Consider the following 56,539-nt stretch of genomic DNA (forward strand, 5'->3'; position numbering starts at 1 on the left):
GGAATCGGGCAGCCCGATTGACCTGATTACGCTCGCCGAATCGCTGGAGCGTCAGGGGCAGCTGGACAGCGTCGGCGGCTTCGCCTACCTGGCGGAATTATCGAAAAATACGCCAAGTGCGGCGAACATCAGCGCTTATGCCGATATCGTCCGCGAACGTGCGGTGGTACGCGAAATGATCTCCGTGGCGAATGAAATCGCCGAGGCTGGTTTCGATCCCCAGGGCCGCACCAGCGAAGATCTGCTCGACCTCGCCGAATCCCGGGTGTTTAAAATTGCCGAAAGCCGCGCGAATAAAGATGAAGGGCCGAAGAATATCGCCGACGTGCTCGACGCTACCGTGGCGCGTATTGAACAGCTCTTCCAACAGCCGCATGACGGCGTCACCGGGGTGAATACCGGCTATGACGATCTCAATAAAAAAACCGCCGGTCTTCAGCCGTCGGACCTGATTATTGTCGCCGCGCGTCCGTCAATGGGTAAGACGACTTTTGCGATGAACCTCGTGGAAAACGCGGCGATGCTGCAGGATAAGCCGGTACTCATCTTCAGTCTCGAGATGCCCTCGGAGCAGATTATGATGCGTTCTCTGGCCTCGCTGTCGCGCGTTGACCAGACCCGCATTCGTACCGGCCAGCTGGATGATGAAGACTGGGCGCGCATTTCCGGCACCATGGGAATTCTGCTGGAAAAACGTAACATCTATATTGATGACTCCTCCGGCCTGACGCCAACCGAAGTGCGCTCCCGCGCGCGGCGTATCGCCCGCGAGCACGGCGGCATCGGTCTTATTATGATCGACTACCTGCAGCTGATGCGCGTGCCGTCGCTCTCCGATAACCGTACGCTGGAAATCGCCGAAATTTCCCGCTCGCTCAAGGCGCTGGCGAAGGAGCTGCAGGTGCCGGTGGTGGCGCTGTCGCAGCTTAACCGCTCGCTGGAACAGCGCGCGGATAAGCGCCCGGTCAACTCCGACCTGCGTGAGTCCGGCTCCATCGAGCAGGACGCCGACTTAATCATGTTTATCTACCGTGATGAGGTTTATCACGAAAACAGTGACTTAAAAGGCATCGCTGAAATTATTATTGGTAAACAGCGTAACGGCCCTATCGGGACGGTGCGCCTGACGTTTAACGGTCAGTGGTCGCGTTTTGATAATTATGCTGGGCCACAATACGACGACGAATAAATCTCCGTCATCCTTCATGCCGCAGGTGCGTTGACTACGCCTGTTCACCCCGGTCACTTAGTTTACTAAGCTCCCGGGGATTCTCAGGCTTGTCGCCTTCCTGCAACACGAAGGATTTAGGAGATTCTTTTATTAAGGAATTCAAATGCAAGCGGCAACTGTAGTCATTAACCGCCGCGCTCTGCGACACAACCTGCAACGTCTGCGTGAACTGGCGCCCGCCAGCAAACTGGTTGCGGTGGTGAAAGCGAACGCCTACGGACACGGTCTTCTTGAGACCGCGCGAACGCTCCCGGACGCCGATGCTTTTGGCGTCGCCCGTCTTGAAGAAGCCCTGCGCCTGCGCGCGGGCGGTATCGCCCAGCCGATTCTGCTGCTGGAGGGATTCTTTGAGGCCGCCGACCTGCCGGTGATCTCCGCCCAGCGCCTGCACACGGCGGTACACAGCCCGGAGCAGCTGGCTGCGCTGGAGGAAGCGGATTTACCCGAGCCGGTAACCGTATGGATGAAGCTGGACACCGGGATGCATCGATTAGGCGTTCTGCCCGAACAGGCCGAAGCCTTTTATCAGCGCCTGAGCCAGTGTAAAAACGTCCGCCAGCCGGTCAATATCGTGAGCCATTTTGCCCGTGCGGATGAGCCTGAGTGCGGCGCGACCGAACGTCAGCTGGATATCTTTACCACCTTCACGGAAGGGAAACCGGGGCTGCGCTCAATCGCCGCATCCGGCGGTATATTGCTATGGCCGCAGTCGCACTTCGACTGGGCGCGTCCGGGGATTATTCTCTACGGCGTATCGCCGCTTGACGGTGGATCCACCGGCGCGGATTTTGGCTGCCAGCCGGTGATGTCTCTGACCTCCAGCCTGATCGCGGTCCGCGAGCATAAAGCCGGCGAGCCGGTAGGCTACGGCGGAACCTGGATCAGCGAGCGTGATACGCGTTTAGGCGTTGTGGCGATGGGCTACGGTGACGGCTATCCGCGCGCCGCGCCGTCCGGAACGCCGGTACTGGTTAACGGCCGGGAAGTGCCGATTGTCGGACGCGTGGCGATGGATATGATTTGCGTCGATCTCGGGCCTGAAGCACAGGACCACGCTGGCGACGCGGTCGTGCTGTGGGGCGAAGGCCTCCCCGTCGAGCGGATTGCCGAAATTACAAAAGTAAGTGCTTACGAACTTATTACGCGCCTGACTTCACGGGTATCCATGAAGTACGTGGATTAATGTCAGCCAGCGCGCTTTCCCCCGGTGGCGGCTGACGCCTTACCGGGGCTACGGGGCCGCTACCGGCTACGGGCCGGTAGCCCGGATAAGGCGGTTTAAGCCGCCATCCGGGATGGGCGTTCACGTTGTTGCGTCAAATCCAGCCCGTTCTGTTTTATCCGCCAACATCCCCTCGACCTTCTTTCACATCCAGTTTATTGTGTTATAACGAGCCCATGTAAACCTGGAGAAACATCGCGTGTTTCAGAAAGTTGACGCCTACGCTGGCGACCCCATTCTCTCCCTGATGGAGCGTTTTAAAGACGATCCGCGTAGTGACAAAGTAAATCTCAGCATCGGTCTTTATTACAACGAAGACGGCATCATTCCGCAGCTGAAGGCGGTTGCCGAAGCGGAAGCACGTCTTAACGCCCAGCCGCACGGCGCCTCAATCTATTTACCGATGGAAGGGCTGAACACCTATCGCCACGCGATTGCGTCGCTGCTGTTCGGGGCCGATCATTCGGTACTGGCGCAGCATCGCGTGGCCTCTATTCAGACGCTGGGCGGCTCCGGAGCCCTGAAAGTCGGCGCTGACTTCCTGAAACGCTACTTCCCGGGCTCGCGCGTATGGGTCAGCGACCCGACGTGGGAAAACCACATCGCTATATTTGAAGGGGCTGGATTCGAAGTAAGTACTTACCCTTGGTTTGATGATAAAACCAATGGCGTGCGTTTCGCTGCTTTCCTTGAAAAACTCAATACGCTACCGAAACGCGATATCGTGCTGCTGCATCCCTGCTGCCATAACCCAACGGGAGCCGATCTTACCAACGCTCAGTGGGATCAAGTGGTTGAGGTGCTGAAAGCGCGTAATTTGATTCCTTTCCTCGACATCGCCTATCAGGGCTTCGGCGCTGGCATGGAAGAGGATGCCTACGCTATCCGCGCCATAGCGAACGCCGGGATGCCCATGCTGGTCAGCAACTCGTTCTCGAAAATCTTCTCCCTGTACGGTGAGCGCGTTGGCGGGCTGTCGATCGTCTGTGAAGATACTGAAACCGCGGGGCGCGTACTGGGGCAATTAAAAGCGACCGTGCGTCGCAACTACTCCAGCCCGCCGAACTTTGGCGCGCAGGTGGTTGCGGCGGTGTTGGGCGACAGCGCGCTGAAAGCCTCATGGCTGGCGGAAGTGGAAGGGATGCGTACCCGTATTCTGGCCATGCGTCAGGAGCTGGTTGATGTGCTGAAAGAGACGGTTCCGGGCGGTGATTTTGACTATCTGCTCAAGCAGCGCGGCATGTTTAGCTATACCGGTTTCAGCGCGGCCCAGGTTGACCGCCTGCGCGATGAGTTTGGCGTCTACCTGATTGCCAGCGGCCGCATGTGCGTCGCGGGGCTGAATGCAGGAAACGTGCGCCGCGTAGCGCAGGCGTTTGCTGCGGTAATATAAGTTCTTCCTGACCTTTTGCCCGCGCCAAATCATGACGCGGGCAATTCGCTTCCCGAAGTGTGATCATTCTCTTTTTATATGACATCAGAGCAGAAAAACCTTCCTATCCGCCTTCGCGGGGGGTAAGGTCTGGGTGCATTAATAAGCGTACACATTATTGAAAATTATAACGATTCGATTATTTAGGGAAAAATATGCGCAAGATCACCCTGGCCTTTGGGGCCGTCTGCTTACTGTTCACGCTAAATAGCTCCGTCGTTGCTCGCGCCTCCACACCGCAGCCGCTGTGGACGGGCACCAATATGGCGAAACTCGCCGAACAGGCGCCGATCCATTGGGTTTCCGTCGCCCAGATTGAAAATAGCCTGCTGGGACGCCAGCCGATGGCCGTCGGTTTTGATATTGATGATACCGTCCTGTTCTCCAGCCCGGGCTTCTGGCGCGGGCAGAAAACCTATTCCCCCGGCAGCGATGATTACCTGAAAAATCCGGAGTTCTGGGAAAAAATGAACAACGGCTGGGATGAATTCAGCATGCCGAAAGAGGTGGCGCGCCAGCTGATTGCGATGCACGTAAAGCGCGGCGATAGCATCTATTTCGTTACCGGCCGTAGCCAGACCAAAACCGAAACGGTATCAAAAACCCTGCAGGATGATTTTCTCATCCCGGCGGCGAATATGAACCCGGTTATTTTTGCCGGCGATAAACCTGGCCAGAACACCAAAACGCAGTGGCTGCAGGAGAAAGGGATCAAAGTTTTCTACGGCGATTCGGATAACGATATCTCCGCTGCCCGCGAGGTGGGTGCTCGTGGGATCCGTATCTTGCGGGCCTCAAACTCTTCCTATAAGCCGCTGCCGATGGCGGGCGCTCAGGGTGAAGAGGTCATTGTGAATTCAGAATATTAAGCTGCCCGCCGGCTTAATCATCAATCGCTAAAACGGCAGCCGGCACGCTGCCGTTTTTTTGTGCAAAATAGCGTGCCAAAGGTTTTACCTTTTCGCTTATTGCTGCACACTTAGGAAGGTTCATTAGTAAAAGGAGTGGTTTATGTGGCATCAGCAAACCCTGACGTTAGGCCCGAAAGCACGGGGCTTCCATCTGGTCACTGATGAAATTCTCGGGCAAATCCGCGAAATATCGCGGGTGAAAACTGGCCTGCTGCATTTGCTGCTCCAGCATACATCTGCTTCCCTGACGCTAAACGAAAACTGCGATCCGACCGTTCGCTTCGATATGGAGCAGCATTTTCTGCACGCCGTACCGGATAACGCGCCGTATGAACACGATTATGAAGGTCCTGATGACATGCCCTCGCACATTAAGTCGTCGATGCTGGGCGTATCGCTGATGCTGCCCGTACGGGATGGCAGCGTCAGGCTGGGGACCTGGCAGGGGATCTGGCTCGGGGAGCATCGTATTCATGGCGGATCGCGCCATATCATCGCGACGCTGATGGGGGAATAAAAATGACAATTTCGGATTTATTGCAGTACTGCATGGCAAAGCCGGGCGCCGAACAAAGCGTACATAGCGACTGGAAAGCGACGCAGATCAAAGCGGCGGACGTCCTGTTTGCGATGGTAAAAGAGGTTGAGGACAACCGGCCTGCGGTATCGTTAAAGACCAGCCCTGAGCTTGCGGAACTGTTGAGGCAGCAGCATCGCGATGTTCGCCCCAGCAAACATCTCAATAAAGCCCACTGGAGTACGGTGTTTCTTGACGGCTCCCTGCCTGATTCACAAATTTATTATCTGGTGGATGCTTCCTACCAGCAGGCGCTTGATTCGCTTTCCGAGGCTAAGCGTAAGCTGTTGCCATAGCGCTAAATTCTGCCCAGCAGCGCCAGCAGGGTCACATCAAACAGACGAAGCAGCGTGGACTGCAGATGCGCCTGCATGGCGATCTGTTCGTTGTTGGCGCGAATGCTGGCAATATCGCGCTGCCCTTGCAGGAGCAGAATGAGGTCGTCCTGACTTAACCAGCCGCGCGCTTTCTCCTGTAACGCCTGTAGCGTGAGCATCCCGGCGTCGCGAATGTCGCTGTCTTCATCATTTACAATCGCGTGCATAAGCTGCAACCACTCTGCCGTATTCACGCCGGCGCCGGCCAGCTGGGCGCTTAACTCTTCTATGGTGGACATGCTTATCTCCCTGAACGCTGTTGTTCGCCGTTGATGGCCTGCTGGTAAAGTTTTTCCGTCTGTTGCGCCAGAATTCCGGCCTCGAAAGGCGTCAGCGCTCTCTCCTGGGGGACGACGCGCCGGTACAGCCGCTGATAATTTTTCTCCAGTACGTGAAGATTACTCTGCCGTAGCGCATCGCTATTGCTTAACGCCAGGCTGAATAGCGGGCGAATCTGGCGATCCTCGTAACTGAGCAAGCGTTGGTCGAGTGGCGCTGCCGCCGCGTCGCTGATGAACTGCAGATGAAGCTGTTCCAGCATCAGCAACTGCTGATGAGCCGTGCTGCTGTAGCCGTCTATCCAGCTGCAGGCGGTCAGCGCGAATAACGCCGCGACGAGCGTAAATCGATAAAGTCCGTGCTTTAAGTACATGATGCATCCTGCAATTTATGGCGGTGGTGCTATCTGATGACAGATGCCGTCCGGCCGCAAATCACAAAATATCAGCGGGAGAAAATGAGAGGAAATGAGGCCTCTTCCCGGGACGGGAAGAGGCAGATGAGATTACTTCAGCATGGGCTTGAGGAAGCGAGCCGTATAGGAGGCCTCGCACTCGGCGACCGTTTCCGGCGTACCGGAAACGAGAATCTCTCCGCCGCCGCTTCCGCCTTCCGGCCCAAGGTCAACGATCCAGTCAGCCGTCTTGATGACATCCAGGTTGTGCTCAATCACCACGATGGTATTCCCCTGGTCGCGCAGCTGGTGCAGAACCTCCAGCAGCTGCTGAATATCGGCAAAGTGCAGACCGGTGGTCGGTTCATCAAGGATATACAGCGTTTGCCCGGTACCGCGTTTGGACAGCTCGCGCGCCAGCTTGACGCGCTGGGCCTCGCCGCCGGAAAGCGTGGTAGCCGACTGACCAAGGCGAATATAGGTCAGACCGACGTCCATCAGCGTTTGCAGCTTACGCGCCAGCGCCGGAACCGCATCGAAGAACTCACGCGCTTCTTCAATGGTCATATCCAGCACTTCATGAATCGTTTTGCCTTTGTACTTAATCTCCAGCGTTTCGCGGTTATAGCGTTTGCCTTTGCACTGGTCGCACGGTACGTAGATATCCGGCAGGAAGTGCATCTCGACTTTGATCACGCCATCGCCCTGGCAGGCTTCACAGCGGCCGCCGCGTACGTTAAAACTGAAGCGGCCGGGCGTGTAGCCACGCGAACGTGATTCAGGTACGCCGGCAAACAGTTCACGGACCGGCGTAAAGACGCCGGTGTAGGTTGCGGGGTTAGAACGCGGCGTACGGCCGATGGGGCTCTGGTCGATATCGATCACTTTGTCGAAATGTTCCAGCCCCTGCACGTCGCGGTAAGGTGCCGGTTCCGCGATGGTGGCGCCGTTGAGCTGACGCTGGGCAATCGGGAACAGCGTGTCGTTGATCAGCGTGGATTTACCCGACCCGGAAACGCCGGTGATACAGGTGAAGAGGCCCACCGGCAGCGTCAGCGTCACGTCTTTCAGGTTGTTGCCGCGCGCGCCGGACAGCTTCAGCACTTTCTCCGGATTGGCGGGTACGCGCTGTTTCGGCACTTCGATTTTACGCTTGCCGCTCATGAACTGGCCGGTCAGCGATTCCGGCACCGCCATAATATCTTCCAGCTTGCCTTCAGCCACGACCTGACCGCCGTGTACCCCAGCCCCTGGACCGATATCGATAACGTGGTCGGCGGCGCGAATGGCGTCTTCATCGTGCTCAACGACAATCACGGTGTTGCCGAGGTTTCGCAGGTGGATCAGCGTGCCCAGCAGGCGTTCGTTATCGCGCTGGTGCAGGCCGATAGAGGGCTCATCCAGTACGTACATGACGCCGACCAGGCCTGCGCCGATCTGGCTGGCGAGGCGGATACGCTGCGCTTCGCCGCCGGAGAGGGTTTCCGCCGAACGGGAGAGCGTCAGGTAGTTCAGACCGACGTTGACGAGGAATTTCAGGCGATCGCCAATCTCTTTCAGTACTTTTTCAGCAATTTGCGCACGCTGGCCGGAGAGCTTCAGGTTGTTGAAGAAGTCCATCGCGTGGCCGATGCTCATATCCGAGATGGTCGGCAGCGGGGTATTCTCCACAAACACGTGCCGCGCTTCGCGCTTCAGGCGGGTCCCTTCACAGCTGGTGCAGGGACGGTTGCTGATGAATTTCGCTAACTCTTCACGTACTGCGCTGGATTCCGTCTCTTTATAACGGCGCTCCATATTATGCAGCACGCCTTCGAACGGATGGCGGCGCACCGAGGTATCGCCGCGATCGTTCATATATTTGAATTCAATATTCTCTTTGCCTGAGCCGTACAGAACCACTTTTTGTACGCTGCTATTCAGCGTGCCCCAGGGCGCTTCCACATCGAATTCATAATGTTCCGCCAGCGACTTCAGCATCTGGAAGTAGTAAAAATTGCGCCGATCCCAGCCGCGAATCGCCCCGCCAGCCAGCGACAGCTCTGGGTTCTGAATGACGCGTTCCGGATCGAAATACTGCTGGACGCCGAGACCATCGCAGGTCGGGCAAGCGCCAGCCGGGTTGTTGAAGGAGAACAGGCGCGGTTCCAGTTCGCGCGTGCTGTAGCCGCAAATCGAGCAGGCGAAGTTGGCGGAAAACAGCAGCTCTTCGGCTTTCGGATCGTCCATATTGGCGACGATGGCGGTGCCGCCCGACAGCTCCAGCGCGGTTTCAAAAGACTCGGCCAGGCGCGTGCTGAGATCGTCGCGCACCTTAAAGCGGTCAATCACCACTTCAATGGTGTGTTTCTTCTGCAGCTCCAGCTTCGGCGGATCGGAGAGATCGCAGACCTCGCCGTCGATCCTCGCGCGGATGTAGCCCTGCCCGGCGAGGTTTTCCAGCGTTTTGTTATGCTCGCCTTTGCGCTCTTTAATGATCGGCGCCAGCAGCATCAGGCGCTGGCCTTCTGGCTGGGAGAGCACGTTATCGACCATCTGGCTCACGGTTTGCGCCGCCAGCGGAACGTCGTGATCCGGGCAGCGCGGCTCGCCGACGCGCGCGTACAGCAGACGCAGGTAGTCGTGAATTTCGGTAATGGTGCCTACCGTTGAACGGGGGTTGTGGGACGTTGATTTCTGTTCAATGGAAATCGCCGGCGACAGCCCTTCAATATGGTCGACGTCGGGCTTCTCCATCAGCGACAGGAACTGCCGCGCGTAGGCGGAGAGCGACTCAACGTAGCGACGCTGCCCTTCGGCATACAACGTGTCGAAAGCCAGTGAGGATTTGCCTGAACCCGAAAGCCCGGTGACGACAATGAGTTTGTCGCGCGGGATGACGAGGTTGATATTTTTGAGATTGTGGGTGCGGGCGCCCCGAACTTCGATCTTATCCATTCACCTTTCCCGGTAGATACGCGGATTGCCTGGTTTGTTAGAAGGACAAACGGCAGAAACGGCTAATTATGACACAATTTAACCTGTTTGAATATACAGTATTGGAATGCATTTTCCGGTGGGATGTGTAAAAATGTCGCACCGCGAGAGTTATCTGGAACCTACTTCCCAGCTATCAACATAGTACCTGGAAATGGTACACTCGCGCGTTTACACTATTAAGAAACGCATTCAGGAGACACAAACATGGCCAGCAGAGGCGTAAACAAGGTGATTCTCGTCGGTAATCTGGGCCAGGACCCGGAAGTACGCTACATGCCGAGTGGTGGCGCAGTTGCCAACATTACGCTGGCTACTTCCGAATCCTGGCGTGATAAAGCGACCGGTGAGATGAAAGAGCAGACCGAATGGCACCGCGTTGTGCTGTTCGGCAAACTGGCGGAAGTGGCCGGCGAGTATCTGCGTAAAGGTTCTCAGGTCTATATTGAAGGCCAGCTGCGTACCCGTAAATGGACTGACCAATCCGGTCAGGAAAAATACACCACCGAGGTTGTCGTTAACGTTGGCGGCACGATGCAAATGCTCGGCGGTCGTCAGCAGGGCGCGGGCGCCCCGGCAGGCGGTGGTCAGCAGCAGGGCGGTTGGGGCCAGCCTCAGCAGCCGCAGGGCGGAAACCAGTTCAGCGGCGGCGCGCAGTCTCGTCCGCAGCAGCAGGCGCCGGCTGCCCCTTCCAATGAGCCGCCGATGGACTTTGATGACGATATTCCGTTCTAACGAAGCGTTAGCGTCGTAAAGTCATCTCTGAAAAAGCCCCTGTTCGGGGCTTTTTCTATTTTGTCACCCAGGCCATCTGCGCTATTTCACTGCGTGGCAGGTGTGGCAGGTGTGGCAGGTGTGGCAGGTGTGGCAGGTGCGGCAGGCATCCCCACTGTCGGCACGACCTGATTTTTGGAGGCCGTCGTCGCCTGCTGTTTACGCGCTATTTCATCCACGATCAGCCGGTAAGCGATGTAATATTTATAGATATTGCTGACATAGCTTACGGTCTCGGAGCCGATCTTCTCGGCGGCCAGATACTCCACGTTGCCAAACCAGACGTTCGGATCAAAACCGCGCTTTTTGGTATCCGCCCGCAGCCGGGCGATGCGCGCGGGGCCCGCGTTATAAGAAGCGAATGAGAACAGCGCCTTATCAAGCTGGGTCATCGGTTCATCGCCATAGTAGCGGTCTATCATCCAGCGCATATATTTCACCCCGGCATGAATGTTGGGGTCGAGCTGCTTAATATCGCCGACCTTCAGCTCCTTGCCGGTGCTCGGCATTACCTGCATAACGCCAATTGCGCCGACGTGGCTACGCACCGACTGATTTAGCCGCGACTCCTGATAGCCCTGCGCGGCCATCAGCAGCCAGTCAACATCGTAGCGATCGCCATATTTGCGGAAGATCTCCACCATGGTCAGAAATTTACGCCGCTCTTTTTGCGCCGCCGCGTTTTTAACGTACCTGGCATCCTTCAGGTAGCGCAGCAGAATCGTATTACCCAGCTTGCTGCCCTGACGATTCTTGTTGATGAATTCATTAAGCAAGGCCAGCAGCTGCGGGCTATTGTTGCGTACCGCCCAGCCGATATTGCCTTCCTTGCGCAGAATGATGTTCTGATGAACCTGAATGTTGGGGAAAACCTGTTTCCAGAACAGAGCCTTGTGGCGGTCGACGACGGTCAATGGAATCAGGCCCGCGTTAAGCATCTCTATCAGATCTTCATCCTCCAGCGCTTCGGGCGCCGGTTCGATGGTGATGGGGGGCAGCGATTGCTGGGCAAAGCGCGCGTTGAGCGCGACCAGGCTCTCGTAATAGCTCGATGAGGTACGCACAAAGACCGTTTTACCGGAAAGCTGCTGCAGATTTTCCACTTTGGGCGAGCCGGGGCCGGAAAGAAGCAGCTCCTGAACGTGAGAGTAGATTGGCGCGGTAAAGGTCATCTCCTGCTGGCGAGCGGGGGTAATCGTCAGGTTGGCGGCGATAATATCCCCCTTACCAGCGTTAAGCGCGCTGATGAGCTGGTCGCGGGCAACCGGAACAAAGATGATACGGACCTTAAGATGACGATGTTTGAGCTTTTTCTCCTTCGTCAGGCTTTGATTGAGGCTTCGCTCAAACTCCATAAAAATATCGTGAGTGGCGCCGCGCTGCGTCCCTTTGTTAATAAAGAAAAAGGTTTTGCTGAAGGTGGTTAATACGCGAATGGTTCGCCGGTCGAGCATACCCGGTAAATCTCCCTTCCATGGCTGCAGCATATCGTCAACGTTGACTTCCAGGGCCTCGCGCTCCTCGGGCTCTGACAGTTTATTCTCTGTGGCGGCGTAAACGGATGTGAAGCATAGCAGGGCGGCAAGGCATGCAAGTCCGCCGACAAGGTATCGATAGAACGACGACGTATTCATGGCGCGGTGCTCCGCAGGAAGATTTCCTTATTTTAGTCAATTTCTGGCCGTTAGCATGCCCGGCGATCGAGAATGTCGGTCGGTTAATCAGCTATTTTATTAATTAACAGGCTCAGTATTTATAGTGAAATAATAAAGAAATAAATATCGGTAATTATGGAGAGAATATGCTCAGATTGTGTTTTTTTAGTGTGGATATATTTTGATTATTTAAAGTGCAAATAAGGAGTAAACGTAAGTAATTATTTCATCTTTTTGTTTTTATTGAATTATTTAAAATTATTGCTGTGATGCATAATTATCCACTTGATAATAAATCTCATTTCTAATAACGTTGTGTGGCACAATACTCCTATTACTGCTGTTCGGCGAATGCTATCAAAGAATAGCGCGGTGCGTTTATTTCTTCATTTTTGCCAGAGTAATAAATCTATTTTGGTCGCTCATTATTTATTGCTATCCCTATTTAAACGGGAGGGCCTGACTACGCCAAAAAAAGAGATGTTACGCCAGGCATGGAAGACATGGCCGGTGTTTATCTGGCGGATGAAGAAGGCGTGCCCCGACGGCTAAAAAGAAAAACAGGGCATATTCCATGAAATACGATTCACACTACTCGCTGGCCGTGCTGATCCCGATGGCCATCTGGGGAGGGATGCTGCCGGCGCAGGCCGCTGACAGCAACACGCCAGACGATACGAAGAAATCAGAAACGGCTACGGCAAATGATGACGAAACCATGGTGGTCACCGCGGCGGCGCAGACGCTGCAAGCGCCCGGCGTGTCGACCATCACCGCTGAGGAGATCCGTAAACATCCGCCCGCGCGCGATGTCTCTGAGCTGATTCGTACCCAGCCCGGCGTCAACCTCACCGGCAACTCCACCAGCGGCCAGCGCGGTAATAACCGTCAGGTCGATATTCGCGGCATGGGGCCGGAGAACACCCTGATTCTGGTGGATGGTAAACCGGTGACCAGCCGTAATTCCGTGCGCTATGGCTGGCGCGGCGATCGAGATACGCGAGGTGATACCAGCTGGGTACCGGCGGAAATGATCGACCATATCGACGTGATTCGCGGCCCTGCGGCGGCCCGCTACGGTAATGGCGCGATGGGCGGGGTGGTAAATATCGTCACCAAACCGGCCACCAGCGAATGGCATGGATCGTGGAATACCTATATGAACGCACCTCAGCACCGTAAAGAGGGCGCGACGAAGCGGACAAACTTCAGCCTCAATGGCCCGCTATCGGATGAGGTCAGCTTTAATTTATGGGGAAATCTGAGCAAAACGCAGGCCGATGCCCAGGATATTAATTCCGGTCACGAAGCGGCGCGAACCGGTAGCTATGCGGGATCGTATCCGGCTGGACGCGAAGGCGTAGTGAATAAAGATATCCACGGTAAGCTGCGCTGGGAATTTGCGCCGATGCAGGCGCTGGAGTTTGAAACCGGCTACAGCCGCCAGGGCAACCTGTATGCAGGCGATACCCAGAATACCAATACCAGCACGCTGGTGAAAAGTATGTACGGTAAAGAGACCAACCGCCTCTATCGTCAGACTTATGGCGTCACGTGGACCGGCGGCTGGGATAACGGCGTGACCAGCAATACTTACGCGCAGTATGAGCACACCCGTAACTCGCGTATGAACGAGGGTCTGGCGGGGGGAACGGAGGGGATCTTCTCCAGCAGCGAATTCTCCGATATCGACCTGTCGGATGTGCTGCTGCACAGCGAGGTGAATATTCCGTTTACCCTGGGATTCGAGCAGAATCTGACGCTGGGTACCGAGTGGAACCAGCAGCGGATGAAAGATGGCGTATCGACCACCCAGTCGCTCTCTTATGGCTCCATTGACGGTATCTCGGCAACCGGGCGTAGCCCCTATTCCAGCGCCGAGATTTTCTCGCTGTTTACCGAAGATAATATCGCGCTGACCGAGAGCACTATGCTGACGCCGGCTCTGCGCTTCGACCATCACAGCATCGTTGGCAATAACTGGAGCCCATCGCTGAACCTCTCGCAGGGGCTGTCGGATGACTGGACGCTGAAGCTGGGCATCGCCCGCGCCTATAAAGCGCCAAACCTTTATCAGCTCAACCCGAACTATATTCTCTACAGCAACGGCCAGGGCTGCTATGCCAGCAGCTCAGCCTGTTACCTGATGGGGAACAGCGATCTGAAGGCGGAAACCAGCGTTAATAAAGAGATTGGCCTTGAGTATAAGCACAACGGCTATCAGGCGGGGCTGACCTGGTTCCGTAACGACTATCATAACAAGATTGAATCGGGCTACTCGGCGGTGGGAACGGCCAGCAACGGCACGACCAATATTTATCAATGGGAAAACGTACCGAAGGCGCTGGTTGAAGGGCTGGAAGGCTCATTAAACCTGCCGGTAAGCGAAACGGTCAACTGGAGCAACAACCTGACGTGGATGCTGCAGAGTAAGAACAAGACCACCGGCGATCGCCTGTCGGTGATCCCGCAGTTCACCCTTAATTCGACCGTCAGCTGGCAGGTACGCGACGATCTTTCGCTGCAGAGTACTTTCACCTGGTATGGTCGGCAAAAACCTAAGCGCTTCAACTATAAGGGCGAGGCGGTATCCGGCAGCGAGCTGAATGAAGTGAGTCCTTACAGTATCGTCGGGCTCAGCGCGACCTGGGATGTGAATAAAAACCTGAGCCTGACCAGCGGCGTGGATAACCTGTTCGATATTCGCCACTACCGCGCCGGTAACGCGCAGACCACGGGGAATTCGACGACCGGCGCCTATCTGTATGGCGCGGGCGCGGAGACCTATAATGAATCGGGTCGGACGTTTTATGTCAGCGTGAATACGCACTTCTGATTATCTACTCAAACACCCGCCGGGATAGTGAACTATTCCGGCTTTTTATTTTTTATGTCGGGGAAAAAGGCCGGAGATATAAATGATGACAAAATCTCCACGGCTTCTACACAATTAACTCAACTTAGCAGCTTACACTGTTTCCTGTTGATCGGGTCTGCTTGATCCCGGAAACGATTAACGGTGGCATCCTGCCATTTCCATTCTAACGTTGTGTTCCTCTTCCCCCTTCCATTCCCAACCGCAGCAATGCGGAGGAGGGGGATCCCCTATCCGGAGATACACAGGATTTTGCGAAACTGGCCAGGCGTAATCGCATAGTATCTTTTAAAGGTACGGTTAAAGGCGCTGATATCTTCATAGCCCGCCATAATACAAATATCAACGATGCGAAAAGCCGGTTTAACCTTTAATAAATCAAGGGCTAATTGCATCCGCTGTTGGCGAATATAGGCCATTGGCGACATATTAAAATAGTGACGAAACAGGCGAAAAAGATGCCATTCAGAATAGCCGGAAAAGAGGCTCAGCGCCCGCATGGTGAGCTTCTTTTCAAGATTGTTTTTTATCCATTGCACCAGCTCGCTAAGCACTGAACGCTGAATTTCATTTCGTGGCATGATATCTACTCATTTCATTATAATGGCAATCTGGCTGCATAATTTATTCACTGTCTCTTCATTTTATCTACGGGGTTATAGGTTAGTTTGTGGCTGTTCCTGGTTTATCCCAGAGAGCATCATTCCTAACAAGATCTTTTTCCCCCTTTCAATCAATGAGAAAGGGGGCTTTTTGTTTTTTTAATTAAAAAACAAAAGATGTTGAATTTTAATGTTGTCAGGAAATGCTTATCTGACTGGGTGGGAGAAGGAAAGTTCCATTAGAAAATAATTTTTTCACCATTCTCATATATCCATTTTTTCTCCATTTTCTCGTCATAATTGCGTGCAATTCTGCGCCTCGTTCAGGTTATTTAAAACGGCGTCAGAATCTGTCTGGCGCAATGAACTGCATTATTCCCAGCAGGTATCTGCTATTGCCAAATATCTTTTAGACGACACCTCCATGCTAAAAAAAACGAGTCTCATCGCCGGTCTATTGATTTCCCCTTTAACGCTTTACGCATCAACCGCCTATACGGTAGATGACATTCGTTTCGAAGGGCTACAGCGCGTTACCGTTGGCGCTGCGCTACTGAGCATGCCTGTTCATACGGGAGAAGAGGTTTCTAACGAGGATATCAGTGATTCGGTCCGCGCCCTGTACGCCAGCGGCAACTTTGAGAACGTGCAGATCCTGCGCGATGGCAGCACGCTGGTGGTGCAGGTCACAGAGCGGCCAACCATCGCTAAAATCAGCTTTTCCGGGAATAAATCCGTTAAGGATGATGCTCTCAAAGAGAATCTGGCCGCCAGCGGTATTGAAGAAGGCAGCGCGCTGGATCGCAATGCGCTCACGGAAATAGAAAAGGGGCTCCAGGATTTCTATTACAGCGTCGGGAAATATAGCGCTCAGGTCCATGCTGTCGTCACGCCGCTACCGCGTAATCGCGTTGATTTAACCTTTGTCTTTCAGGAGGGGGTATCGGCAAAAATTGCGCAAATTAATATTATTGGCAACCAGGCCTTTAGCGCAGAAACATTGCTGGACCAGCTGCAGCTTCGCGACAGCGTTCCGTGGTGGAACGTGATTGGCGATAAGAAATACCAAAAGCAAAAAATGGCGGCGGATCTTGAGACCATCCGTAGCTATTATCTCGATCGCGGCTACGCGCGTTTTACCATTAACTCCAGTCAGGTCAGTATTACTCCGGATAAAAAATCGCTGTATATCACGATCAATCTTACCGAAGGCGATCGTTATAACGTGGCCAGTACGGTCGTGACCGGCGATATGGCGCAGCATAACCAGGAAATTGAAGCGCTGGTGAAGCCTTTAGCGGGGAAATGGTACAGCGGCGCGGAAATCACGGCGGCTGAGAACAGCATTAAGACGCTGCTGGGAAAATACGGCTATGCCTGGCCGCAGGTTAATACCGCGCCGGATATTGATGAGACGAAAAAAAGCGTCGTTTTGCATATTAACGTCAATGCCGGACGCCGTTATTCGGTTCGTCAGATTCGCTTTGAGGGTAACGATACTTCCCGCGATGCGGTGCTGCGTCGCGAAATGCGCCAGATGGAAGGCGCGTGGCTGAATGACGAGAAAGTCGAGCAGGGGAAAACGCGGCTGGATCGTACCGGATTTTTTGAAACCGTCGACAAGCAGATCGTTCCGGTAAGCGGTAGCCAGGATCAGGTGGACGTGGTCTATAAGGTGAAGGAGCGCAATACCGGCTCCTTTAACGTTGGTCTGGGCTTTGGTACCGACAGCGGCGTGAGCTACCAGCTCGGCGTCACTCAGGATAACTGGCTGGGGACCGGCAATAGCGTCAGCTTCAACGGCACGCGCAACAGCTACCAGTCCTATATTGAGCTGGGAGCGACGAACCCTTACTTCACCGTGGATGGCGTCAGCCTCGGCGGCAAAATTTTCTACAACAGCTACGACGCCTCGGATGCCGATTCCGGAAGCTACAACCAGCAAAGCTACGGCGTTGGCAGTACGCTGGGATTCCCGATTAGCGAGAATAACGCCCTCAACCTTGGCCTGGACTATGTCCATAACCGCCTGACCAATATGGAGCCGGAGCTCACCACCTGGAGCTATCTTAACTCACGGGGCATCTATCCTGACGTCGTCACCAAAGACGGCGACAGCGGTGCGACCTATAGCGCCAATGACTATTTTGCCAGCGTTGGCTGGAGCTATAACAACCTCGATCGCGGTTTCTTCCCGCGGGCTGGGAATAAAAGCAGCCTGACCGCCAAGGTCACCGTACCCGGTTCGGATAACAGCTATTACAAAGTGACTTTCGATACCACCCAATATATGCCGCTGGCCGAGAGCAAAAGCTGGGTATGGATGGAGCACCTGCGCGCGGGCTATGCCGATGGGCTGAACGGCAAATCGGTGCCGTTTTACGATAACTTTTATGCCGGCGGATCGTCGTCGGTTCGCGGTTTTTCGTCGAATACGATTGGCCCAAAAGCGGCTTATTATCGTTGTAATGGTTCTGAAAGCAGCTACAGCACCTGTCCGCTGGACTCATCATCCGATGCGGTTGGCGGTAACGCGATGGCGGTGCTGAACAGCGAGTTTATTGTGCCGACGCCGTTTGTGAATGACAAATATGCCGACAGCCTGCGAACGTCGCTATTCCTCGACGCCGGTACGGTATGGAGCACCTCCTGGCAAAATACCGGCCAGACGCTGGCGGCCGGGATCCCGGACTATGGCGATCCGTCGCATATCCGGATGTCTGCCGGGATTGCGGTGCAGTGGATGTCGCCACTGGGCCCGCTGGTGTTCTCCTGGGCTGAACCCTTTAAAAAATACGATGGTGATAAAGCCGAGCAGTTCCAGTTTAATATTGGTAAAACCTGGTAATCCTGCTGCTTATTATTTGAAGGAGAGCTCGGTTCTTTGTGGTAAATGCTAAAAATAGTACCGCAGGCTACCGCTGTGGGTAGCCTGTAATTAATTGTCAGTATATTCTTATTTATGTATATTCCTGCGGGGCGCGCTTCTGGCTATTATGGTTAACCATTCATTATTAGAATGCTATATTTAAGGTAAGCCTTATTGAGTACGGGTGGTATTGAGTATTGTCTGATATCACATTATTAATCGATAACCTTGCGGTTAGCTATCATGGATGCTATCACTATATAGAGTCATTTATCAGCAATGCCAGCAAGGATAAAAAATGAAATGGACTATTCATAATACGCTTGTCTGCCCGTATTCCGGCGTGGCTTTTTCTTCGATTTCCAGCCTGCGGTTTTTAAAGTTTATTCTTTGGTATGAAGCCGACATTTTATTACTGCCGGGAGAGTCGATGAAGCTCTACTCGTCCAGCGTGTTAATTAACGAGCAATATCATGCGGTAAAGGTTTATAACATCACGCGATACGATGAAGCCCAGTGGGAGAAACTGCGGGAGCGGCCTTCTTGTCCGTATCAATCTACCGCCACGACGGCAAACGCCTGTTCTTACCAGGCGCACTGCGCAATAAAACGCTGCCCGAACAACTTTCCACGCGGGCTATTGGGCAGTCGTCCGTCGGCCAGCGGAAGCGTTATAACCAGACCATAATGGTGTCATCGCTGCGGTGTATATCGGTGATGGGTTTAGGCTGTCGCAGAGGGGGAAATCGCGGGTGGCGGTGCTGTGCACCTGTCCGGGCAACCGGTTCACCGCCGTCTGGTGGTCCGGTCAGCGACATCGGCGCCCGGATAAGGTGGGCCGACATCAGGTCATCATCATCGGCCATTCTGGCGGAGTCTGGCTCATGACTTCAATCATCACGTCCTTGATATTGCCCCAGATTTTCGCCACGTCCAGCAGCGTAATGCCTAACAGACCGGTGGCGAACCAGCAGGCTGCGGCCAGGCCCATACAGCTACAAATCACCGCTAAACCGGCATAATCGCTTTTACGTAGCTGAATGTTCAACGAGCTGGCCAGAAACATCAGCACTGCGCTCACGAGTGGCCAGCGCAAAAGCACGACACTGGTAGTAATGGAAGCCATCAACCTATCCTCAACGAAATTTGGGAGCCTTTGACAACCGGATGAGACTGACGATGGAACGGCGCTCTGGCTATCTTCAGGCAAACAAGATCGTAATGAAACAACGTTTTTGTTTCATCAGCTAATGTGAACTATATCACACTTGTTCTTTTATTCACCAGCCAAAAATGGTGTTTTCTTGCGCTTATTAGCCATGTAAATAGCAGGGTTAATAAGGAGGGCGCGGGGCTTTCTTGCAATGTGAAGGCTGATTATAAGGGATTATCGGCGGTTTTGGTTTTTTAATAAGGTTTATGTTCTGCGGATTTTATTACTTATTCTGGCTAATTATACGGATAAACCGAATGACATAGTGGAGCTAATCTCATTATGTTGAGAATGTTTCTCCAGTGGTCCTATAAGCCAGTATTATTCATAATTCATCGTCATGAGGTTTTTACGTCAAAGCGTGGGTTGCTGAGATGCTCCGTTCATATCACAGTAAGCAGAGTCATCGGGGCTGTTCACCTTGATTAAGGCGTATCGCATGGATAAAAAGCGGAAATGAATCATAGCGCGCCGCATAAGGCGTTGAGAATATTTGGCATCGTGCTGGTCATTCTGCTGCCGGTGCTGCTGGCGTTGTGGTTTGCGCAAATTCGCGCCAAAGCGGAAACCGCCGATCAGCTGAGGCTTTTTTCTCGACTGGCGCTGCAAAAAACGGAGATGGTGATTCGTGAAGCCGACGAAGCGCGCGATAAAGCCCGCTTGTATCAGGGAGCGATATGTTCACCACAGCATCAGCAATATTTGCTCGGTATTGTTCGCGGCCTGCTCTATATCGACGATTTAATCTACGCCAACGGCACCCATTTCTTCTGCTCCACTTCGGTTCGCCGCCAGACGGGGTGGCAAATTCCGGCCGCAACCTATACCAAAAAGCCGGATGTCGCGATTTACTACTACCGCGAGACCCCTTTCTACCCTGGCTATGCGATGAACTATATGCAGCGCGGCAACTATGTGGTGGTGGTTAATCCGCTCTCATACAGCGCGTTGATCACCAGCGACCGCGACCTCGCCTGGGGCGTTTTTGATACCAAAACCCACCAGTTTTTTTCCGTCAGCAAGAATGCCGACCCCGATGAGCTGCATCGCCTGATTCGCGCTGAAGCGTCTTTATTTCACCAGGATGGCCGCGTTTATACCATCGCCCATTCCACCGTTCGCCCGATAGCCGTCATTATGTCCACTTCGCGCGTCAGCTATTATCAGAATTTTTATAATCAGGTGACCCTGACGCTACCGCTGGGGCTGATTTGCAGCGTATTGCTCCTGCTGGTGTGGTCGCGCACCCGTCAGCAGTACCACTCTCCGCGGAAGATGCTGCAGCGCGCGTTAAACCGTCGTCAGCTGTGCCTTCACTATCAACCGGTTATCGATATTAAAAATAACCGCTGCGTCGGTACCGAAGCATTATTGCGCTGGCCAGGCTTTGATGGGCCGGTGATGAGTCCGGCGGAGTTCATTCCGATGGCGGAAAATGAAGGGATGATCGCCCAGGTCACCGACTATGTCATCGATGAGGTATTTTCCGACCTGGGCGAGTTTCTGGCGCGGCAGCCGCATCTGTACGTGGCGATTAACCTCTCCGCTTCCGATTTCCATTCCGCACGCTTGATTGAGCACATCAACGAGAAGATCCAGCGCTACGCGGTCAAGGCGGAACAAATCAAAATCGAAGTGACCGAACGCGGGTTTATCGACGTGGCGAAAACGACGCCGGTGATCCAGGCGTTCCGCGATGCGGGATATGAAATCGCCATCGATGATTTCGGCACCGGCTACTCCAACCTGCACAATCTTCATGCGCTCAACGTCGACGTTCTGAAGATTGATAAATCTTTTGTCGACATGCTGACGAGCAATACCACCAGCCACCTGATTGCCGAGCATATTATCCAGATGGCAAACAGCCTGCATTTAAAAATCGTGGCTGAAGGCGTCGAAACGGCAGAGCAGGTAGCCTGGCTCCAGCAACGCGGCGTGCAGTACTGTCAGGGGTGGCACTTTGCGAAAGCGATGCCACCGCAGGAGTTCATGCTGTGGCTGGCGAATGAGCGCACCTGCCTCAGCCCCTATCAGCCGCACTATCAGGCAGAAATTTGATGGCGATAGGCGGTCGGCGTTCGGTCAAATTCGCGACGGAACACCCGCGAGAAGGTTTGCTGCGACACGTAGCCGAGATCCATCGCGATATCAAAAATAGGGCGCTGGGTGGTTCTTAGCGCTTCCGCGGCGAGCAGCAGGCGGCGCTGGCGAATGTAATCGCCCAGCGTTTGATGCATCACGGCGCGGAACATCCGCTGCAGATACCATTTCGAGTATCCCGATTTTCTGGCGACTATATCAATGTTAAGTGGTTGATCGATATGTTCATCAATCCATTCAATAAGCGTTTGGATAATATCCTGATGGGACATAAAGCGGCCTCTCTCAATTCTCGATTCGTCGTTTTGTCTGCGGGCGAGTATAATTCCTCAAGTTAACTTGAGGTAAAGCGCTTTATGGAAAAGAAATCACCCCGCATCAAAATGCTGCTGACGCCCGGCGAAGTGGCAAAACGAACCGGCGTGGCCGTCTCCGCGCTGCACTTTTATGAAAGTAAAGGGCTGATCCACAGCCAGCGCAACGCGGGCAATCAGCGGCGCTACCGGCGCGACGTCCTGCGCGCGGTGGCGATCATTAAGATTGCGCAACGCATTGGTATTCCGCTGGCGACCATCGGCGACGCGTTCGGCGTACTGCCGGAAGGGCATAACCTCAGCGCCAAAGAGTGGAAGATGCTGTCGTCCCAGTGGCGGGAGGAGCTGGACCGGCGCATTCATACCCTGACCGCGCTGCGCGATCAGCTCGATGGCTGTATCGGCTGCGGCTGTCTGTCGCGTCGCGACTGCCCGTTACGCAACCCGGGCGATAAGCTGGGTGAAGAGGGGACCGGCGCGCGATTGCTGGAGGATGACTAAAAAACTAAAGCGCCACAACAGGGCGCTTTAGTTGTTTTCCGGTCTTGGTCTTTCGCACTATCCCGCTGGTACGCAGGAGGGTTTCCCCCGACGTCGGCTCACCTCAGTATTGCGCAATCTTTGATGGAGGTTCCGGTTTGCGCCGACAATTTAAGTGTGGCTCTTTTCTCTGAATTTGCCTCTTCAGTTTGCCGAAAAATTCCCGGCATCCGCCGCCTGTTCCTATAGTTAATTTGAACAAACAGCGGGAGAGGCCCATGTTAACGGTACATCATCTCAATCAGTCACGATCGCAGCGCGTGTTATGGGCGCTGGAAGAGCTGCAGCTGCCTTATCAGGTTGTCTCTTATCAGCGTGGCAAGGATATGCTCGCACCGGCGGAATTAAAAAGCGTTCATCCGCTGGGTAAATCGCCGGTGGTTGAGGATAACGGCCACATTCTGGCGGAGTCCGGCGCCATTCTGGAATATTTACAGGAAACCTATGATAGCGCCCGGCGCTTAAAACCTGAGTCGGTGGAAGATAAGCTGCAATATCGCTTTTGGCTGCACTACGCCGAGGGGTCGCTGATGCCCCTGCTGCTGATGAAGCTGGTGTTTGCCAGCCTGGGCAAACCGCCGGTGCCGTTTGGTATGCGCACGCTGGGTAATGCGTTGGGCAAGGGGGTACAGAATGCCTGGCTTAACCGCCAGGTGGACACCCATGCCCGCTTTATTGAAGCGCACCTTTCCCGCCAGCGCTGGTTTGCCGGCGCTGAGCTGAGTATGGCCGATATTCAGATGAGCTTTCCCGCGATGGCGCTGCTGGCGCGCGGCGGCGTGGAGAATTTACCCCATCTGACGCAGTGGGTTCAGCGCGTGGAGCAGCGCCCGGCCTGGCAAAAAGCGGTTGAGCGCGGGGGGCCGTTCACCTTACCCGGCGAATAAACTATTACTAAAGCCGATGACCGGGGAAAATTGCTATCAGCGCAATACAAAAATGTTACCGGATTGCGCATGGACGATAACGTTTGCGCATCGGCTGGTTATTTCCTGAACGTCATAAGCGAAATTTAGCGAAATACGACAAACTTCAGTTGAAAAGGCCCGTCTAAAGGCTGGATAATCGTTTGCCTTTTTATTTTGCTCATCATTTCCTCTGCTGACAGAGGGGAGCAAAGTCATTCTTCACACCGTACTGTATGCGCGGAGTTAAACGTTTGCTTTTTCGCGGCCCCTGGCGCTGCGATGTAGCACAAGGAGATCGCGTTTAGCTGGCAGTGGATGGTCCACCACGCATTCGGACGAACGATAAAAATTCTCAGGGGAAGTTTTCTATGTCTACGCCTTCAGCGCGTACCGGCGGTTCATTGGACGCCTGGTTTAAAATTTCTGCTCGCGGCAGCACCGTGCGTCAGGAAATCGTTGCCGGTCTTACCACCTTCCTGGCGATGGTTTACTCCGTCATCGTGGTGCCGGGTATGCTCGGCAAAGCGGGTTTTCCACCGGCTGCGGTATTTGTTTCCACCTGTCTGGTTGCCGGCGTCGGCTCGCTGGTGATGGGGCTGTGGGCGAACCTGCCGCTGGCGATTGGCTGCGCCATCTCGCTGACCGCGTTTACCGCCTTTAGCCTGGTACTGGGTCAACAGATCAGCATTCCGGTCGCGCTGGGCGCGGTGTTCCTGATGGGTGTCCTGTTCACCGTGATCTCCGCGACCGGCATTCGTAGCTGGATCCTGCGTAACCTGCCGCAGGGCGTGGCGCACGGTACGGGGATTGGTATCGGTCTGTTCCTGCTGCTGATTGCCGCCAACGGCGTGGGCCTGGTTATCAAAAATCCGCTGGATGGTCTGCCGGTGGCGCTGGGTAATTTTGATAGCTTCCCGGTGATTATGTCGCTGGTCGGGCTGGCGGTGATTATCGGCCTCGAAAAACTGAAAGTGCCGGGCGGTATCCTGCTGACGATTATCGGCGTCTCGATTATCGGCCTGATCTTCGATCCTAACGTTCACTTCTCCGGTATCTTCGCCATGCCGTCGCTGAGCGACGATAAAGGCAACTCGCTGATCGGTAGCCTGGATATCGTGGGCGCGCTGAACCCGGTGGTGCTGCCAAGCGTGCTTGCGCTGGTGATGACCGCGGTGTTTGACGCTACCGGAACCATCCGCGCGGTGGCCGGCCAGGCGAACCTGCTGGATAAAGACGGGCAGATTATTAACGGCGGCAAAGCGCTGACCACCGACTCCCTGAGCAGCGTCTTCTCCGGCCTGGTCGGGGCGGCGCCGGCGGCGGTGTATATCGAATCCGCTGCCGGTACTGCGGCGGGCGGCAAAACGGGCCTGACGGCAGTGACCGTCGGCGTGCTGTTCCTGCTGATCCTGTTCCTCTCTCCGCTCTCGTATCTGGTGCCGGCTTATGCCACCGCGCCGGCGCTGATGTACGTCGGCCTGCTGATGCTGAGCAACGTGGCGAAAATCGATTTCAACGATTTCGTCGACGCGATGGCGGGCCTGATTACCGCGGTCTTTATCGTGCTGACCTGCAACATCGTGACCGGCATCATGATCGGCTTTGCGTCGCTGGTGATCGGTCGTCTGGTGTCCGGCGAATGGCGTAAGCTAAACCTGGGTACGGTGATCATCGCCGCGGCGCTGGTTATCTTCTACGCCGGCGGTTGGGCGATTTAACTTTTCCTGCTAACAACGGGCGGCTTTGGCCGCCCGTTTAATTTTTAAGCCACATCCTGTTTCCTTTTGCGTTAATCTGAGTAGCGTATTATGCCGAGACATGACGCCTCAGATGTAAAAAAAAGACACGCAGCAAACAGGGAACACATGGAAATATTCTTTACCATACTCATCATGACCCTCGTGGTCTCTCTCTCCGGGGTGGTTACACGCGTACTGCCCTTTCAGGTTCCACTCCCCTTAATCCAAATTGGCATCGGCGCGCTGTTGGCCTGGCCTACCTTCGGATTGCACGTTGAATTCGACCCCGAACTCTTTCTGGTTCTGTTCATTCCGCCGCTGCTTTTTGCCGATGGCTGGAAGACGCCAACCCGTGAGTTCATAGAGCATGGACGGGAAATTTTCGGTCTGGCGCTGGCGCTGGTGGTGGTAACGGTGGTCGGTATTGGCTACCTCATCTACTGGATCGTGCCGGGTATTCCGCTGATTCCGGCTTTTGCTCTGGCGGCGGTTCTGTCGCCAACGGATGCCGTGGCGCTGTCGGGAATTGTCGGCGAAGGGCGCATTCCGAAAAAAATAATGGGCATTTTGCAGGGCGAAGCGCTGATGAACGATGCCTCCGGCCTGGTCTCCCTGAAGTTCGCCGTTGCGGTGGCGATGGGCACCATGGTCTTTACCGTCGGCGGCGCGACGGTGGAGTTCTTCAAGGTGGCGGTCGGCGGTATTCTCGCGGGCTTTGTGGTCAGCTGGCTGTACGGGCGCTCGATGCGCTTCCTCAGCCGCTGGGGCGGCGATGAACCGGCAACGCAAATTGTGCTGCTGTTCCTGCTGCCGTTCGCCTCTTATCTGATCGCGGAGCATATCGGCTTTTCCGGGATCCTGGCGGCGGTCGCCGCGGGGATGACCATTACGCGTTCCGGGGTGATGCGCAGCGCGCCGCTGGCGATGCGCCTGCGCGCCAACAGCACCTGGGCGATGCTGGAGTTCGTGTTTAACGGCATGGTCTTCCTGCTGTTGGGCCTGCAGCTGCCGGACATCCTTTCCAGCTCGCTGGTGGCCGCAGAAGCGGATCCCAACGTCGAAACCTGGATGCTGTTTACCGATATCATTCTGATTTATGCCGCCCTGATGCTGGTGCGTTTTGGCTGGCTGTGGACGATGCGCAAACTGAGCCAGCGTTTCCTGAAAAAGAAACCGATGGAGTTCGGCTCCTGGACCACGCGCGAGCTGCTGATCTCCTCCGTCGCCGGCGTTCGCGGGGCGATTACCCTTGCCGGCGTACTGTCTATTCCTCTGCTGCTACCGGACGGCAACGTCTTCCCGGCGCGCTATGAGCTGGTGTTCCTCGCCGCCGGGGTGATTCTGTTCTCACTGTTCGTCGGCGTGATTGTGCTGCCGATTCTGCTGCGCCATATCGAGTCGACCGACCATGTCCAGCAGCGCAAAGAGGAGCGTCTGGCGCGGGCCGCTACGGCGGATGTGGCGATTGTCGCGATTCAGAAAATGGAAGAGCGTCTGGCTGCGGATACCAAAGAGAATATTGATAATCAGCTGCTGACCGAGGTCAGTTCGCGGGTGATTGGTAACCTGCGTCGTCGCGTTGATGGCCGCAACGATGTTGAAACGTCGATGCTGGAGGAGAGCCTCGAACGCCGGTTCCGCCTGGCGGCGCTGCGTTCCGAACGCGGTGAGCTGTACCACCTGCGCGCCACCCGGCAGATCAGCAACGAGACGCTGCAGAAGCTGCTGCACGACCTCGATCTGCTGGAAGCGCTGCTTATAGAAGATCAGTAACGCCGTACCTGTTCCCCGGGTCAGGCGTTGACGCCGCGACCCGGGGACTTACTTCAGCCAGAACGCCTTACTGCACTCCAGCCACGCTCGCGCGCTGTGCGACAGATAAACGCCTTCCCGCCAAATCATCCCCAGCTCCCAGCGCAGATCGCTCTGCAACGGCATCCAGCAAAAGCTCTGCGGGTCGAGGCGCTGGCAAATCGGCTCCGGCAAAATCGCGATGCCAATCCCCGCCTGGACCATGGCGGCCAGAAAATCCCACTGTCCGCTGCGCACGGCGATGCGCGGCTTAACATCATGCTGAGCAAACAGCCGCATCAGCTGCTGGCTGAGGGCGAAATCCTCGTTGTAAATCACCAGCGGATGCGCGGCGAGCGCCTGCGGCGACAATGACCTGAGGCCCTCCCATTGTGCCGTTCTCGGCGTCAGTACGCAGAGCGGATGGCTGAACAGAGATAGCGTCGTCAGGCCACTGGCCTCATCAACCGGAAGTGCCGTCATGGCTAAATCCAGTTCGCCGTTGCTGACCGCCTGCTGCACGGTCAATCCGCCAAACTCGGAGATTTTCAACTCGATACCCGCATAGCGCTGGCGAAAGCGGCTAATCGGCTCGGCCATCAGCATGCCGACCATCGGCGGGATCCCGAGACGCAGTACGCCTTTGTGCAGATGATTAATATCGCTCAGCTCCGACTCCAGCTGGTGAAATTCGCCAAGGATGGCCTGCCCGCGCTCGAAAACCACGCGTCCGGTATCGGTCAGCAGCAGCCGGCGACCGTCGCGGATCAGCAGCGTGCAGTTCAGCTCATCTTCAAGGTTTTTAAGCATCTTGCTGATGGTGGGCTGCGTGACGAACAGTTTCTCCGCCGCGCGGGTAAAGCTTTGCTGGCGAACCACTTCGACAAAATAACGCAGCGTTCGGATATCCATAATTATTCCCTGAGACTATACCTGTGATGATTTTAATTCATTTCTGCCGCGCCGGGCGGCTCTCTATACTGCACGCCTGTCTTCTTTTTCAGGAATACCGCTCATGGCCTTTGCGCCAGCTCGCGTGACGCCCTTCGTTATGCAACGTCTTCAGGTACCGGTTCAGGTCCTGATCTACGCCGGACTGTTTGTCTGCGCTGAATATTTAGTTAACTGGCTGCACCTGCCCCTTCCGGCGAATCTGGTGGGCATGCTGATGATGCTGGCGCTGATCGTCTGCCGGGTCATTCCTTTAAACTGGGTACGCGCCGGAGCCCGCTGGCTGCTGGCGGAGATGCTGCTGTTTTTCGTACCGGCGGTGGTGGCGGTCGTCAACTACGCGCAGCTGCTGATGGTTGATGGCTGGCGTATCTTTCTGGTGATTGGCTTGAGCACTACGATGGTGTTGGGCGCCACGGCATGGGTGGTTGATAAAGTGTATCGCTATGAAGTCAGCAGGATGAAACATGAGTGATTTTCAGCTGAGCCTCCTGTGCCTTCTTGTCACGCTGGGACTCTATTTTGCCAACAAGCGGCTTTATCGCCGCTTCCATAAACTGCCGCTGATGCCGCTGGTTTTCACCCCGATCCTGTTGGTCATGATGCTGGTATTCGGCCATATCTCTTATCAACGCTATATGGGGGAGACGCACTGGCTGCTGTGGCTGCTGGGCCCGGCGACGATCGCCTTTGCCGTGCCGGTATACGACAACATGGCGATTATTAAGCGCCACTGGATGTCGCTGACGGCTGGCGTCACTACCGCCTCGGTTGTCGCGGTGACCAGTTCGGTGTGGCTGGCGCGATTATTTACCTTGCCTGATGAGATCCAGCGCAGCCTGGCGGTACGCTCCGTTACCACCCCCTTTGCGCTGGCGGCAGCCAAACCGCTGGGCGGCCAGCCAGATTTAGTCGCTCTGTTTGTCGTGGTCACCGGGGTATTCGGGATGGCGGTAGGGGATGTACTGTTTCTGCGTCTTTCTATTCGCGAAGGTATGGCAAAAGGGGCCGGATTGGGTGCCGCATCGCACGGCGCCGGTACCGCACGATCCTACGAGCTTGGCCCTCAGGAGGGCGTGGTCGCCAGCCTGGTGATGATGCTATCCGGAGTGGTGATGGTGCTGGCCGCGCCGCTGGTGAGATGGGCCATGTTCTGAACCCCTTTTTAATTAATCAACGCATACTCGCTAAGGTACTTTTCCATATCTCACGACTATTTATACTCATATGAATAGTCATTTCATCTTATCGAGATGAACGGTTAATTAAATATTCGTATTTGTAAGATAATCCGATGATATCATAGGTTTTATCCTTATTTGTCCCTCTCTTAAATTGTAATTAAATGTTTCAATTTGAGGTTTTTTTGATATTAATGAAGAATGTGGGTAATGGTGCCAACTTACTGATTTAGTGTATGATGGTGTTTTTGAGGTGCTCCAGTGGCTTCTGTTTCTATCAGCTGTCCCTCCTGTTCAGCTACTGAAGGCGTGGTGCGTAACGGTAAAAGCACTGCCGGACATCAGCGCTATCTCTGCTCTCACTGCCGTAAAACATGGCAGCTACAGTTCACTTACACCGCCTCTCAGCCCGGTACACACCAGAAAATTATTGATATGGCCATGAATGGCGTCGGATGTCGCGCCAGTGCACGCATTATGGGCGTTGGCCTCAACACGATTTTACGACACTTAAAAAACTGGTAATGGTGCCAACTTACTGATTTAGTGTATGATGGTGTTTTTGAGGTGCTCCAGTGGCTTCTGTTTCTATCAGCTGTCCCTCCTGTTCAGCTACTGAAGGCGTGGTGCGTAACGGTAAAAGCACTGCCGGACATCAGCGCTATCTCTGCTCTCACTGCCGTAAAACATGGCAGCTACAGTTCACTTACACCGCCTCTCAGCCCGGTACACACCAGAAAATTATTGATATGGCCATGAATGGCGTCGGATGTCGCGCCAGTGCACGCATTATGGGCGTTGGCCTCAACACGATTTTACGACACTTAAAAAACTCAGGCCGCAGTCGGTAAACTCACGCATACAACCGGGCAGTGACGTCATTGTTTGCGCGGAAATGGACGAACAGTGGGGTTACGTCGGCGCTAAATCACGCCAGCGCTGGTTGTTTTACGCGTATGACAGGATACGGAGGACGGTTGTGGCGCACGTATTCGGTGAACGCACGTTGGCCACGCTGGAGCGTCTTCTTGGCCTGCTGTCGGCCTTTGAGGTCGTGGTATGGATGACGGATGGCTGGCCGCTTTATGAATCACGCCTGAAGGGAGAACTGCACGTTATCAGCAAGCGATATACGCAGCGCATTGAGCGGCATAACCTGAATCTGAGGCAGCATCTGGCAAGGCTGGGCAGGAAGTCACTGTCGTTCTCAAAATCGGTGGAGCTGCATGACAAAGTCATCGGGCATTATCTGAACATAAAACACTATCAGTAAGTTGGAGTCATTACCCGGAATGCCGACCACCGCCGCTTCGGCGATTTTCGGATGCGACACCAGCGCCGATTCAATTTCGGCGGTACCCAGACGGTGGCCGGAAACGTTCAGCACGTCATCGACGCGGCCGGTGATCCAGTAGTAGCCATCTTCGTCACGGCGCGCGCCGTCGCCGCTGAAGTACATATTTTTAAAGGTGGAGACGTAGGTTTGTTCGAAGCGTTCGTGGTCGCCAAACAGCGTGCGCGCCTGGCCCGGCCAGGAATCGGCGATCGCCAGGTTCCCCTCGGTCGCGCCTTCCAGCGGCGCGCCTTCGTTATCCACCAGCACCGGCTGGACGCCGAAGAAGGGACGCGTGGCGGAACCGGCCTTCAGCTCGATAGCGCCGGGCAGCGGGGTGATCATAAAGCCGCCGGTTTCGGTCTGCCACCAGGTGTCCATCACCGGGCACTTCTCGTTGCCGATCTTCTTCCAGTACCACTCCCAGGCTTCCGGGTTAATCGGTTCGCCGACGGAGCCGAGAATGCGCAGGGAAGAGCGGTCGGTGCCTTCGATGGCCTTATCGCCCTCCGCCATCAGCGCGCGGATCGCCGTAGGGGCGGTATAAAGAATGTTGACCTGATGCTTATCGACCACCTGGCACATACGCGCCGGGGTCGGCCAGTTCGGTACGCCTTCGAACATCAGCGTCGTCGCGCCGCAGGCCAGCGGGCCGTAGAGCAGGTAGCTATGGCCGGTGACCCAACCGACGTCGGCGGTGCACCAGTAGATGTCGCCAGGATGATAGTCGAACACGTATTTAAAGGTTGACGCCGCATAGACCAGGTAGCCGCCGGTGGTGTGCAGCACGCCTTTTGGCTTACCGGTCGAACCGGAGGTATAAAGGATAAACAGCGGATCTTCGGCGTTCATCTCTTCGGGCTGGTGTTCCGCGCTGGCTTTCTCGATCAGATCGCTCCACCACAGATCGCGGCCTTCCTGCCAGTCGATTTTGCCGCCGGTACGTTTGAACACCACCACGTTTTCGATGCTCTTCACGTTCGGATTTTTTAGCGCGTCGTCGACGTTCTTCTTCAGCGGGATAGCGCGGCCGGCGCGCAGCCCTTCATCCGAGGTGATCACCAGGCGAGAGTTGGAATCGATGATACGGCCGGCGACCGCCTCCGGCGAGAAGCCGCCGAAAATGACCGAATGGATAGCGCCGATGCGCGCGCAGGCCAGCATGGCCACCGCCGCTTCCGGCACCATCGGCATATAGATAGCCACGACATCGCCCTTTTTAATGCCCAGATCGAGCAGGACGTTGGCAAAGCGGCAGACATCGCGATGTAGCTCGCGATAAGTGATGTTTTTGCTCTGGCTGGCATCGTCGCCTTCCCAGATGATGGCCGTCTGGTCGCCGCGCTCCGCCAGATGGCGATCGAGGCAGTTAGCGGCGAGGTTCAGCGTACCGTCTTCATACCACTTAATGGAAATATTGCCCGGCGCGAACGAGGTGTTTTTCACGCGCGTATAGGGTTTTATCCAGTCAAGGATTTTGCCCTGCTCGCCCCAGAAGGCGTCAGGTTCGGTGACGGACTGCTGATACTGCGCCTGGTACTGTTCCGGGTTAATCAGGCAACGTTCCGCAATATTAGCGGGAATAGGGTGTTTATGTATTTGGCTCATGGCTTTTTTTCTCCTGTAGGTTGTTAAATATATGTCAAATAAACGTTAATAGTAGGGGCTTTGGCGGCTTTGTTTGCTATTTGGGGGGCAGATCACGCAATAATTAAATTGAATGAAAAGCAATCAAATGAAACTTTGATATGAAATAATTTCTGAAGTGAATTTATAGAAAATGAATATATTAAATATTTTTTATAACAAATACTTATGCAACATAAGGTGGGGATATTAGCGGCTTTATGCATAAAACCAGAGTAAACCGCTGTTCTTAAAGACTTGCGCAGCATGCCGTGCAAATGATACTGATACTGCGCGTTAAATAACCCTATAAAGCAACGCAACACAATTCATACCCCTTTCAGTGGGTGCCATTACCTCCCGGAATGGCGCTTTTCATCGAGGAAGTCTGTAGTGAAGAAAAAAACAAAAGTCAGCCTGGCCTGGCAAATTTTGCTGGCTCTGGTGCTGGGCATACTTCTGGGCAGTTACCTGCATTACCATGCCGAAAGCCGTGACTGGTTAATCTCAAACCTGCTGACTCCGGCAGGCGATATCTTTATCCATCTGATTAAAATGATCGTCGTACCGATCGTCATCTCGACCCTGGTGGTCGGTATTGCGGGCGTGGGCGATGCGAAGCAGCTGGGCCGTATCGGCGCGAAGACCATTATCTATTTTGAAGTGATCACCACGGTGGCGATCGTGCTGGGGATTACCCTGGCTAATGTCTTCCAGCCGGGGAGCGGAATCGATATGTCGCAGCTGGCGGCGGTGGATATTTCGAAATATCAAAACACCACGGCGGAAGTGCAGAGCCACGCGCATGGCCTGATGGGCACGATCCTCTCGCTGGTCCCGACCAATATCGTGGCCTCGATGGCGAAAGGCGACATGCTGCCGATCATCTTCTTCTCGGTGCTGTTTGGTCTGGGCCTCTCCTCGCTGCCCGCCACCCATCGCGAACCGCTGGTAACGGTGTTCCGTTCTATTTCTGAAACCATGTTCAAAGTGACGCACATGGTCATGCGCTATGCGCCGGTGGGCGTGTTCGCGCTGATTTCGGTGACCGTGGCGACCTTCGGCTTCGCCTCGCTGTGGCCGCTGGCGAAACTGGTGATTCTGGTTTATTTCGCCATTCTGTTCTTCGCGCTGGTGGTATTAGGCATCGTGGCGCGGGTGTGCGGGCTGAGCATCTGGACCCTGATCCGCATCCTGAAGGACGAGCTGATTCTGGCCTACTCTACCGCCAGCTCCGAGAGCGTGCTGCCGCGGATTATTGAGAAGATGGAAGCCTATGGCGCGCCGGCGTCAATCACCAGCTTCGTGGTGCCGACCGGCTACTCCTTTAACCTCGATGGCTCAACGCTGTATCAGAGCATTGCGGCGATCTTTATTGCCCAGCTGTACGGTATCGACCTCTCCATCTGGCAGGAAATTACCCTTGTGCTGACGCTGATGGTGACGTCGAAAGGGATTGCCGGCGTACCGGGCGTCTCCTTCGTGGTGCTGCTGGCGACGCTGGGCAGCGTGGGCATTCCGCTGGAAGGTCTGGCGTTTATCGCCGGCGTTGACCGTATCCTCGATATGGCGCGTACCGCGCTGAACGTTGTGGGCAACGCGCTGGCGGTGCTGGTTATCGCCAAATGGGAACACAAGTTTGACCGCAAAAAAGCGCTGGCGTACGAGCGTGAAGTGCTGGGAAAATTTGATAAAACGGCGCAATAAAACAGCAAGCCCGGTGACATCGCACCGGGCTTTTTCTTATCTTTTACTGGTCCTGTCGAACTCTTCACAGCCGGTATCAAACCCCTCCTGACAGCTGACGTTGAGCCAGTGCAGCGCTTTCTGCTTGTTGGGTTCGATAAAGCCTTTTTCTCCCTGCTGGAAAAGCATCCCGGCCCAGTATTCAGCGTAGCCGGTGCGGGAGAGGGCAGAGCTCTCTTTAAAATACTGCGTCGCCTTTACGTCATCTTCCGGGGGGTGAACGCCGCTGGCGTAGATAAGCCCCAGCAGCATCTGGGCGTCGACGGCTGAATCGCTTTCCGGATCCTGGGCGGCATGCTGTAACAGGGAGATAGCGTGCGGATAGTTCGGCGTACCGGCCTGCTGGTTCACCAGCACCCGGGCGAGGACAATTTCTCCCGCCCTGCTGCCGGTCTGCACCGACTTTTCCGCCAGCGCTTTCGCCTGGCGGTAGTCGGCCTGCTGCGGATTGCGGATTTTGAGCTGAGCCAGCAGCGCCAGCGCATCGCCGTCGCCCTTGTCTGCCGCTTTCTGCGCCCAGTATTCAGCCTGCGGAAAATCGCCGAAGCTGACGTAAGTGTCGGCCAGGTAGTACTGCGCGCGCGGGTCGCCCGCTTCGGCCAGCGGTTTGTACTGGCTGCCGGGTTCCATGGCGCCTGCGGCGACGCTTGCCATCACCAGCAGTAAATAGAGGTATTTCATTTTTTATTATCGGTAGAGGACATAGCGAGCAGTATAAAGGCAGGTGAAGGAGAAGAAAACGACGGGAACGAGTGGGGGATATGAACGTTTTACTCGAACCATCGTGCCGTCTGTTTCCCCGGGGGCGGCGCTGACGCGCCTCGCCCGGGCTACGGATTGTGTAGCCCGGGCAGGTGCGAAGCACCGCCTCCGGGGAGGCGGCCTGATTAGCCCATCGCGCTTTCGCGCAGGCGGGTTTTCAGCTTATTGTACTCGTCAATCACGTACTGCTCGGCGGCCCGCTGGTCGGCAATCGGCTCAATGTTGACGGCGCAGTACTTGTACTCCGGCGTTTTGGTTATCGGGCTCAGGTTCTCGGAAACCAGCTCGTTACAGGCGCCAATCCACCACTGGTAGGTCATATAGACCGCCCCTTTATTCGGACGATCGCTGACCTGCGCGCGGGTGATAATACGGCCCTTACGCGAGTTCACCCACACCAGCGCCTCATCCTCAATGCCCAGACGTTCGGCATCGGCGGTGTTGATCTGCGCATAGCCCGGTTCATCCGCCAGCGCGGCCAGCGCCGCACAGTTGCCGGTCATCGAACGGCACGAGTAGTGGCCGACTTCGCGCACCGTCGACAGCACCATCGGGTATTCGTCGGTGAGCTTGTCAATCGGCGCGACCCAGTCGCAGGTGAAGAACTGCGCCAGACCGTTCGGGGTATCGAACTTCTCTTTAAACAGATAAGAGGTCCCCTGGTCGGCGTCGGACTCATCGCGGCACGGCCACATGACGTAGCCCAGCTCGCCCATTTTCTCGTAGGTGGCACCGTAGAAATCCGGGCACAGATGACGCAACTCGTCCCAGATTTCCTGAGTGTTGTTGTAGTGCATCTTGTAACCCATCCGGGTGGCGATTTCGCTGATGATCTGCCAGTCGGTTTTCAGGTCCCACTTCGGCTCTACCGCTTTAAAGAAGCGCTGGAAGCCGCGGTCCGCTGCGGTATAAACGCCTTCGTGCTCGCCCCACGAGGTGGAGGGCAGGATAACGTCGGCCGCTGAGGCGGTTTTGGTCATGAAAATATCCTGGACGATAACCAGTTCCAGATCGTCGAAAGCCTTACGCACGGCGGACAGCTCGGCGTCGGTCTGGAGCGGATCTTCCCCCATGATGTACGCCGCCCGCACTTCGCCATGCGCCGCGCGGTGCGGTAGCTCGCTGATGCGGTAGCCGGTGTGCGCCGGCAGGCTGTCGACGCCCCAGGCTTTGGCGAACTTCTCGCGGTTTTCCGGGAACTTAACGTACTGATAGCCCGGATAGGTATCCGGCAGCGCGCCCATGTCGCAGGCGCCCTGAACGTTGTTCTGGCCGCGCACCGGGTTGACGCCGACGCTCGGCTTGCCGAGGTTGCCGGTGAGGATCGCCAGGCTGGTCAGCGAATGTACGGTCTCTACGCCCTGGTAGAACTGGGTGACGCCCATGCCCCACAGGATGGCGGCGGATTTCGCGCTGGCGTACATGCGGGCGCAGGCGCGGATCTCCTGGGCACTCACGCCGGTAATCTCTTCCACCGACTCCGGCGTATAGCCTTCGACGATTTTGCGATACTCTTCGAAGCCTTCGGAACGGCTGGCGACGAAGGATTTATCGTAGAGATCCTCTTCGATGATCACGTGTCCGATAGCGTTGAGCAGCGCGATATTCGAGCCGTTCTTCAGCGCAATGTGCATATCGGCGATGCGCGCGGTTTCGATTTTACGCGGATCGCAGACGATGATTTTCGCCCCATTGCGTTTGGCGTTAATCACGTGATTCGCCACAATAGGGTGTGAATCTGCCGGGTTATACCCGAAGATAAACACGAGATCGGTGTTGTCGATCTCGGTGATGGCATTACTCATAGCGCCGTTACCGACCGATTGGTGCAGACCTGCAACCGATGGGCCGTGTCAGACGCGAGCGCAGCAGTCGACGTTATTGGTACCAATAACGGCGCGCGCGAATTTTTGCATCACATAGTTGGTTTCGTTACCCGTCCCGCGGGACGAACCGGTAGTCTGAATCGCGTCCGGGCCATACTTCTCTTTAATGGCGCTGAGGCGAGTGGCGACGTAATCGAGCGCCTCATCCCAGGAGACGGATTCCAGCTTGCCGCCGCGCTGGCGACGGATCATCGGGGTTTTCAGGCGCGGGGTAAGGATCTGGGTATCGTTAATGAAGTCCCAGCCATAATAGCCTTTCAGACACAGGGTTCCCTGGTTGGTTTTCCCCTGTGCCGCCTCCGCCCGAACGATTTTGCCGTTATCGACCACCAGGTTGATTTTGCAACCTGATGCGCAATACGGGCAAACCGTGACGACTTTTTTCATCGGTCTTGCTCCAGTTAATCAATTGGCGCATACGCGCTATCGCGCCGTCACTATGCATCTTCTATGCCATGTTTTCACTGTGGGTATTGACTGATGATACGTCGTTTTTTTGGGCGAAATGCTGACGAAAAACAGGCTATCGTCAGTTTTGACGTGTCGACGCGGGCGCCTGTGACGCGGCCGGGTAGCCCGGCCAGGCGCGCAGCACCGCCGCCGGGGATGTGGGAAGAGGCAGGTCCGGGCTTATGGGCGTTACCCCGGTCAGGTTAAATACCGGCTTCTCGCCAGCGCCGCCGCGCCCTGAGCGCCGTTAAACGCGGAAGAGGAGGCGGCGATAAAGCGTACGGCCTGATACGGCAGCGGACGGCGGACGTAGGTTTTGACCATGGCGATGACGGCGTCACGCGGGAAGGCGGGCATATCCATCACGCCGCCGCCGAGGATCACCGCATCGGGGTCGAACAGGTTGATGCTGGTGGCGATGGCGCGGGCGGCGTGGTTTAGCAGCTGCTGCACAAACGGCTCCCGCGCGGCGTGAACGAACAGCTCGCCCAGTTCATAGGCGCGCGGCTGCTGTTCATACCAGCGCTTTAGCGCAATCCCGGAGCAGACGGTTTCCAGACAGGCGGGGTTGCCGCAGGCGCAGGTGAGGGCGTCATCGCCCTGCGGAATATGCCCCAGCTCGCCCGCCACGCCGTGGGCGCCGGTCCACGGTCCGCCGTTCAGCCAGACCGCGAAGCCCATACCGGTGCCAAGATAGGCCGCCAGCACCTCCTGCTCCTGCAGGCCGTTCTGCTGCACATCAAAAGAGAGCTGCAGATTCACATCGCGGGAAAACTCCACCGGGCAGCCCAGCGCCGCTTCCAGCCGGTCGGCCAGGTTATACAGGTCGTCGGCGGCCAGCGGCAGATTGGGCGTTGAGATAATCGTCCGCTTGTCTTTTGCCACCAGCGCCGGAAACCCCATCACCAGCCCGCAGCAGTGGGCGTCGTGCTGGGTCAGCTGCTGCTGCAGCAGGTTTTTAATACCGTTGACCAGGCCGTCGGCGCTAATCACGTCGGCGGTGCGCCGCTTTTCGCAGTGCAACGCTTCGCCCTGCGCCGTTTGCAGGCAAAGCCGGATATGGGTCGCGCCCATATCCACGCCCGCGACGACGTTACGCTGTTTTTGCATGAGGCATTACCTCGCGTTTTGCCGTCAGGATCTGCTCTGCCATGATCTGCCACGCGTCTTCTATCTTATCGGCGTGATTGAAGAGGCCTGATGTGCCGACGATAAAGACGTCCGCGCCCGCCGCCATCAGTTTTTGATAGGTGGCTTTATTGCAGGAGCCGTCGATTTCGATCTCGTAGCTCAGCCCCTCGCGCTCGCGCCAGGCTTTCAGTTCGGCGATTTTTTCCAGCATCTCCGGGATAAACGGCTGCCCGGCGAAGCCCGGATCGACGGTCATCACCGTGATTTTGTCGGCTTTATGAATGTAGTACTTCATGGTCTCAACCGGGGTTTCCGGGTTAAGGATCAGTCCGACCTTCATGCCGTGGCGACGGATCTCTTCGATCAGGCGGAAGGCCTGGCCGTTAATCGTTTCCGGATGCAGGGTGATAAAATCCGCCCCCGCCTGCGCCAGCTGGCTAATGTAGTCCTGCGGGCGGGTGACCATCAGATGGCAGTCCAGCGGTTTGCTGGCCAGCTTTTTGACCTGGCTGACGAAAAACGGCGACAGGGTCAGGTTTGGTACAAAATGACCGTCCATAATGTCGATGTGAAAATAGTCTGCGTGCTGGTCGATAAACTCGATCTGTTCTTTGAATTTCAGCAGATCCATACACATTAAAGAGGGAGCAATTTTCATGATAAATTCCTTACTTACTGATAAGACGGTCGAGGGCGACAGCCGCGATGATTAATCCGCCCATTACCACCAGCTGGTAGTAGGTTTGTACTTGCAGGATGTTCAGTCCGTTGTTGATAGTGCCGATAATCAGGCCGCCGATGACCACCGAGAAGATGCGTCCTTTACCGCCGAAGAAGCTGGTGCCGCCGATGATGGCGCTGGCGATGGCGTAGGTTTCAAAGCCCATGCCGGCCAGCGGTTCCGCCGCCCCGAGGCGGGCGGTGGAGACCACGCCGGCCAGCCCGGCGCAAACGCCGGAAATGATGAACACCAGCAGCATGTGGAACTTGACGTCGATGCCGGAGTAGAAAGCGGAGTGCTTGTTACCGCCCAGCGCGTAGATGTTGCGGCCCACGCGCATACGGGTGGTCAGGAACCACAGGATCACCGCCACAATCAGCGAGAAGATCACCGGAACCGGAATGCCCAGCGGCGTGGCGGCGAAAAAGTTAACGAAATCAAAAGAAAACCCGTACACCGAGTTGGCATCAGAGATCACCAGCGTAATACCGCGGAAGATGGCGTTGGTGCCGAGGGTAATAATGAACGGATGCAGGCCGGTCCAGTTGACCAGGCAGCCGTTGATGGCCCCCAGCGCGCCGCCGACCAGCACGCCGCCAATCAGCGCCGCGAGGAACGGGTCGACGCCCGCCAGCATCAGCTTCGCGGTGACCATCCCGGAGAGCGCGAGGATCGCCCCGACCGACAGGTCGATCCCGGCGACGAGGATCGCGAAGAACTCGCCCATGCCGATCAGGACGGTGACCGAGCTCTGGACGAAGATCTGCGTAATATTGTTGGTCGTCAGGAAGTACTCTGACGACAGGGTGCCGAAGATGGCGACGATGATGGCGAGAATAAAAAAGGTGCCGTATTTATCCCAGAACAGCGCGAAGTTAAACGGTTTTTTCTCGCCCATTTCGCCTTTCACTCTTGTGGTAGTGCCCATGCCATAATCTCCTCTTCGCTCATGTCGTCGCGATTGGTCAGGATTTGCGTCAGTCGCCCTTCGCAGAACACGGCAATGCGGTCGCAGACGGCGATAATTTCAGGTAGTTCGGACGACACCATCAGGATGACTTTTCCGTCATCGGCCAGCTGGCGCATCACTTTATAAATTTCGGCTTTTGCGCCCACGTCGATACCGCGCGTCGGCTCGTCAAAAATGATCACTTCGGGGCTGCAGCATAGCCATTTGGAAATCAGTACCTTCTGCTGGTTGCCGCCGGAGAGCTCGGTGATGTTTTGATCGACCGAATGGCACTTCAGCGCCAGCAGCTTGCGCTGCTCCTCCGCCGTTCTGCGTTCGTCGCCTTCGCGGAACAGCCCCATGGCCCCTTTGTAGCCGCCGCGCTTCAGGCTCTGACTGACCGCCATATTCTGGGCGATGGAAAAATTGGGGAAAAAGCCGTTTTCCCGGCGGCTTTCGGTGATATACCCCATGCCTTTCTTTAAGGCGTCGAGCGGCGAGCGGGGCGAGATCGCGTTGCCGTTGAGGTATATTTCACCGCTGCTACGCTTATCGACTCCAAACAGGCAGTCCATCAGCTCGGTGCGCCCGGAGCCGACCAGCCCGGCAAAACCGAGAATTTCGCCGCGATTCACGCTAAATGAGATATCGCGTACCTTTTTCTTGTCATGGCTGGTGACGTTTTTCACTTCGAACACCGTCTCGCGGGCGATGTTGCCGGTGCTCTCTTTCATGGCGTTGAAGCGGTTTTGCAGCTCGCGGCCGACCATCAGGCGTACGATGTCGTCGTTATTCACTTCGCTGACCTTCCCGCTGCAGACGCTGCTGCCGTCTTTCATCACCGTGTAGCGGTCGCAGATGCGGCGTATTTCCGCCAGCTTGTGCGAGATATAAACAATGGCGGTGCCCTCTTTACGCAGCTGGTTCATGATCAGGAACAGATAGTCCACCTCTTTATTGGTCAGCGAGGAGGTCGGTTCATCCATGATCAGCACTTTAGCGTCGAGCATCAGCGTCTTGGCGATCTCCAGCATCTGCTTGTGGCTGATGGAGAGATTCGCCACCTTTTCGTCTAAATCGATCTTCAGCCCGACGCGCAGCAGCATCATCGCCGCCCGTACGCGCATTTCCTTCCAGTCGATAACGTTGACGCCGCAGACTTTTTTAGTCAGATGGCGGCCAATATATAAATTCTCCAGCACCGTTAATTCATCAATGACGCTGAGCTCCTGGTAAATAATACCAATGCCGAGCTGGGCCGCTAATTTATGGTCAAGCTTGTGGTAGTTAACGTTATTAATCGTAATGGTGCCTTTGGTCGGTTCATGTATTCCCGACAATACTTTCATCAGCGTTGATTTACCGGCACCGTTTTCCCCTAGTAACGCATGTATTTCATGGGGGTAAATAGTTAAATCAACCGATTTTAATGCGTGAACCGGGCCAAAGGATTTGCCGATCCCCGCCATTGATATATATGGCGTGAGCATAGAAAATTTCCTTTATTACCGCTGCGTGATTTCCCCTCTCCCAAAGAAAGAGGGGATTTACAAACCTATTTCGTCACCAGAATGGAATCCACCAGCGTAAACTGCGGGGCTTTATCCAGCGGGATGACTTTGCCGCTCTTCTCGGCGTCGACCATCAGCTTAAGACCCGTAGCGCCAATATCCGCCGGGTTCTGCGCGATAGTGGCGGTCATTTGCCCGGCTTCGACCATTTTGCGCGCTTCCGGAATACCGTCGGTACCCACCACCAGCACCTTGCCGGTTTTGCCGGCGTTCGCGACGGCCTGGGCGACGCCCATTGCCATGGTGTCGTTGGCGCAGTAAATCGCTTTAACGTTCGGGTTACGCTGCAGCACGTTCGTGGCGACGTCCAGCGCTTTGATGCGGTCCCAGTCGGCAGGCTGGCTGGCCACCAGCTTGATCTGGCTCGCTTTTTTGAAGGCTTCGGTGGCGCCGCTGCGGCGAGCTTCGCCTGAGGCGTTACCGGCTTTGCCTTCGATAATAGCGACTTCGCCGCCTTCCGCGCCGAGCTTGTCGATGATAAATTCCGCGCCTTTTGCCCCCACCGCCACGTTATCGGTGGTGACGAAACCTTCGACGTTGCCGCCGGCTTTCTTCAGGTTATCCATATCGATTTTTTCATCGAGGTTGACCAGAAAGATGCCCTTTTTCCACGCTTTGGCCACCGGCATGACCAGGTTTACCGAGGAGAGCGGCGCAAAGGCGATACCTTTGTAGTTTTTGTTGCTCAGGTCTTCAAACAGCTGCAGCTGCGACTGAAAATCCCCTTCGGAAGGCGAGGCAAAAATATCGACGCTTACGCCCAGCGTTTTGGCTTCGTCCTCAATACCCTTTTTCATATCCACCCAAAATGGATTGGATAAGGTTTTTAATACCACAGCATAATCGGCGGCGGCAAAGGCGCTGGTGGATAACATTACGCCCATGAGCGTGCCGCTGAAAAGTTTCAGATATTTATTCATGGCAGTATTCTCAGTGTAGGATACAGTTATATTGATCCCACCAGTGTGGGATCGGTTTTTTATTTAAGCGCGCCGGGTGAAAAGAAATTAACAATCGCGCCAGTTTTTTGCATATTTAAATTCGCTTGCTCAATGTTGAGCTGTGCAACGGAAACAAAAAACGCATCTAATAATGTGAGTTGTAATATACGCGCTGAGGCGTTACGCCCTAATAAAGGCGTCTCTGGTGCTGGCGAACAAATAATAAAATCAGCTAACTTGGCAATCGGCGAATGATAGCTATGGGTGATACAGATAATTTTCGCCCCGTTCTTTTTCGCCAGCTCCACCGCTGATTTGATATCGCTGGTGCGCCCGGAGTGCGAGACCACCAGCACGACATCGCCTTCCTTCAGCAGCGAGGCGGACATCATCATGATATGCGCGTCCGGGTAGGCCTGGCAGCGTACGCCGATGCGTAAAAACTTATGCTGCACGTCGGCGCAGATGGCGTTGGAGCCGCCCGCGCCGTACAGGTCGCGCTGGTTGGCCTGGGCAAAAAAGCGCGCCGCGCGGTGAATTTCGTCGACGTTCACGATCGACTGGCCTTCCATAATGGTGCGCAGGGTGATGTTGAATACCTTATTCACCACATCCTGCGGCGCATCATCAAAGGAGAGTTCGGTCGGTAACACCTGTTCAGACTGCGAAAAGTAGGCCTCCAGCGCGCTGCGCAGGTTACGAAAACCGCTAAACCCCAGCAGCTTAGAAACCTTAACGATCATGGCTTCTGATACCGACAGCGCTTCCGCGACGTCCTTGATTGCCGGCGCATCGCTGAGATTGCCGGGGGTAAGCAACCATTCAACGATACGGCTCTCGTTTTCGGTCATCCCTTCCTGCTTCATGCGAAGCCAGGGGGCAAGGCCGATGCCGTTAGGGAGCGAACTGGATTCTGTCTGACTCATCGCTTTCTCATTGTCCATAAAATGAAGACGACACTATATCACCACAGGCGAAACAAAAAAGATACCACCAACTTCACAAAATTATGTTTTTTATAAAGTTATGTTTATCGTGAAGTTTTGTTAATGTTGATTTTATCTTAATTTCTTATAAATTCATTATAAATCAGTGAATTACTGTTTTTTTTAGTTCTTTTTTTGCAAGGTGAAAATCATGTTAAATAACGCTTTCGTCTTGATTTGTAAAATTTGCCCGTGTAGAAAGGAGCCTGACGATGCTGTTTTCAGCGTTTCCTGGGGCATTTTTAGGCGTTTAAATCACAACGCTAACCATCCTTGTAAAGTTAACAACAGGCGAGGCTAAGTATGAAAAGGATTGCATTTGGCTGCGATCACGTCGGGATTATCCTGAAAGACGATATTCTTGCGCATCTGCGCCAGCGCGGTATTGACGTCGTAGATAAAGGCGCATGGTCCACGGAACGTACCGACTATCCGCGCTATGCCAGCGCCGTCGCTCAGGCCGTTGCCGCCGGCGAGGTCGACGGCGGGATCCTGATCTGCGGCACCGGCGTCGGCATCTCTATCGCCGCCAATAAGCACCCGGGTATTCGTGCGGTGGTGTGCAGCGAGCCCTACTCGGCGCAGCTTTCACGACAGCATAACAACACCAATATTCTGGCCTTTGGCGCGCGGGTGATCGGCCTTGAACTGGCGAAAATGATCGTCGATGCCTGGCTGGCTGCCGAATTTGAGGGCGGGCGACATCAGGGGCGAGTGGACGCCATCGGCGCGATTGAACAGCAGCGGATTTGAGATTCCTCCGCTACTCCCGGCGATAGCCCTTGATTAACGTAGAGCCAGCCCCCCGATGAGACTGGCTTTATGAAACGTTACTCTACCGCTTTGCTTATCTGCACCTTGTCCCTCGCCGGCCAGCTGGCGCACGCCGATATGATTGACGACGCGATCGGCAATATTCAGCAGGCCATTAATGATGCTTACCATCCGGGCGATAGCCGGTCTGACGATGATGACTATGATGATGGGCGCTATCAGGACAGCCGCCAGCAGAGCGCCGATCGCCAGCGGCAGTATGACGACCGGCGGCGACAGCTTGAGGATCGCCGACGCGAACTTGACGAGCGCCAGCGCCAGCTTGATCGGGACCGCCGTCAGTTGGAAAGCGACCAGCGCAGGCTGGATGATGATTATTGATGCGGCACGACCCGCGGCTTTCGCCGCGCCCGCTTAATCCAGCGCTATCTCCATGCCGTCAAATCCCGCTTCAAATCCCGCTGGTAGAGCATTTTCCATCATCCACGTATCGAAGCGGTGGCTGATATGGGTGAGGATCACCCGCGGGCAGCCGATGATCTGGTTAATGGCCCGCACGGTGTTCAGGTCGCAGTGGTTGCGCGGCGGCTGCGGGCGCGGCTCGTGGCTACAGTCGATAATGATAAGCTGCGGCTGGTTATTCAGCAGGAACTTCAGCGTTTTCTCCGGCAGCGCGGCGGTGTCGGATAGCCAGGCGACCCGGCTGTGGGCCGACTCCAGCAGATAGCCAAACGTGAGCCTTGAGTGGTTCAGCGGCAGCGGCGTAACGCGCAATCCCTGAAGTTCAAATCTTACAAAGGGTTCGACGGTATGGCTGAAATCCAGCAGGCCAGGATGCTTAAACAGATCATCGCAGCCCTGTTCATCCGGGGGGCCGTATACCGCAATAGGTTCGCCCACGCCCCAGCGCAGCGGGAACAGGCCTTGAACGTGATCCATATGATAATGGGTGAGCAGAAACTGCTGAAAGCTGCCGGCGGGCCACTGGATCATCAGGTCCGGTAGCCCGGCATCGAGCAGGGTCACCGCGTTGTTGTATTTGACGACCGCGCTACAGGGACGGCGACGATGCGCTTCGTCGACGCGGGCGCGGCGGCAGGCGGGGCAGTCGCAGCCGAAAACCGGTACCAGCTGCGCGCCGCCGGTGCCGGTTAAGCGGATAGTCAGGCTCATCTCTTCTCCTCGCGTTCAGGCAGTCTGCTGTTCGCGCCGGTTGCCGTGAATACGAATCAGCGAAACCAGGGCATCCACCGACTGGCTAAGTCGGCCATCGTTATTCAGCGTCAGACACTCGTTCGGCGTATAGCGCGCCGCGCGCGCCAGGCGCTGGGCGATTTCCGTCTCGTTCTCCCGTCCGCGCTGCTCCAGGCGCTGTCGCAGCACCGCCGGAGAAACCTGCAGACAGATGGGCAGCAGCGCGTCGGCATAGCGCGCCTGCGCCTGCGGCAGATGGGCGCGTGAACCGTTAGCGACCACGTCGAACCCGGCGTGCAGCCACAGGTCAATCTCGATGCCAATGCCATAGTAATTGTTGTTAGCATGCCAGCTAAGAGCAAACAGATGTTGTTCGGCGCGGGTAAAAAACTCATGCTCGCTGAGGGCGATATGGTTTTCACAGCCCGCGTTGTGTGGACGGGTTATGTAGCGGTGCGCCACCAGCAGCTGCGGATGCTCCCGCTGGCGCAGCGCCGCCAGCAGGCTGTCTTTGCCGGAGCCGGAGGGGCCGACCAGCCAAATCAGTTTCCCTGTCATCAGAAGACCCTCTTGCCTTGCCGCCAGACGTGATCAATATGGATATGCTCGCCGTGACGGCGCGCCAGCACCAGGTCCGCCCGCTTACCTTCGGCAATCGCCCCGCGGTCGTGCAGCCCCAGCACCTGGGCCGGGTTTTTGCTCACCAGACGAATGGCCTGCGCGAGGGTAAAGGCGTTGCCCTCGTCGTCGGCGATGCGAAAAGCGGCATCCAGCAGGCTGGCGGGATAATAGTCGGAGGAGAGAATGTCCAGCAGGCCACTGGCCGCCAGATGGTGGGCGGCGACGTTCCCCGAGTGCGAGCCGCCGCGTACGATATTCGGCGCACCCATCAGAATGTTCATCCCGTGCTGGCGCGACGCCTGCGCTGCGGCGATCGTGGTGGGAAATTCGGCGATGACGCTGCCAAGCTGGCGCGATTCGAGCACATGTTCGCAGGTGGCGTCATCGTGGCTGGCCAGCGCGATATTTCGCTCGCGACAGATGGCGGCGATGCGCTGCCGGTTAGGCTGAGACCAGGCCGCCGCCAGCGCCATCTGCTCCTCTTCGAATTTGTCCATCTCTTCGTTGGTCAGGTGATATTTGCCCTGATAGTAGTCGCGGTATTTGCTGCGGTCGGCATACTGGCGCTGGCCAGGGGAGTGATCCATCAGGGAGACCATGCTCACCGGCTCGCGGCCAACCAGCTTCTCAAACAGCGGCAGGGTGGTGTGATGCGGCAGTTCGCAGCGCAGATGCAGCCGATGTTCAGCGCGGTTGAGGCCGCGCTTCTGCGTCTCTTCCACGGCGTTGATCATTTTTTCGAGATTTTCCAGGCGATCGCCGCCGTCGCGCACATCGCCAATAGCCACGGCGTCCAGCACGGTGGTGATGCCGCTGGCGACCATCAGCGCGTCGTGGCTGCTCATCGCCGAGTGGGCGGGCCAGTCCACTTTCGGTCGCGGGGTGAAAAACTTGTCCAGGTTGTCGGTATGCAGCTCGATAAGCCCCGGCAGCAGCCAGCCGCCCTCTCCATCGATGGCCTCCGCCAGTCGGCTCTGGCTTTCGGCAAAGGCCGAAATTCTGCCGTCCTGCACTTCCAGCGAGCCGTTAATCACCTCGTCTTCGAGAACCAGCTTTACGTTATTGATAATCATGCTGAAATCCCCATCGGGTGCAGACGGTCGGCGACCTGGTTGCGCGTGGCCTCGTCGTGAAAAATACCGACGATCGCCGCGCCGCGGGCTTTGGCTTCATGGATCAGTTCCACCACCGCGGCGCTATTTTTGCCGTCCAGCGAGGCGGTGGGTTCGTCGAGAAGCAAAATCGGGTAGTCGACCGCGAAGCCGCGGGCGATGTTAACCCGCTGCTGTTCGCCGCCGGAAAAGGTCGAGGGGGCGAGGTGCCACAGGCGTTCGGGTACGTTCAGCCGCGTTAGCAGGCGGGCGGCTTTCGCGGCGCTCTCTTCGCGCGGGATGCCCAGCTCGAGCAGCGGCTGCATCACCACGTCGAGGGCGGAAATGCGCGGGATCACCCGCAGAAACTGGCTGACCCAGCCAATGGTGGTTTTGCGCACTTCCAGCACTTTACGCGGCGTGGCGGTGACCAGGTCCACCCATTCATCGCCGTGGCGAATATGAATGTGGCCGCTATCGGGGAGATAGTTGGCGTACAGCGAACGCAGCAGGGTCGATTTTCCGCTACCGGAATGGCCGTGCAGCACCACGCATTCACCGGCATTCACGGTCAGCGAGGCGTCGGCGAGTACCGGCAGACGGACGCCGTGCTGCTGGTGCAGAACAAAGGTTTTATGGATGTTTTCAACGCGGATGGCGTTCATTTTTAGCCTCATCGTGCCTGAATTTCCCCGGATCGCGGCGTGAACGCCTTATCCGGGCTACCTGATGCATTAACTCACGAAGCGCGACCGGGGAGTCCCGGAGGCGGCGCGTTGCGCCTGTCCGGGCTACCGGCTCGCAGACGGCCCGGGATCCGTAGCCCCGGTAAGCGCAGCGCCACCGGGGAGTGGACATTCACTCAGTTCTGCAACACCGACGACACCAGCAGCTGGGTATAGGGGTGATGGGGATCGTCGAGCACCCGGTCGGTTAAGCCGCTTTCGACTACCTGGCCCTGCTTCATCACCAGCAGACGGTTAGCCAGCAGGCGGGCGACGCCGAGGTCGTGGGTCACAATCACCACCGCCAGGTTCAGCTCGACGACCAGGCCGCGCAGCAGATCGAGCAGGCGCGCCTGCACCGATACGTCCAGCCCGCCGGTGGGCTCATCCATAAACACCAGCCTCGGCTGCGTCACCAGATTGCGGGCGATTTGCAGGCGCTGCTGCATCCCGCCGGAAAAGGTGGTGGGCAGGTCGTCAATGCGCGAAGGCGGGATCTCCACCTCCTGCAGCCACTGTCCGGCGGTGGCGCGAATATTGCCGTAGTGACGGGCCCCGGTGGCCATCAGGCGTTCACCGATATTGCCGCCGGCCGTGACCTGGCGGCGCAGGCCGTCCATCGGATGCTGATGTACCACGCCCCATTCGGTGCGCAGCAGACGTCGGCGCTCCGCTTCGCTCATGGCGTATAGCGAGCGCTGTTGATACAGCACTTCTCCCTGCTGCGGGGCCAGGCGGGCGGAGATCGCTTTCAGCAGCGTGGTTTTTCCGGAGCCAGATTCGCCGACGATACCCAGCACCTCTCCCGGCCACAGCTCAAACGAGACGTCGCTGAAGCCTTTGCCCGGCGCGTAGAGGTGGGTCAGGTTGTTCACCGCCAGTAACTGATGACTCATTTTTTCTGCTCCTCGCTCTGTTGGCGGCAATAGTCGGTATCGGAGCAGACAAACATCCGTTTGCCGCTGTCGTCGAGCACCACTTCATCAAGATAGCTATGGCGAGATCCGCAGATGGCGCAGGGTTCATCCCACTCCTGAACGGTAAACGGATGATCGTCGAAATCGAGGCTCTCAACCGAGGTATACGGCGGTACCGCGTAGATGCGTTTTTCGCGTCCGGCGCCGAACAGCTGTAGCGCAGGCATCATATGCATCTTCGGATTATCGAATTTTGGAATCGGCGACGGATCCATCACGTAGCGGCCGTTGACCTTCACCGGGTAGGCGTAGGTGGTGGCGATATGGCCGAAGCGGGCAATATCTTCGTACAGCTTCACCTGCATCACGCCGTACTCCTCCAGCGCGTGCATGGTGCGGGTTTCGGTTTCGCGCGGCTCGATAAAGCGCAGCGGCTCCGGGATCGGCACCTGGAAGATCAGGATCTGATCGTCAGTCAGCGGCGTTTCCGGGATCCGGTGGCGGGTCTGGATCAGCGTGGCGTCTTCGGTGCGCTCGGTGGTCGCGACGCCGGTCACGCGTTTGAAAAACTGACGAATCGATACCGCGTTGGTGGTGTCGTCGGCGCCCTGATCGATCACCTTCAGCACGTCATTTTCCCCGATGACGCTGGCGGTAAGCTGGATACCGCCGGTTCCCCAGCCGTAGGGCATCGGCATCTCGCGACCGCCGAAGGGCACCTGGTAGCCGGGGATGGCCACCGCTTTCAGGATGGCGCGGCGGATCATGCGTTTGGTTTGCTCGTCGAGATAAGCAAAGTTATAGCCGGTCAGTGCGTTAGCCACGTTGATTCTCCCGTTGCAGGCGTTTAAGCAGCGCCAGTTCGGCCTGGAAATCGACATAGTGGGGAAGTTTAAGGTGTGAAACGAAACCGGCGGCCTCGACGTTATCGGCATGGGCCAGCACAAACTCTTCATCCTGGGCAGGGCCCGCCACCTCTTCGCCGTACTCCGGTGCCTGGAGCGCGCGGTCAACCAGCGCCATCGCCATCGCTTTGCGCTCGCTCATGCCGAACGTCAGGCCGTAGCCGCGGGTAAAGTGCGGCGGTTCATCCTGAGGGTCGACAAAGCCGTTGACCATCTCGCATTCGGTCATCAGCAGTTCGCCGATAGTGACGGTGAAGCCCAGCTCTTCGGGAGCGATCTCCACCGCGACATAGCCGCTGCGAATTTCACCGGCAAACGGATGGTTGCGTCCGTAGCCGCGCTGGGTGGAGTAGGCCAGCGCCAGCAGGTAGCCCTCGTCGCCGCGCACCAGCTGCTGCAGGCGCGAAGAGCGCGAACAGGGATAAACCGGCGGATGGCGGGTGATATCGTCGGGCTGCGCGTCGGTATCCCGCTCCGGCTTCGCCAGTCCCTGCTGGACGAGCAGATTAAAGACGTGCGGCGTCGCTTCCTGCGGTGCGCTATCGGTCGCCAGCGGCGGCGTTTCGCCGTTGGCCAGCAGGGTAAAATCGAGCAGACGGTGGGTGTAATCGTAGGTCGGGCCGAGCATCTGGCCGCCGGGGATATCTTTATAGACCGCCGAGATACGGCGCTCAAGGCGCATACCGGCGGTGTCGACAGGCTCGCTGACCGCCAGCCTTTGCAGGGTGGTGCGATAAGCGCGCAGCAGAAAAATCGCTTCGACGCTGTCGCCGCTGGCCTGCTTCAGCGCCAGCGCCGCCAGCTCCCGGTCGGCGATGCCGCCTTCGGTCATGACCCGGTCCACCGCCAGATTAAGCTGTTGGCTAATCTGATCAACGCTGATTTCAGGAAGCCGTCCCTCGCCTCGGCGTTTCTGTTCCTGTAGGGCGTGAGCGGCGACGATCGCCTTCTCGCCGCCTTTGACGGCTACGTACATTAGCAGACCTCGACGTGAGTGGTGCGCGGAATCGCCAGCAGGCGTTCGCCGCAGGTGAGGATCAGATCGATTCCCAGCGGGAACGGATGCGGACGCTCGGTCAATTCTTCAATAATGCATTCCGGCAGCTGCGGGGCGATCATCCGCTCTTCGGCGATCCCCGCGCCGGTCAGCCGCAGCATCCGGCCGCCGCTCAGGCTGGCAAGCTGAACCACCAGCGTGACGCCGGTTTCCGGGGCGACGACGGTACCGGCGGAAAGCACGTTCAGCTGCTCGGCGCTGATGCTGTCGCTGGCGACGGCGAAGGTCGCCTGCTGCGGCTGCTCAACCAGCGGCGCGCCGGTATGAAAGCGCAGATTCTGGCCGACAAGATCGTTATGCAGCGCGGGAGCGAGCCAGACCGGCGTATCGTGATCCACCAGCGTCAGCAGCAGGCTGGTGGAGGCGACGTTCAGCGGCTGCCAGCCGTGCTGAAGCTGCTGCAGGGAGACAATCACTCCCGGCTCGCTCATCGCCTTCAGCAGGCGGCGGAAACTGTGCTGGGCATCCTGCACAGCCAGGGTAAAGGCGGGTTGTAATGTCATGCGTTATCTCCGCGAACCAGAGTAAAGAAGTCGACCCGGCTGGCGTTGACTTCGGCGCGTCGGGCTTCAATGCGCGCGCTGCGTTGTTCTTCCAGCGGGGTTATCAAGGTTTCCATCAGGGTGTGAAAATGGTGTGGCGACTGCATCAGGGCATCAATGGCCGCGCAGCGTTCAGCGTGCGGGCGGTCGCGGCCCAGAATCCAGCTATAGCCGAGGGTGCCGTCGGCCAGGCGAATGGCGGCGCGGGTTAAGGTGGCGTCTCCGGCGAAGAATCGGTCGCCGATGCCGCCCATACGCGCCTGCAGCTGCACCAGCCCGGTCTCCGGGGCGCGAATCAGCTCATACTGCGGCGCGAGCTGCAGCGTCTGCATCCGCGCCGCCAGTTCTTGTGGTTCACTGTGGGCCAGCACGGACATCCAGCGCTGGCGGGTTGCGGTATCAAAGTGCATTCAGTGCTCCATGGTGAATTCAATCATGTCGGCGCGGGTCAGGCTGACGGAGTACTCCGTCGCGCTCTGCTCGTCCTGGCGATGATTCAGGGTGCGCACGCACAGCAGCGGCGCCATGTTGGGAATGCCGAGAATATTGCTCTCTTTGGCCTGCGCGCGGCGGGCGCTGATTTTGGTGCGCACGCGGGTCAGTTCGATATCCAGCCGATCGCGCAGCAGGTCATGGAGAGAGCCGTGGGTAAAGGTTTGCAGAACCGGCCACAGCTGCAGGTCGGTAAAGTAGTGGTCAATCAGACACAGGGCGACGCCGTTCACGCGGCGCAGGGTGCGCAGGTGAATGACGTTATCGCCTTCACTGATAGCAAACGCCTCGGCAACGTGGCTGCTGGCCGGACGCACCACCGACAGCAGCTTCTCGCTGGTCGGGTGGCTGCCCTGTTCGAGAAGATTTTGGCTAAAGCGGGCCTGGGCGTTGAGCGGATAATCTATCGGGCGCATCAGCACCAGCACGCCGACGCCCTGACGGCGCTGGACCCAGCCGCGTTCGACGAGCTGATCGATGGCCCGGCGCAGGGTGTGGCGGTTAACCTCAAAGCGGGACGCCAGCTGCTGCTCGGCGGGCAGATAGTCGCCGCAGCGGTAATGATGGCGAAGCTCTTGCTCCAGTTTGGCGGCAATTTCCTGATATCGTGTTGGATAACTGGTCGGATGTCTGGATAAGTACATGTCAATCGAGCCTCACTAAGGATAAGGAAGTATTTCCCTCTGAGCGTGGGCCGATCCTGACGGTTTTTTGTTACATTTCGGTTAACTCATGATGACCGGGGGATGAAGAGTTGATGCCGGTGGAATGACAGGGTAAGGAGGAGTGAATGCACAGATGCCCTCACTCCGCCCTCTCTCCCTTTCGGGAAGAGTACAGAGTGAGGGGAAAAGGCCAGCGTTAAGGCTCTTTCACCACGTTGACCATCCACGGGACGCCAAAGCGGTCGATAACTTTACCGAAGCCGTGCGCCCAGAAGGTTTCCTGCCAGGCCATCTCAATCTGCCCGCCGTCGGCGAGGCCGTCAAACCAGCGTTTACCCTCAATAACATCCTGCGAGTCCAGCACGACGGTAAATCCGGCGTAGCGCTCCATGTTGCTGGAGGGGCTGTCGCTGAGCATCAGGATACTATCGGCAATGCGCAGGCTGGCGTGTGCGATACCGTCGGCAGCCAGATGCTGGCCAGAAGGGCAGCCATCTTCGGCGTCCTGCGTATTCTGCGGCATTTCACCCCAGGTGATTTTGTGGATGAGCTCCGCGCCCAGCGCCTGCTGGTAGAAAGCGATGGCGGCAGCGCAGTTGCCGCTAAAAGCGATATAGGGACTTAAGGGCATAACCATTACCTCAGGTAACGAATATTCCATTAAGCGTAGAAGGGGATTGCAGAATTAAGCCAGGCGGCAGCGAGGGATTCCGGGAGGCCGCGGGAAAATATATTTCCCCCCGACAACGGGCGTCGGGGGAATAAAATCAGTTCTTTTTAACAAATTCGGATTTTAGCTTCATCGGGCCAAAACCATCTATTTTACAGTCAATATTATGATCGCCTTCAACCAGGCGGATATTCTTCACTTTAGTGCCGATTTTTAGCATCGAAGAGCTGCCTTTAACCTTCAGATCTTTTACCACGGTGACGCTGTCGCCGTCGGCGAGTAAATTACCGTTGGCGTCTTTGACCACCAGCGCGTCGTTATCGTCCGCAGGCTCGGCATTGTTCCATTCATGGGCGCATTCCGGGCAGATAAACATGCCGCCGTCTTCATAAGTGTATTCAGAATGGCATTTTGGGCAGTGTGGCAGTTGCATGACGTTCCTCGCGATTACTGGGTAAAACAGGACGTTGGTCCTTTAAATTGTGGCTGATAGCCGAAAGTAATGCTGATTATAGCGCAATCCCGCACTTTTGTCGGGCCTTTTTTATGACTTATCGCAGCGGAGAAAGAGGATATAGATCGTGAGGCCTGGCGGGCTTATTTTCATAAAAAGCGCAGGATATTTCCGGAAATGTATCGCTAAGTTCCAATATTCATTGAACTTATTGCTTTTGGATGACTCTGTTTAAGGGTAGGTAAATTTTTGTGAAGTTGATCCCAAATTTAAACGCTGTTAGGGTAAAAAGGCGAGAACGCAAATTCACTACATTTATTAGCGGTACCGCTTATTTCATTATGGCCAGAGCAGGCGTCAACAGGTTCGGTTGTACGGACTGTCAGCAGACAGTGCAGGCAAACCTGCTACGCTTGAAATGTGGAGCACAGCAATTCGCCGCTCCCAACGCATGACGCGAATGACCTTGTCATTCGGCGGAGATTCGTGCGCTCAAGGCGAGAGCAAAAGAGGATAATTATGCTTAAAAGGAAAAAAGTAAAACCCATCACGCTTCGGGATGTGACCATCATTGATGATAGCAAACTGAAGAAAGCGATTACCGCAGCGTCGCTGGGTAACGCGATGGAATGGTTCGATTTTGGGGTATATGGTTTTGTTGCATATGCGCTTGGTAAGGTCTTTTTCCCCGATGCCAACCCCAGCGTGCAGATGATTGCCGCGCTCGGTACTTTCTCGGTTCCCTTCTTAATTCGTCCATTAGGCGGCCTGTTCTTCGGGATGCTGGGCGATAAATACGGTCGACAAAAAATTCTGGCGATAACCATCGTTATCATGTCGATAAGTACATTCTGTATCGGCCTTATTCCGTCGTATGCCACGATTGGTATCTGGGCACCGATCCTGCTGCTGCTGTGTAAAATGGCACAGGGCTTCTCGGTGGGCGGCGAATATACCGGTGCCTCTATCTTTGTTGCAGAGTACTCGCCTGACCGTAAACGCGGCTTTATGGGCAGCTGGCTGGACTTCGGTTCGATAGCCGGTTTTGTCATGGGCGCGGGCGTAGTCGTGCTGATTTCCAGCGTGGTGGGCGAAGAGAACTTCCTCGACTGGGGCTGGCGTATTCCGTTCTTCCTGGCGCTGCCGTTAGGGATTATCGGTCTTTATCTGCGTCATGCGCTGGAAGAGACGCCGGCGTTCCAGCAGCACGTTGATAAAATGGAGCAGGGCGACCGCGAGGGCCTGCAGGATGGGCCGAAAGTCTCTTTCAAAGAGATTGCGACCAAACACTGGCGTAGCCTGCTGACCTGTATCGGTCTGGTGATTTCCACCAACGTGACCTACTACATGTTGCTGACCTACATGCCGAGCTACCTGTCGCATAACCTGCACTATTCTGAAGACCACGGGGTGCTGATCATCATCGCCATCATGGTCGGGATGCTGTTCGTTCAGCCGGTTATCGGTATGCTCAGCGACCGTTTTGGCCGTCGTCCGTTCATCCTGATTGGTAGCGTGGCGCTGTTCGGGCTGTCGATTCCGGCCTTTATCATGATTAACAGTAACGTCCTTGGCCTGATTTTCGCCGGTCTGCTGTTGCTGGCGGTGGTGCTGAACTGCTTTATCGGGGTGATGGCCTCGTCGCTGCCGGCGATGTTCCCGACCCACATCCGCTTTAGCGCCCTGGCCAGCGCCTTTAACATCTCGGTGCTGATTGCCGGTCTGACGCCGACTCTGGCGGCGTGGCTGGTGGAAAGCACGCAGAACCTGATGATGCCGGCTTACTATCTGATGGTGGTGGCGTTGATTGGTCTGATTACCGGCCTGTCGATGAAAGAGACCGCCAATCGTCCGCTGAAAGGGGCGACGCCAGCGGCTTCGGATATTCAGGAAGCGAAAGAAATTCTCGGCGAGCACTACGATAACATCGAACATAAAATCGAAGATATCGATCAGGAAATCGCCGACCTGCAGGAAAAACGTTCTCGTCTGGTGCAGCAGCATCCGCGCATCAACGACTAAATCGTTTTGCCAGTAATTCATGCCGCCGCGGGCTTCCCCCGGCGGCATTTTTTATGTCCTGAGCGGCTACGGGCTTGAGGTCATTCGCGGACCGCTCAGGCCCGGTAAGGACCGGGCAGTGCCACAGGAAGAGAGCGGGCTAAGGCTTAGCTATGGGTCAGAAAGCGCGCCAGCCGCTGCTGCAGAATTTGATTTTCGCGGCTCAGGCGCGCGTTCTCGTCCAGCAGCGTTAAGGCCACAGCGATGCCCGGCCAGTCCAGCTCCAGCTCTTTTCGCAGGCGTACGGCGCGGTGAACGATGGTCACCGCGCTATCGTCAAACAGCCAGTTTTCCCGCTGCGGCTGGCGCGGCTCGATCATGCCGAGGCCGACAATCTCGTTAAGCTCCTCTTCGGAAAGGCCGGTGTGGAGACAAAACTCGGTAATCGTGAACGTCACTGTTATCTTAGCCATCAGGCTTTCCCCCATGTCTTACGCGGCTCGAAGCTGGATTGTGCATCCGCCAGCTGCTGCCAGAGCTCGCGGCTCTTCTCATCTGGTTTTGGCGGCATGACGATTTTGATCACCGCATACAGGTCGCCGGTGGTGGTTTTGCTGGTCAGCCCTTTGCCCTTCACCCGCAGCCGCTGACCGGCCTGGCTGCCCGGCGGAATGGTCAGCAGGATGCTCTCTTTCAGCGTCGGGATAGTGACCCTGGCGCCTAGCGCTGCTTCCCACGGCGCCAGCGGTAGGACGATTTCAAGGTTGTGTCCGACGATATCAAACAGCGGATGCGGGGCGATATGAATCACCAGCCACAGGTCGCCGTTAGGGCCGCCATTTTCGCCAGGGGTGCCCTGGCCTTTCAGGCGGATCCGCTGGCCGTCGACGACGCCCGCGGGAATTTTCACGTTCAGGGTTTTCGGCGTTTCGCTTTCGACCATGCCAAAGACGTTATAAACCGGCAGCTTATAGCTGATGGTGCGCGTCTGCTCGGCCAGGGTCTCCTCAAGGAATACCGCCACTTCTATCTCTAAGTCATGACCGCGGACGCCGTGCTGGCGGCGGCTATGGTGCGCCTGCTGGCCAAACATGGAGGAGAAGATATCGTCGAAGTCCTGCTGGCTATAGCTCTGCTCGTGGGAATGCTGCTGCTGACGGCCAAACTGCGGATCGTTACGGTGCTGCCAGAGCTGGTCGTATTCGGCGCGGCGCTGGTCATCTTTAAGCACTTCCCAGGCTTCGGCGAGATCTTTGAATTTGGCTTCGGCATCGTTTTCTTTGCTGACGTCGGGGTGGTATTTACGTGCCAGACGGCGATAGGCGGTCTTAATGGTTTTCAGATCGTCCGTTGGCTGAACCCCTAAAATGGCATAATAATCCTTTAATTCCATGATGTTATCTCATTTATGCGCA

53 protein-coding genes and 2 pseudogenes (1 of these 55 cut by a window edge) are annotated in these 56,539 nt (G+C 56.2%); 23 read left to right on the forward strand and 32 right to left on the reverse strand.

Annotated elements, in window-relative coordinates; translation table 11 throughout:
- The 4 genes from dnaB to aphA form a co-directional block, all read left to right on the forward strand.
- On the forward strand, positions 1-1,189 hold the 3' portion of the coding sequence (gene dnaB / locus MKleb_RS01860) for a replicative DNA helicase (protein ID WP_004097788.1). 227 nt of this gene lie to the left of the window's left edge; only the last 1,189 of its 1,416 coding nucleotides appear in the window; its start codon lies off the left edge, out of view; it ends in the stop codon at positions 1,187-1,189.
- A gap of 145 nt (positions 1,190-1,334) precedes the next feature.
- Positions 1,335-2,414, forward strand: a complete 1,080-nt coding sequence (gene alr / locus MKleb_RS01865) for an alanine racemase (RefSeq protein WP_004097789.1) — start codon at positions 1,335-1,337, stop codon at positions 2,412-2,414.
- Positions 2,415-2,652: 238 nt separating this feature from the next.
- Positions 2,653-3,846, forward strand: coding sequence for an aromatic amino acid transaminase (gene tyrB / locus MKleb_RS01870; protein WP_025107700.1), 1,194 nt, complete (start codon positions 2,653-2,655; stop codon positions 3,844-3,846).
- A 194-nt stretch (positions 3,847-4,040) separates the two neighbouring features.
- Entirely contained in the window at positions 4,041-4,754 is a 714-nt protein-coding gene (aphA, locus tag MKleb_RS01875) for an acid phosphatase AphA (protein WP_004097791.1), read from the forward strand.
- A 13-nt stretch (positions 4,755-4,767) separates the two neighbouring features.
- On the opposite strand, the gene MKleb_RS01880 is transcribed toward aphA, so the two are convergent.
- Positions 4,768-4,905 carry a hypothetical protein gene (locus MKleb_RS01880; protein WP_157214916.1) on the reverse strand — a complete coding sequence of 46 codons (138 nt, stop codon included), beginning with the start codon at positions 4,903-4,905 and terminating at the stop codon, positions 4,768-4,770.
- Between MKleb_RS01880 and MKleb_RS01885 the strand changes: the two genes are divergently transcribed.
- Positions 4,897-5,313, forward strand: a complete 417-nt coding sequence (locus tag MKleb_RS01885) for a secondary thiamine-phosphate synthase enzyme YjbQ (protein ID WP_004097792.1) — start codon at positions 4,897-4,899, stop codon at positions 5,311-5,313. The two genes, MKleb_RS01880 and MKleb_RS01885, sit on opposite strands and share 9 nt — an antisense overlap.
- 2 nt (positions 5,314-5,315) lie before the next feature.
- Positions 5,316-5,669: an MmcQ/YjbR family DNA-binding protein gene (locus MKleb_RS01890; RefSeq protein WP_004097793.1), complete on the forward strand. Its 354-nt coding sequence runs from the start codon at positions 5,316-5,318 to the stop codon at positions 5,667-5,669.
- Positions 5,670-5,671: 2 nt separating this feature from the next.
- Here the strand turns inward: MKleb_RS01890 and MKleb_RS01895 are convergent, their stop codons facing one another.
- The 3 genes from MKleb_RS01895 to uvrA form a co-directional block, all read right to left on the reverse strand.
- A complete protein-coding gene (locus MKleb_RS01895; RefSeq protein WP_004097794.1) occupies positions 5,672-5,989 on the reverse strand; it encodes a hypothetical protein in 318 nt (105 codons plus the stop codon).
- Between the two features lie 2 nt (positions 5,990-5,991).
- Positions 5,992-6,402 carry a hypothetical protein gene (locus MKleb_RS01900; protein ID WP_025107699.1) on the reverse strand — a complete coding sequence of 137 codons (411 nt, stop codon included), beginning with the start codon at positions 6,400-6,402 and terminating at the stop codon, positions 5,992-5,994.
- A 132-nt stretch (positions 6,403-6,534) separates the two neighbouring features.
- A complete protein-coding gene (gene uvrA, locus MKleb_RS01905; protein WP_217076411.1) occupies positions 6,535-9,360 on the reverse strand; it encodes an excinuclease ABC subunit UvrA in 2,826 nt (941 codons plus the stop codon).
- Between the two features lie 246 nt (positions 9,361-9,606).
- Here uvrA and ssb1 point away from each other — a divergent pair, with 246 nt between their 5' ends.
- Positions 9,607-10,134 (forward strand): single-stranded DNA-binding protein SSB1, encoded by a 528-nt coding sequence (gene ssb1, locus MKleb_RS01910; RefSeq protein ID WP_004097799.1) that lies wholly within the window; start codon positions 9,607-9,609, stop codon positions 10,132-10,134.
- An 86-nt stretch (positions 10,135-10,220) separates the two neighbouring features.
- Here ssb1 and MKleb_RS01915 read toward each other — a convergent pair whose 3' ends face one another.
- Positions 10,221-11,807 (reverse strand): MltF family protein, encoded by a 1,587-nt coding sequence (locus tag MKleb_RS01915; RefSeq protein ID WP_217076412.1) that lies wholly within the window; start codon positions 11,805-11,807, stop codon positions 10,221-10,223.
- A gap of 595 nt (positions 11,808-12,402) precedes the next feature.
- Between MKleb_RS01915 and MKleb_RS01920 the strand changes: the two genes are divergently transcribed.
- Positions 12,403-14,664 carry a TonB-dependent siderophore receptor gene (locus tag MKleb_RS01920; protein ID WP_025107697.1) on the forward strand — a complete coding sequence of 754 codons (2,262 nt, stop codon included), beginning with the start codon at positions 12,403-12,405 and terminating at the stop codon, positions 14,662-14,664.
- 269 nt (positions 14,665-14,933) lie between these two features.
- Here MKleb_RS01920 and MKleb_RS01925 read toward each other — a convergent pair whose 3' ends face one another.
- The gene (locus MKleb_RS01925) at positions 14,934-15,284 is read right to left on the reverse strand and encodes a helix-turn-helix transcriptional regulator (RefSeq protein ID WP_025107696.1); all 351 of its coding nucleotides are present in this window, start codon (positions 15,282-15,284) and stop codon (positions 14,934-14,936) included.
- 445 nt (positions 15,285-15,729) lie between these two features.
- Here MKleb_RS01925 and bamA point away from each other — a divergent pair, with 445 nt between their 5' ends.
- A complete protein-coding gene (gene bamA, locus MKleb_RS01930) occupies positions 15,730-18,153 on the forward strand; it encodes an outer membrane protein assembly factor BamA (protein WP_025107695.1) in 2,424 nt (807 codons plus the stop codon).
- 319 nt (positions 18,154-18,472) lie between these two features.
- Entirely contained in the window at positions 18,473-18,862 is a 390-nt protein-coding gene (gene iraM, locus MKleb_RS01935) for an anti-adapter protein IraM (RefSeq protein WP_004097807.1), read from the forward strand.
- A 156-nt stretch (positions 18,863-19,018) separates the two neighbouring features.
- On the opposite strand, the gene MKleb_RS01940 is transcribed toward iraM, so the two are convergent.
- The gene (locus tag MKleb_RS01940) at positions 19,019-19,300 is read right to left on the reverse strand and encodes a YjcB family protein (protein ID WP_004097808.1); all 282 of its coding nucleotides are present in this window, start codon (positions 19,298-19,300) and stop codon (positions 19,019-19,021) included.
- A 543-nt stretch (positions 19,301-19,843) separates the two neighbouring features.
- Between MKleb_RS01940 and MKleb_RS01945 the strand changes: the two genes are divergently transcribed.
- Complete coding sequence (locus MKleb_RS01945; RefSeq protein WP_025107694.1) at positions 19,844-21,448, forward strand: EAL domain-containing protein; 1,605 nt, start codon at positions 19,844-19,846, stop codon at positions 21,446-21,448.
- Here MKleb_RS01945 and soxS read toward each other — a convergent pair.
- Complete coding sequence (gene soxS, locus MKleb_RS01950; protein WP_004097813.1) at positions 21,433-21,762, reverse strand: superoxide response transcriptional regulator SoxS; 330 nt, start codon at positions 21,760-21,762, stop codon at positions 21,433-21,435. The genes MKleb_RS01945 and soxS overlap by 16 nt on opposite strands.
- Positions 21,763-21,846: 84 nt before the next feature.
- Between soxS and soxR the strand changes: the two genes are divergently transcribed.
- The 4 genes from soxR to MKleb_RS01970 all read left to right on the forward strand — a co-directional run bounded on the left by soxR (position 21,847) and on the right by MKleb_RS01970 (position 26,764).
- A complete protein-coding gene (soxR, locus tag MKleb_RS01955) occupies positions 21,847-22,305 on the forward strand; it encodes a redox-sensitive transcriptional activator SoxR (protein ID WP_004097815.1) in 459 nt (152 codons plus the stop codon).
- Between the two features lie 257 nt (positions 22,306-22,562).
- Positions 22,563-23,231 (forward strand): glutathione S-transferase family protein, encoded by a 669-nt coding sequence (locus tag MKleb_RS01960; RefSeq protein WP_025107693.1) that lies wholly within the window; start codon positions 22,563-22,565, stop codon positions 23,229-23,231.
- Positions 23,232-23,620: 389 nt separating this feature from the next.
- Positions 23,621-24,970 carry an NCS2 family permease gene (locus tag MKleb_RS01965; protein WP_004097818.1) on the forward strand — a complete coding sequence of 450 codons (1,350 nt, stop codon included), beginning with the start codon at positions 23,621-23,623 and terminating at the stop codon, positions 24,968-24,970.
- A 147-nt stretch (positions 24,971-25,117) separates the two neighbouring features.
- Positions 25,118-26,764 (forward strand): Na+/H+ antiporter, encoded by a 1,647-nt coding sequence (locus MKleb_RS01970; RefSeq protein WP_025107692.1) that lies wholly within the window; start codon positions 25,118-25,120, stop codon positions 26,762-26,764.
- 48 nt (positions 26,765-26,812) lie between these two features.
- Here the strand turns inward: MKleb_RS01970 and MKleb_RS01975 are convergent, their stop codons facing one another.
- Positions 26,813-27,694, reverse strand: a complete 882-nt coding sequence (locus tag MKleb_RS01975; RefSeq protein ID WP_025107691.1) for a LysR family transcriptional regulator — start codon at positions 27,692-27,694, stop codon at positions 26,813-26,815.
- 103 nt (positions 27,695-27,797) lie between these two features.
- On the opposite strand from MKleb_RS01975, the gene MKleb_RS01980 reads away from it, so the two are divergent.
- The 4 genes and pseudogenes from MKleb_RS01980 (at position 27,798) to MKleb_RS01995 (ending at position 30,187) form a co-directional block, all read left to right on the forward strand.
- Entirely contained in the window at positions 27,798-28,208 is a 411-nt protein-coding gene (locus MKleb_RS01980; protein ID WP_004097823.1) for a CidA/LrgA family protein, read from the forward strand.
- Positions 28,201-28,890 (forward strand): LrgB family protein, encoded by a 690-nt coding sequence (locus tag MKleb_RS01985; RefSeq protein ID WP_025107690.1) that lies wholly within the window; start codon positions 28,201-28,203, stop codon positions 28,888-28,890. Before MKleb_RS01980 ends, MKleb_RS01985 begins: the two co-directional genes overlap by 8 nt.
- A gap of 285 nt (positions 28,891-29,175) precedes the next feature.
- Positions 29,176-29,430: pseudogene (locus tag MKleb_RS01990) on the forward strand (IS1-like element transposase); the annotation flags it as partial.
- 59 nt (positions 29,431-29,489) lie between these two features.
- Positions 29,490-30,187 (forward strand): IS1 family transposase gene (locus MKleb_RS01995; protein ID WP_223274117.1). Its coding sequence is split into 2 segments (ribosomal slippage): positions 29,490-29,739 and positions 29,739-30,187, totalling 699 coding nucleotides; the frame shifts between segments, so codons are not numbered across the junction.
- On the opposite strand, the pseudogene acs reads toward MKleb_RS01995, so the two are convergent.
- Positions 30,161-31,855: pseudogene (gene acs, locus MKleb_RS02000) on the reverse strand (acetate--CoA ligase); the annotation flags it as partial. The gene MKleb_RS01995 and the pseudogene acs overlap by 27 nt on opposite strands.
- Before the next feature lie 411 nt (positions 31,856-32,266).
- Here acs and gltP point away from each other — a divergent pair.
- Positions 32,267-33,580 (forward strand): glutamate/aspartate:proton symporter GltP, encoded by a 1,314-nt coding sequence (gene gltP, locus MKleb_RS02005; protein WP_004109428.1) that lies wholly within the window; start codon positions 32,267-32,269, stop codon positions 33,578-33,580.
- A gap of 36 nt (positions 33,581-33,616) precedes the next feature.
- On the opposite strand, the gene MKleb_RS02010 is transcribed toward gltP, so the two are convergent.
- The 8 genes from MKleb_RS02010 to MKleb_RS02045 all read right to left on the reverse strand — a co-directional run bounded on the left by MKleb_RS02010 (position 33,617) and on the right by MKleb_RS02045 (position 42,956).
- Positions 33,617-34,300, reverse strand: coding sequence for a tetratricopeptide repeat protein (locus tag MKleb_RS02010; RefSeq protein ID WP_217076415.1), 684 nt, complete (start codon positions 34,298-34,300; stop codon positions 33,617-33,619).
- Positions 34,301-34,506: 206 nt separating this feature from the next.
- A complete protein-coding gene (gene fdhF / locus MKleb_RS02015; RefSeq protein WP_217076417.1) occupies positions 34,507-36,654 on the reverse strand; it encodes a formate dehydrogenase subunit alpha in 2,148 nt (715 codons plus the stop codon).
- A 261-nt stretch (positions 36,655-36,915) separates the two neighbouring features.
- Positions 36,916-37,827, reverse strand: a complete 912-nt coding sequence (alsK, locus tag MKleb_RS02020; RefSeq protein WP_025107680.1) for an allose kinase — start codon at positions 37,825-37,827, stop codon at positions 36,916-36,918.
- Positions 37,811-38,506, reverse strand: a complete 696-nt coding sequence (gene alsE, locus MKleb_RS02025) for a D-allulose 6-phosphate 3-epimerase (RefSeq protein ID WP_025107679.1) — start codon at positions 38,504-38,506, stop codon at positions 37,811-37,813. Before alsE ends, alsK begins: the two co-directional genes overlap by 17 nt.
- A 10-nt stretch (positions 38,507-38,516) precedes the next feature.
- Entirely contained in the window at positions 38,517-39,497 is a 981-nt protein-coding gene (gene alsC, locus MKleb_RS02030) for a D-allose ABC transporter permease (RefSeq protein WP_014837152.1), read from the reverse strand.
- On the reverse strand, positions 39,476-41,008 hold the full coding sequence (alsA, locus tag MKleb_RS02035) for a D-allose ABC transporter ATP-binding protein AlsA (RefSeq protein WP_025107678.1): 1,533 nt from the start codon (positions 41,006-41,008) through the stop codon (positions 39,476-39,478). The genes alsC and alsA overlap by 22 nt, the downstream gene beginning before the upstream one ends.
- Before the next feature lie 65 nt (positions 41,009-41,073).
- Positions 41,074-42,009, reverse strand: a complete 936-nt coding sequence (gene alsB / locus MKleb_RS02040) for a D-allose transporter substrate-binding protein (RefSeq protein ID WP_025107677.1) — start codon at positions 42,007-42,009, stop codon at positions 41,074-41,076.
- 59 nt (positions 42,010-42,068) lie between these two features.
- Complete coding sequence (locus MKleb_RS02045) at positions 42,069-42,956, reverse strand: MurR/RpiR family transcriptional regulator (RefSeq protein WP_004097852.1); 888 nt, start codon at positions 42,954-42,956, stop codon at positions 42,069-42,071.
- Between the two features lie 363 nt (positions 42,957-43,319).
- Here MKleb_RS02045 and rpiB point away from each other — a divergent pair, with 363 nt between their 5' ends.
- Both rpiB and yjdP read left to right on the forward strand, forming a co-directional pair.
- Entirely contained in the window at positions 43,320-43,769 is a 450-nt protein-coding gene (rpiB, locus tag MKleb_RS02050; RefSeq protein WP_025107676.1) for a bifunctional allose-6-phosphate isomerase/ribose-5-phosphate isomerase RpiB, read from the forward strand.
- A gap of 69 nt (positions 43,770-43,838) precedes the next feature.
- Complete coding sequence (yjdP, locus tag MKleb_RS02055) at positions 43,839-44,171, forward strand: DDRRRQL repeat protein YjdP (protein WP_014837157.1); 333 nt, start codon at positions 43,839-43,841, stop codon at positions 44,169-44,171.
- Positions 44,172-44,204: 33 nt separating this feature from the next.
- Here the strand turns inward: yjdP and phnP are convergent, their stop codons facing one another.
- The 12 genes from phnP to MKleb_RS02115 all read right to left on the reverse strand — a co-directional run bounded on the left by phnP (position 44,205) and on the right by MKleb_RS02115 (position 53,102).
- Positions 44,205-44,963 (reverse strand): phosphonate metabolism protein PhnP, encoded by a 759-nt coding sequence (phnP, locus tag MKleb_RS02060; protein WP_025107675.1) that lies wholly within the window; start codon positions 44,961-44,963, stop codon positions 44,205-44,207.
- Positions 44,964-44,978: 15 nt separating this feature from the next.
- Positions 44,979-45,542, reverse strand: a complete 564-nt coding sequence (phnN, locus tag MKleb_RS02065) for a ribose 1,5-bisphosphokinase (RefSeq protein ID WP_014837158.1) — start codon at positions 45,540-45,542, stop codon at positions 44,979-44,981.
- Entirely contained in the window at positions 45,542-46,678 is a 1,137-nt protein-coding gene (phnM, locus tag MKleb_RS02070; protein ID WP_025107674.1) for an alpha-D-ribose 1-methylphosphonate 5-triphosphate diphosphatase, read from the reverse strand. Before phnM ends, phnN begins: the two co-directional genes overlap by 1 nt.
- Positions 46,675-47,361: a phosphonate C-P lyase system protein PhnL gene (phnL, locus tag MKleb_RS02075; protein ID WP_004097859.1), complete on the reverse strand. Its 687-nt coding sequence runs from the start codon at positions 47,359-47,361 to the stop codon at positions 46,675-46,677. Before phnL ends, phnM begins: the two co-directional genes overlap by 4 nt.
- Positions 47,362-47,558: 197 nt before the next feature.
- Positions 47,559-48,317: a phosphonate C-P lyase system protein PhnK gene (phnK, locus tag MKleb_RS02080; RefSeq protein ID WP_025107672.1), complete on the reverse strand. Its 759-nt coding sequence runs from the start codon at positions 48,315-48,317 to the stop codon at positions 47,559-47,561.
- Positions 48,314-49,162: an alpha-D-ribose 1-methylphosphonate 5-phosphate C-P-lyase PhnJ gene (locus tag MKleb_RS02085; protein ID WP_025107671.1), complete on the reverse strand. Its 849-nt coding sequence runs from the start codon at positions 49,160-49,162 to the stop codon at positions 48,314-48,316. The genes phnK and MKleb_RS02085 overlap by 4 nt, the downstream gene beginning before the upstream one ends.
- The gene (locus MKleb_RS02090; RefSeq protein WP_025107670.1) at positions 49,155-50,219 is read right to left on the reverse strand and encodes a carbon-phosphorus lyase complex subunit; all 1,065 of its coding nucleotides are present in this window, start codon (positions 50,217-50,219) and stop codon (positions 49,155-49,157) included. Before MKleb_RS02090 ends, MKleb_RS02085 begins: the two co-directional genes overlap by 8 nt.
- The gene (gene phnH, locus MKleb_RS02095) at positions 50,219-50,803 is read right to left on the reverse strand and encodes a phosphonate C-P lyase system protein PhnH (protein WP_004097865.1); all 585 of its coding nucleotides are present in this window, start codon (positions 50,801-50,803) and stop codon (positions 50,219-50,221) included. Before phnH ends, MKleb_RS02090 begins: the two co-directional genes overlap by 1 nt.
- Complete coding sequence (phnG, locus tag MKleb_RS02100) at positions 50,800-51,252, reverse strand: phosphonate C-P lyase system protein PhnG (protein ID WP_004097867.1); 453 nt, start codon at positions 51,250-51,252, stop codon at positions 50,800-50,802. Before phnG ends, phnH begins: the two co-directional genes overlap by 4 nt.
- The gene (phnF, locus tag MKleb_RS02105; RefSeq protein WP_025107669.1) at positions 51,253-51,978 is read right to left on the reverse strand and encodes a phosphonate metabolism transcriptional regulator PhnF; all 726 of its coding nucleotides are present in this window, start codon (positions 51,976-51,978) and stop codon (positions 51,253-51,255) included. It abuts the gene before it with no gap.
- Positions 51,979-52,195: 217 nt separating this feature from the next.
- Positions 52,196-52,630: a VOC family metalloprotein YjdN gene (yjdN, locus tag MKleb_RS02110; protein ID WP_004097869.1), complete on the reverse strand. Its 435-nt coding sequence runs from the start codon at positions 52,628-52,630 to the stop codon at positions 52,196-52,198.
- 136 nt (positions 52,631-52,766) lie between these two features.
- Positions 52,767-53,102 carry a zinc ribbon domain-containing protein YjdM gene (locus MKleb_RS02115; protein ID WP_004097870.1) on the reverse strand — a complete coding sequence of 112 codons (336 nt, stop codon included), beginning with the start codon at positions 53,100-53,102 and terminating at the stop codon, positions 52,767-52,769.
- A gap of 540 nt (positions 53,103-53,642) precedes the next feature.
- Here MKleb_RS02115 and proP point away from each other — a divergent pair.
- On the forward strand, positions 53,643-55,145 hold the full coding sequence (gene proP, locus MKleb_RS02120; protein WP_025107668.1) for a glycine betaine/L-proline transporter ProP: 1,503 nt from the start codon (positions 53,643-53,645) through the stop codon (positions 55,143-55,145).
- A gap of 146 nt (positions 55,146-55,291) precedes the next feature.
- Here proP and cbpM read toward each other — a convergent pair whose 3' ends face one another.
- The gene (gene cbpM, locus MKleb_RS02125; RefSeq protein WP_004097873.1) at positions 55,292-55,597 is read right to left on the reverse strand and encodes a chaperone modulator CbpM; all 306 of its coding nucleotides are present in this window, start codon (positions 55,595-55,597) and stop codon (positions 55,292-55,294) included.
- Complete coding sequence (gene cbpA, locus MKleb_RS02130) at positions 55,597-56,517, reverse strand: curved DNA-binding protein (RefSeq protein WP_088167990.1); 921 nt, start codon at positions 56,515-56,517, stop codon at positions 55,597-55,599. The genes cbpM and cbpA overlap by 1 nt, the downstream gene beginning before the upstream one ends.
- Positions 56,518-56,539: the final 22 nt, after the last annotated feature.

This window comes from Klebsiella sp. PL-2018 (assembly GCF_019048985.1).
Lineage (GTDB): Bacteria > Pseudomonadota > Gammaproteobacteria > Enterobacterales > Enterobacteriaceae > Klebsiella > Klebsiella michiganensis.

Excerpts from the sequence above, each read along its gene's own strand:
- alr (WP_004097789.1), top strand. The coding sequence starts at position 1,335 with ATGCAAGCGGCAACTGTAGTCATTAACCGCCGCGCTCTGCGACACAAC.
- aphA (WP_004097791.1), top strand. The coding sequence starts at position 4,041 with ATGCGCAAGATCACCCTGGCCTTTGGGGCCGTCTGCTTACTGTTCACG.
- MKleb_RS01885 (WP_004097792.1), top strand. The coding sequence starts at position 4,897 with ATGTGGCATCAGCAAACCCTGACGTTAGGCCCGAAAGCACGGGGCTTC.
- MKleb_RS01880 (WP_157214916.1), bottom strand. The coding sequence starts at position 4,905 with ATGCCACATAAACCACTCCTTTTACTAATGAACCTTCCTAAGTGTGCA.
- MKleb_RS01890 (WP_004097793.1), top strand. The coding sequence starts at position 5,316 with ATGACAATTTCGGATTTATTGCAGTACTGCATGGCAAAGCCGGGCGCC.
- MKleb_RS01895 (WP_004097794.1), bottom strand. The coding sequence starts at position 5,989 with ATGTCCACCATAGAAGAGTTAAGCGCCCAGCTGGCCGGCGCCGGCGTG.
- MKleb_RS01900 (WP_025107699.1), bottom strand. The coding sequence starts at position 6,402 with ATGTACTTAAAGCACGGACTTTATCGATTTACGCTCGTCGCGGCGTTA.
- uvrA (WP_217076411.1), bottom strand. The coding sequence starts at position 9,360 with ATGGATAAGATCGAAGTTCGGGGCGCCCGCACCCACAATCTCAAAAAT.
- ssb1 (WP_004097799.1), top strand. The coding sequence starts at position 9,607 with ATGGCCAGCAGAGGCGTAAACAAGGTGATTCTCGTCGGTAATCTGGGC.
- MKleb_RS01915 (WP_217076412.1), bottom strand. The coding sequence starts at position 11,807 with ATGAATACGTCGTCGTTCTATCGATACCTTGTCGGCGGACTTGCATGC.
- MKleb_RS01920 (WP_025107697.1), top strand. The coding sequence starts at position 12,403 with ATGAAATACGATTCACACTACTCGCTGGCCGTGCTGATCCCGATGGCC.
- MKleb_RS01925 (WP_025107696.1), bottom strand. The coding sequence starts at position 15,284 with ATGCCACGAAATGAAATTCAGCGTTCAGTGCTTAGCGAGCTGGTGCAA.
- bamA (WP_025107695.1), top strand. The coding sequence starts at position 15,730 with ATGCTAAAAAAAACGAGTCTCATCGCCGGTCTATTGATTTCCCCTTTA.
- iraM (WP_004097807.1), top strand. The coding sequence starts at position 18,473 with ATGAAATGGACTATTCATAATACGCTTGTCTGCCCGTATTCCGGCGTG.
- MKleb_RS01940 (WP_004097808.1), bottom strand. The coding sequence starts at position 19,300 with ATGGCTTCCATTACTACCAGTGTCGTGCTTTTGCGCTGGCCACTCGTG.
- MKleb_RS01945 (WP_025107694.1), top strand. The coding sequence starts at position 19,844 with ATGAATCATAGCGCGCCGCATAAGGCGTTGAGAATATTTGGCATCGTG.
- soxS (WP_004097813.1), bottom strand. The coding sequence starts at position 21,762 with ATGTCCCATCAGGATATTATCCAAACGCTTATTGAATGGATTGATGAA.
- soxR (WP_004097815.1), top strand. The coding sequence starts at position 21,847 with ATGGAAAAGAAATCACCCCGCATCAAAATGCTGCTGACGCCCGGCGAA.
- MKleb_RS01960 (WP_025107693.1), top strand. The coding sequence starts at position 22,563 with ATGTTAACGGTACATCATCTCAATCAGTCACGATCGCAGCGCGTGTTA.
- MKleb_RS01965 (WP_004097818.1), top strand. The coding sequence starts at position 23,621 with ATGTCTACGCCTTCAGCGCGTACCGGCGGTTCATTGGACGCCTGGTTT.
- MKleb_RS01970 (WP_025107692.1), top strand. The coding sequence starts at position 25,118 with ATGGAAATATTCTTTACCATACTCATCATGACCCTCGTGGTCTCTCTC.
- MKleb_RS01975 (WP_025107691.1), bottom strand. The coding sequence starts at position 27,694 with ATGGATATCCGAACGCTGCGTTATTTTGTCGAAGTGGTTCGCCAGCAA.
- MKleb_RS01980 (WP_004097823.1), top strand. The coding sequence starts at position 27,798 with ATGGCCTTTGCGCCAGCTCGCGTGACGCCCTTCGTTATGCAACGTCTT.
- MKleb_RS01985 (WP_025107690.1), top strand. The coding sequence starts at position 28,201 with ATGAGTGATTTTCAGCTGAGCCTCCTGTGCCTTCTTGTCACGCTGGGA.
- MKleb_RS02010 (WP_217076415.1), bottom strand. The coding sequence starts at position 34,300 with ATGAAATACCTCTATTTACTGCTGGTGATGGCAAGCGTCGCCGCAGGC.
- alsK (WP_025107680.1), bottom strand. The coding sequence starts at position 37,827 with ATGCAAAAACAGCGTAACGTCGTCGCGGGCGTGGATATGGGCGCGACC.
- alsE (WP_025107679.1), bottom strand. The coding sequence starts at position 38,506 with ATGAAAATTGCTCCCTCTTTAATGTGTATGGATCTGCTGAAATTCAAA.
- alsC (WP_014837152.1), bottom strand. The coding sequence starts at position 39,497 with ATGGGCACTACCACAAGAGTGAAAGGCGAAATGGGCGAGAAAAAACCG.
- alsA (WP_025107678.1), bottom strand. The coding sequence starts at position 41,008 with ATGCTCACGCCATATATATCAATGGCGGGGATCGGCAAATCCTTTGGC.
- alsB (WP_025107677.1), bottom strand. The coding sequence starts at position 42,009 with ATGAATAAATATCTGAAACTTTTCAGCGGCACGCTCATGGGCGTAATG.
- MKleb_RS02045 (WP_004097852.1), bottom strand. The coding sequence starts at position 42,956 with ATGAGTCAGACAGAATCCAGTTCGCTCCCTAACGGCATCGGCCTTGCC.
- rpiB (WP_025107676.1), top strand. The coding sequence starts at position 43,320 with ATGAAAAGGATTGCATTTGGCTGCGATCACGTCGGGATTATCCTGAAA.
- yjdP (WP_014837157.1), top strand. The coding sequence starts at position 43,839 with ATGAAACGTTACTCTACCGCTTTGCTTATCTGCACCTTGTCCCTCGCC.
- phnP (WP_025107675.1), bottom strand. The coding sequence starts at position 44,963 with ATGAGCCTGACTATCCGCTTAACCGGCACCGGCGGCGCGCAGCTGGTA.
- phnN (WP_014837158.1), bottom strand. The coding sequence starts at position 45,542 with ATGACAGGGAAACTGATTTGGCTGGTCGGCCCCTCCGGCTCCGGCAAA.
- phnM (WP_025107674.1), bottom strand. The coding sequence starts at position 46,678 with ATGATTATCAATAACGTAAAGCTGGTTCTCGAAGACGAGGTGATTAAC.
- phnL (WP_004097859.1), bottom strand. The coding sequence starts at position 47,361 with ATGAACGCCATCCGCGTTGAAAACATCCATAAAACCTTTGTTCTGCAC.
- phnK (WP_025107672.1), bottom strand. The coding sequence starts at position 48,317 with ATGAGTCATCAGTTACTGGCGGTGAACAACCTGACCCACCTCTACGCG.
- MKleb_RS02090 (WP_025107670.1), bottom strand. The coding sequence starts at position 50,219 with ATGTACGTAGCCGTCAAAGGCGGCGAGAAGGCGATCGTCGCCGCTCAC.
- phnH (WP_004097865.1), bottom strand. The coding sequence starts at position 50,803 with ATGACATTACAACCCGCCTTTACCCTGGCTGTGCAGGATGCCCAGCAC.
- phnG (WP_004097867.1), bottom strand. The coding sequence starts at position 51,252 with ATGCACTTTGATACCGCAACCCGCCAGCGCTGGATGTCCGTGCTGGCC.
- phnF (WP_025107669.1), bottom strand. The coding sequence starts at position 51,978 with ATGTACTTATCCAGACATCCGACCAGTTATCCAACACGATATCAGGAA.
- yjdN (WP_004097869.1), bottom strand. The coding sequence starts at position 52,630 with ATGCCCTTAAGTCCCTATATCGCTTTTAGCGGCAACTGCGCTGCCGCC.
- MKleb_RS02115 (WP_004097870.1), bottom strand. The coding sequence starts at position 53,102 with ATGCAACTGCCACACTGCCCAAAATGCCATTCTGAATACACTTATGAA.
- proP (WP_025107668.1), top strand. The coding sequence starts at position 53,643 with ATGCTTAAAAGGAAAAAAGTAAAACCCATCACGCTTCGGGATGTGACC.
- cbpM (WP_004097873.1), bottom strand. The coding sequence starts at position 55,597 with ATGGCTAAGATAACAGTGACGTTCACGATTACCGAGTTTTGTCTCCAC.
- cbpA (WP_088167990.1), bottom strand. The coding sequence starts at position 56,517 with ATGGAATTAAAGGATTATTATGCCATTTTAGGGGTTCAGCCAACGGAC.